The sequence below is a fragment of the uncultured Tateyamaria sp. genome (assembly GCF_947503045.1).
GTDB lineage: Bacteria > Pseudomonadota > Alphaproteobacteria > Rhodobacterales > Rhodobacteraceae > Tateyamaria.
Genome location: NZ_CANNCF010000001.1, coordinates 1,564,649 through 1,621,286 on the forward strand (window position 1 = coordinate 1,564,649; position 56,638 = coordinate 1,621,286).

The 56,638-nt window shown below is 60.7% G+C and carries 54 protein-coding genes and 1 tRNA gene (2 of these 55 cut by a window edge); 33 read left to right on the forward strand and 22 right to left on the reverse strand.

Annotation, left to right across the window (positions count from 1 at the left end; genetic code table 11):
* Window positions 1–73, forward strand: the 3' portion of a protein-coding gene (locus tag Q1A89_RS07890) for a hypothetical protein (protein WP_299725705.1). 1,559 nt of this gene lie to the left of the window's left edge; 73 of the gene's 1,632 nt are visible here — the last part of the coding sequence; its start codon lies beyond the left edge, outside the window; it ends in the stop codon at window positions 71–73.
* A 2-nt stretch (window positions 74–75) separates the two neighbouring features.
* Here the strand turns inward: Q1A89_RS07890 and gyrA are convergent, their stop codons facing one another.
* Window positions 76–2,781 (reverse strand): DNA gyrase subunit A, encoded by a 2,706-nt coding sequence (gyrA, locus tag Q1A89_RS07895; RefSeq protein ID WP_299726166.1) that lies wholly within the window; start codon window positions 2,779–2,781, stop codon window positions 76–78.
* A gap of 230 nt (window positions 2,782–3,011) precedes the next feature.
* On the opposite strand from gyrA, the gene Q1A89_RS07900 reads away from it, so the two are divergent.
* Window positions 3,012–3,281, forward strand: a complete 270-nt coding sequence (locus tag Q1A89_RS07900) for an usg protein (RefSeq protein WP_299725707.1) — start codon at window positions 3,012–3,014, stop codon at window positions 3,279–3,281.
* A gap of 138 nt (window positions 3,282–3,419) precedes the next feature.
* On the opposite strand, the gene Q1A89_RS07905 is transcribed toward Q1A89_RS07900, so the two are convergent.
* Window positions 3,420–4,361 (reverse strand): radical SAM protein, encoded by a 942-nt coding sequence (locus Q1A89_RS07905; protein WP_299725710.1) that lies wholly within the window; start codon window positions 4,359–4,361, stop codon window positions 3,420–3,422.
* Window positions 4,362–4,558: 197 nt separating this feature from the next.
* On the opposite strand from Q1A89_RS07905, the gene zwf reads away from it, so the two are divergent.
* From zwf to Q1A89_RS07935, 6 genes are all read left to right on the forward strand, one after another.
* On the forward strand, window positions 4,559–6,007 hold the full coding sequence (gene zwf / locus Q1A89_RS07910) for a glucose-6-phosphate dehydrogenase (protein ID WP_299725713.1): 1,449 nt from the start codon (window positions 4,559–4,561) through the stop codon (window positions 6,005–6,007).
* Complete coding sequence (gene pgl, locus Q1A89_RS07915; protein WP_299725716.1) at window positions 6,004–6,672, forward strand: 6-phosphogluconolactonase; 669 nt, start codon at window positions 6,004–6,006, stop codon at window positions 6,670–6,672. Before zwf ends, pgl begins: the two co-directional genes overlap by 4 nt.
* Window positions 6,673–6,677: 5 nt before the next feature.
* The gene (pgi, locus tag Q1A89_RS07920; protein ID WP_299725719.1) at window positions 6,678–8,255 is read left to right on the forward strand and encodes a glucose-6-phosphate isomerase; all 1,578 of its coding nucleotides are present in this window, start codon (window positions 6,678–6,680) and stop codon (window positions 8,253–8,255) included.
* Window positions 8,256–8,435: 180 nt separating this feature from the next.
* A complete protein-coding gene (locus tag Q1A89_RS07925; RefSeq protein ID WP_299725721.1) occupies window positions 8,436–9,920 on the forward strand; it encodes a peroxidase family protein in 1,485 nt (494 codons plus the stop codon).
* Window positions 9,921–10,072: 152 nt separating this feature from the next.
* Window positions 10,073–11,692 carry a long-chain fatty acid--CoA ligase gene (locus Q1A89_RS07930; protein WP_299725723.1) on the forward strand — a complete coding sequence of 540 codons (1,620 nt, stop codon included), beginning with the start codon at window positions 10,073–10,075 and terminating at the stop codon, window positions 11,690–11,692.
* Between the two features lie 141 nt (window positions 11,693–11,833).
* Window positions 11,834–12,763 carry a Hint domain-containing protein gene (locus tag Q1A89_RS07935; protein ID WP_299725726.1) on the forward strand — a complete coding sequence of 310 codons (930 nt, stop codon included), beginning with the start codon at window positions 11,834–11,836 and terminating at the stop codon, window positions 12,761–12,763.
* A 21-nt stretch (window positions 12,764–12,784) separates the two neighbouring features.
* Here Q1A89_RS07935 and Q1A89_RS07940 read toward each other — a convergent pair whose 3' ends face one another.
* The 9 genes from Q1A89_RS07940 to Q1A89_RS07980 all read right to left on the reverse strand — a co-directional run bounded on the left by Q1A89_RS07940 (window position 12,785) and on the right by Q1A89_RS07980 (window position 22,007).
* The gene (locus tag Q1A89_RS07940; RefSeq protein WP_299725729.1) at window positions 12,785–13,021 is read right to left on the reverse strand and encodes a DUF465 domain-containing protein; all 237 of its coding nucleotides are present in this window, start codon (window positions 13,019–13,021) and stop codon (window positions 12,785–12,787) included.
* 10 nt (window positions 13,022–13,031) lie between these two features.
* The gene (ppk2, locus tag Q1A89_RS07945; protein ID WP_299725732.1) at window positions 13,032–13,928 is read right to left on the reverse strand and encodes a polyphosphate kinase 2; all 897 of its coding nucleotides are present in this window, start codon (window positions 13,926–13,928) and stop codon (window positions 13,032–13,034) included.
* A 152-nt stretch (window positions 13,929–14,080) separates the two neighbouring features.
* The gene (locus tag Q1A89_RS07950; protein WP_299725735.1) at window positions 14,081–15,979 is read right to left on the reverse strand and encodes a PhoX family phosphatase; all 1,899 of its coding nucleotides are present in this window, start codon (window positions 15,977–15,979) and stop codon (window positions 14,081–14,083) included.
* Window positions 15,980–16,214: 235 nt separating this feature from the next.
* Window positions 16,215–16,288: transfer RNA gene (locus Q1A89_RS07955), tRNA-Gly, on the reverse strand.
* Between the two features lie 56 nt (window positions 16,289–16,344).
* On the reverse strand, window positions 16,345–17,187 hold the full coding sequence (locus Q1A89_RS07960; RefSeq protein WP_299725738.1) for a class I SAM-dependent methyltransferase: 843 nt from the start codon (window positions 17,185–17,187) through the stop codon (window positions 16,345–16,347).
* The gene (locus Q1A89_RS07965; protein WP_299725741.1) at window positions 17,184–19,223 is read right to left on the reverse strand and encodes an ASKHA domain-containing protein; all 2,040 of its coding nucleotides are present in this window, start codon (window positions 19,221–19,223) and stop codon (window positions 17,184–17,186) included. The genes Q1A89_RS07960 and Q1A89_RS07965 overlap by 4 nt, the downstream gene beginning before the upstream one ends.
* 100 nt (window positions 19,224–19,323) lie before the next feature.
* Complete coding sequence (locus Q1A89_RS07970; RefSeq protein WP_299725744.1) at window positions 19,324–20,067, reverse strand: hypothetical protein; 744 nt, start codon at window positions 20,065–20,067, stop codon at window positions 19,324–19,326.
* A gap of 112 nt (window positions 20,068–20,179) precedes the next feature.
* Window positions 20,180–21,133 carry an agmatinase gene (gene speB / locus Q1A89_RS07975; protein WP_299725747.1) on the reverse strand — a complete coding sequence of 318 codons (954 nt, stop codon included), beginning with the start codon at window positions 21,131–21,133 and terminating at the stop codon, window positions 20,180–20,182.
* Complete coding sequence (locus Q1A89_RS07980; RefSeq protein WP_299725750.1) at window positions 21,117–22,007, reverse strand: acyl-CoA desaturase; 891 nt, start codon at window positions 22,005–22,007, stop codon at window positions 21,117–21,119. Before Q1A89_RS07980 ends, speB begins: the two co-directional genes overlap by 17 nt.
* A 202-nt stretch (window positions 22,008–22,209) precedes the next feature.
* On the opposite strand from Q1A89_RS07980, the gene guaB reads away from it, so the two are divergent.
* The 3 genes from guaB (at window position 22,210) to Q1A89_RS07995 (ending at window position 27,334) form a co-directional block, all read left to right on the forward strand.
* Window positions 22,210–23,658 carry an IMP dehydrogenase gene (gene guaB, locus Q1A89_RS07985; protein ID WP_299725753.1) on the forward strand — a complete coding sequence of 483 codons (1,449 nt, stop codon included), beginning with the start codon at window positions 22,210–22,212 and terminating at the stop codon, window positions 23,656–23,658.
* 44 nt (window positions 23,659–23,702) lie between these two features.
* Entirely contained in the window at window positions 23,703–24,860 is a 1,158-nt protein-coding gene (locus Q1A89_RS07990; RefSeq protein WP_299725756.1) for an RsmB/NOP family class I SAM-dependent RNA methyltransferase, read from the forward strand.
* 263 nt (window positions 24,861–25,123) lie between these two features.
* A complete protein-coding gene (locus tag Q1A89_RS07995; RefSeq protein ID WP_299725759.1) occupies window positions 25,124–27,334 on the forward strand; it encodes an ATP-binding protein in 2,211 nt (736 codons plus the stop codon).
* 13 nt (window positions 27,335–27,347) lie between these two features.
* On the opposite strand, the gene Q1A89_RS08000 is transcribed toward Q1A89_RS07995, so the two are convergent.
* Complete coding sequence (locus tag Q1A89_RS08000) at window positions 27,348–27,947, reverse strand: gamma-glutamyl kinase (RefSeq protein WP_299725762.1); 600 nt, start codon at window positions 27,945–27,947, stop codon at window positions 27,348–27,350.
* Between the two features lie 198 nt (window positions 27,948–28,145).
* Here Q1A89_RS08000 and recA point away from each other — a divergent pair, with 198 nt between their 5' ends.
* The 4 genes from recA to Q1A89_RS08020 all read left to right on the forward strand — a co-directional run bounded on the left by recA (window position 28,146) and on the right by Q1A89_RS08020 (window position 33,151).
* Window positions 28,146–29,225: a recombinase RecA gene (gene recA, locus Q1A89_RS08005; RefSeq protein WP_299725765.1), complete on the forward strand. Its 1,080-nt coding sequence runs from the start codon at window positions 28,146–28,148 to the stop codon at window positions 29,223–29,225.
* Between the two features lie 165 nt (window positions 29,226–29,390).
* Window positions 29,391–32,045: an alanine--tRNA ligase gene (alaS, locus tag Q1A89_RS08010; RefSeq protein WP_299725768.1), complete on the forward strand. Its 2,655-nt coding sequence runs from the start codon at window positions 29,391–29,393 to the stop codon at window positions 32,043–32,045.
* 1 nt (window position 32,046) lies between these two features.
* On the forward strand, window positions 32,047–32,334 hold the full coding sequence (locus Q1A89_RS08015) for a DUF1330 domain-containing protein (RefSeq protein WP_299725771.1): 288 nt from the start codon (window positions 32,047–32,049) through the stop codon (window positions 32,332–32,334).
* 259 nt (window positions 32,335–32,593) lie between these two features.
* Window positions 32,594–33,151 carry a hypothetical protein gene (locus Q1A89_RS08020; RefSeq protein WP_299725774.1) on the forward strand — a complete coding sequence of 186 codons (558 nt, stop codon included), beginning with the start codon at window positions 32,594–32,596 and terminating at the stop codon, window positions 33,149–33,151.
* A gap of 27 nt (window positions 33,152–33,178) precedes the next feature.
* On the opposite strand, the gene typA is transcribed toward Q1A89_RS08020, so the two are convergent.
* From typA to Q1A89_RS08035, 3 genes are all read right to left on the reverse strand, one after another.
* Window positions 33,179–34,996: a translational GTPase TypA gene (typA, locus tag Q1A89_RS08025; protein WP_299725777.1), complete on the reverse strand. Its 1,818-nt coding sequence runs from the start codon at window positions 34,994–34,996 to the stop codon at window positions 33,179–33,181.
* A gap of 106 nt (window positions 34,997–35,102) precedes the next feature.
* Complete coding sequence (locus Q1A89_RS08030) at window positions 35,103–35,438, reverse strand: SMR family transporter (RefSeq protein WP_299725780.1); 336 nt, start codon at window positions 35,436–35,438, stop codon at window positions 35,103–35,105.
* 12 nt (window positions 35,439–35,450) lie between these two features.
* Window positions 35,451–35,909 (reverse strand): Lrp/AsnC family transcriptional regulator, encoded by a 459-nt coding sequence (locus Q1A89_RS08035; RefSeq protein ID WP_299725783.1) that lies wholly within the window; start codon window positions 35,907–35,909, stop codon window positions 35,451–35,453.
* A 118-nt stretch (window positions 35,910–36,027) separates the two neighbouring features.
* On the opposite strand from Q1A89_RS08035, the gene Q1A89_RS08040 reads away from it, so the two are divergent.
* Window positions 36,028–36,234, forward strand: a complete 207-nt coding sequence (locus Q1A89_RS08040) for a DUF6356 family protein (protein WP_299725786.1) — start codon at window positions 36,028–36,030, stop codon at window positions 36,232–36,234.
* Between the two features lie 3 nt (window positions 36,235–36,237).
* On the forward strand, window positions 36,238–37,032 hold the full coding sequence (locus tag Q1A89_RS08045) for a class II glutamine amidotransferase (protein ID WP_299725789.1): 795 nt from the start codon (window positions 36,238–36,240) through the stop codon (window positions 37,030–37,032).
* A gap of 27 nt (window positions 37,033–37,059) precedes the next feature.
* On the opposite strand, the gene Q1A89_RS08050 is transcribed toward Q1A89_RS08045, so the two are convergent.
* Complete coding sequence (locus tag Q1A89_RS08050) at window positions 37,060–37,851, reverse strand: hypothetical protein (protein ID WP_299725792.1); 792 nt, start codon at window positions 37,849–37,851, stop codon at window positions 37,060–37,062.
* A gap of 90 nt (window positions 37,852–37,941) precedes the next feature.
* Entirely contained in the window at window positions 37,942–39,156 is a 1,215-nt protein-coding gene (locus Q1A89_RS08055) for an NADP-dependent isocitrate dehydrogenase (RefSeq protein WP_299725795.1), read from the reverse strand.
* A gap of 605 nt (window positions 39,157–39,761) precedes the next feature.
* Between Q1A89_RS08055 and Q1A89_RS08060 the strand changes: the two genes are divergently transcribed.
* Entirely contained in the window at window positions 39,762–40,391 is a 630-nt protein-coding gene (locus Q1A89_RS08060) for a VPLPA-CTERM sorting domain-containing protein (RefSeq protein WP_299725798.1), read from the forward strand.
* A 73-nt stretch (window positions 40,392–40,464) separates the two neighbouring features.
* Here Q1A89_RS08060 and Q1A89_RS08065 read toward each other — a convergent pair whose 3' ends face one another.
* Together Q1A89_RS08065 and Q1A89_RS08070 are read right to left on the reverse strand one after the other, a co-directional pair.
* Window positions 40,465–40,704: a hypothetical protein gene (locus Q1A89_RS08065; protein WP_299725801.1), complete on the reverse strand. Its 240-nt coding sequence runs from the start codon at window positions 40,702–40,704 to the stop codon at window positions 40,465–40,467.
* Window positions 40,704–41,357: an alpha/beta hydrolase gene (locus Q1A89_RS08070; protein ID WP_299725804.1), complete on the reverse strand. Its 654-nt coding sequence runs from the start codon at window positions 41,355–41,357 to the stop codon at window positions 40,704–40,706. Before Q1A89_RS08070 ends, Q1A89_RS08065 begins: the two co-directional genes overlap by 1 nt.
* Window positions 41,358–41,517: 160 nt before the next feature.
* On the opposite strand from Q1A89_RS08070, the gene Q1A89_RS08075 reads away from it, so the two are divergent.
* The 13 genes from Q1A89_RS08075 to Q1A89_RS08135 all read left to right on the forward strand — a co-directional run bounded on the left by Q1A89_RS08075 (window position 41,518) and on the right by Q1A89_RS08135 (window position 50,923).
* A complete protein-coding gene (locus Q1A89_RS08075) occupies window positions 41,518–41,979 on the forward strand; it encodes an Rrf2 family transcriptional regulator (protein ID WP_299725806.1) in 462 nt (153 codons plus the stop codon).
* A gap of 63 nt (window positions 41,980–42,042) precedes the next feature.
* On the forward strand, window positions 42,043–43,221 hold the full coding sequence (locus Q1A89_RS08080; RefSeq protein WP_299725808.1) for an aminotransferase class V-fold PLP-dependent enzyme: 1,179 nt from the start codon (window positions 42,043–42,045) through the stop codon (window positions 43,219–43,221).
* A gap of 20 nt (window positions 43,222–43,241) precedes the next feature.
* Window positions 43,242–44,777, forward strand: a complete 1,536-nt coding sequence (gene sufB / locus Q1A89_RS08085; protein ID WP_299725811.1) for a Fe-S cluster assembly protein SufB — start codon at window positions 43,242–43,244, stop codon at window positions 44,775–44,777.
* A 3-nt stretch (window positions 44,778–44,780) separates the two neighbouring features.
* Window positions 44,781–44,966, forward strand: a complete 186-nt coding sequence (locus Q1A89_RS08090) for a hypothetical protein (protein ID WP_299725814.1) — start codon at window positions 44,781–44,783, stop codon at window positions 44,964–44,966.
* Window positions 44,935–45,285, forward strand: a complete 351-nt coding sequence (locus Q1A89_RS08095) for a hypothetical protein (protein WP_299725817.1) — start codon at window positions 44,935–44,937, stop codon at window positions 45,283–45,285. The genes Q1A89_RS08090 and Q1A89_RS08095 overlap by 32 nt, the downstream gene beginning before the upstream one ends.
* Window positions 45,282–45,560 carry a hypothetical protein gene (locus Q1A89_RS08100; protein ID WP_299725819.1) on the forward strand — a complete coding sequence of 93 codons (279 nt, stop codon included), beginning with the start codon at window positions 45,282–45,284 and terminating at the stop codon, window positions 45,558–45,560. The genes Q1A89_RS08095 and Q1A89_RS08100 overlap by 4 nt, the downstream gene beginning before the upstream one ends.
* Complete coding sequence (locus Q1A89_RS08105; RefSeq protein WP_299725822.1) at window positions 45,557–45,871, forward strand: heavy metal-binding domain-containing protein; 315 nt, start codon at window positions 45,557–45,559, stop codon at window positions 45,869–45,871. Before Q1A89_RS08100 ends, Q1A89_RS08105 begins: the two co-directional genes overlap by 4 nt.
* 113 nt (window positions 45,872–45,984) lie before the next feature.
* Complete coding sequence (locus Q1A89_RS08110; protein ID WP_299725825.1) at window positions 45,985–46,485, forward strand: hypothetical protein; 501 nt, start codon at window positions 45,985–45,987, stop codon at window positions 46,483–46,485.
* A gap of 83 nt (window positions 46,486–46,568) precedes the next feature.
* Complete coding sequence (gene sufC, locus Q1A89_RS08115; RefSeq protein ID WP_299725828.1) at window positions 46,569–47,324, forward strand: Fe-S cluster assembly ATPase SufC; 756 nt, start codon at window positions 46,569–46,571, stop codon at window positions 47,322–47,324.
* Window positions 47,324–48,604, forward strand: a complete 1,281-nt coding sequence (locus Q1A89_RS08120; RefSeq protein WP_299725831.1) for a SufD family Fe-S cluster assembly protein — start codon at window positions 47,324–47,326, stop codon at window positions 48,602–48,604. The genes sufC and Q1A89_RS08120 overlap by 1 nt, the downstream gene beginning before the upstream one ends.
* Window positions 48,605–48,610: 6 nt before the next feature.
* The gene (locus Q1A89_RS08125) at window positions 48,611–49,108 is read left to right on the forward strand and encodes a YIP1 family protein (RefSeq protein WP_299725833.1); all 498 of its coding nucleotides are present in this window, start codon (window positions 48,611–48,613) and stop codon (window positions 49,106–49,108) included.
* Window positions 49,105–49,710, forward strand: coding sequence for a YIP1 family protein (locus Q1A89_RS08130; protein WP_299725835.1), 606 nt, complete (start codon window positions 49,105–49,107; stop codon window positions 49,708–49,710). Before Q1A89_RS08125 ends, Q1A89_RS08130 begins: the two co-directional genes overlap by 4 nt.
* Entirely contained in the window at window positions 49,703–50,923 is a 1,221-nt protein-coding gene (locus Q1A89_RS08135; RefSeq protein WP_299725839.1) for a cysteine desulfurase, read from the forward strand. Before Q1A89_RS08130 ends, Q1A89_RS08135 begins: the two co-directional genes overlap by 8 nt.
* A 35-nt stretch (window positions 50,924–50,958) precedes the next feature.
* Here Q1A89_RS08135 and Q1A89_RS08140 read toward each other — a convergent pair whose 3' ends face one another.
* Together Q1A89_RS08140 and Q1A89_RS08145 are read right to left on the reverse strand one after the other, a co-directional pair.
* Window positions 50,959–51,519, reverse strand: coding sequence for a hypothetical protein (locus Q1A89_RS08140; protein WP_299725842.1), 561 nt, complete (start codon window positions 51,517–51,519; stop codon window positions 50,959–50,961).
* A gap of 10 nt (window positions 51,520–51,529) precedes the next feature.
* Window positions 51,530–54,481 carry a hypothetical protein gene (locus Q1A89_RS08145; RefSeq protein WP_299725844.1) on the reverse strand — a complete coding sequence of 984 codons (2,952 nt, stop codon included), beginning with the start codon at window positions 54,479–54,481 and terminating at the stop codon, window positions 51,530–51,532.
* 239 nt (window positions 54,482–54,720) lie between these two features.
* On the opposite strand from Q1A89_RS08145, the gene Q1A89_RS08150 reads away from it, so the two are divergent.
* Window positions 54,721–54,891, forward strand: coding sequence for a hypothetical protein (locus Q1A89_RS08150; RefSeq protein ID WP_299725846.1), 171 nt, complete (start codon window positions 54,721–54,723; stop codon window positions 54,889–54,891).
* A gap of 154 nt (window positions 54,892–55,045) precedes the next feature.
* Window positions 55,046–56,014 (forward strand): 2OG-Fe(II) oxygenase family protein, encoded by a 969-nt coding sequence (locus tag Q1A89_RS08155; protein ID WP_299725848.1) that lies wholly within the window; start codon window positions 55,046–55,048, stop codon window positions 56,012–56,014.
* Here Q1A89_RS08155 and Q1A89_RS08160 read toward each other — a convergent pair.
* Window positions 56,011–56,638, reverse strand: partial view of an aminotransferase class III-fold pyridoxal phosphate-dependent enzyme gene (locus Q1A89_RS08160; protein ID WP_299725850.1) — the end only. The gene runs 644 nt beyond the window's last position; 628 of the gene's 1,272 nt are visible here — the last part of the coding sequence; its start codon lies beyond the right edge, outside the window; its stop codon occupies window positions 56,011–56,013. The genes Q1A89_RS08155 and Q1A89_RS08160 overlap by 4 nt on opposite strands.

Here is a 56,638-nt window from a genome sequence, read left to right on the forward strand (position 1 = left end):
CGTAGAATCATTGTGGTACACGCCCGTCCCGATGTCCGAAGCGTTGGTGCCGGTCCCCGCTCCGGCGCGTTAGGATCATTCTTCGGCGGCATCTTCCTCGTCACCCTGGTCGGCAATCCAGGCCACGCTGACGACCTCTTCTCCCTTACCGGTGTCGAACACCTTGACCCCGCCTGCGCTGCGCGAGCGGAAGCTGATGCCGTCAACAGGCACCCGGATCGATTGGCCCTTGGACGTGGCGAGCATGATCTGGTCGTCCATCTCGACGGGGAACGAGGCCACGATCTGGCCACCGCGCATCGCCTTGTCCATCGCTGTGACCCCGAGGCCGCCGCGTCCGCGCACCGGGTAGTCGTGGCTGGAGGACAGCTTGCCCGAACCCTTGGACGTGATCGTCAGGATCAGGTTTTCGGCTGCCGACATTTCGGCATAGCGGGCCTGATCGATGGTGGCATTGGCGTCTGTTTCTTCTTCATCCGATACATCAACGTCGTCCGCCAAACCTGCGACAGCCCTACGCATTTTCAGGTAGGCGGCGCGCTCGTCGCTGGTCGCATCAAAGTGGCGGATGATTGACATCGACACAACGCGGTCTGACCCGGAGAGCTTGATCCCGCGCACACCGACCGAGCTGCGCGAGTTGAACACCCGCACATCAGTGGCCGGGAAGCGGATCGCGCGACCGGAGTTTGTCACCAGCATAACATCGTCATCATTGGACGCGATGCGCGCGTTGATCAGTGTGGTCTCGGCATGCTCATCCTCGAACTTCATCGCGATCTTGCCGTTGGATTTCACGTTGGTGAAGTCCGACAGCTTGTTGCGCCGCACGGTGCCTGCAGAGGTCGCAAAGACCACCTGCAGATCGTCCCATTCGTCCTCGTCCCGGTCGACCGGCATGATGGCGGCCACGGATACACCCGTCGGGATCGGCAGGATGTTCACAATCGCCTTGCCTTTGGATGTGCGTCCCCCCTGTGGCAGGCGCCAGGTCTTGAGCTTATAAACCATGCCGTCGGTGGTGAAGAACAGCAGTTGCGTATGGGTGTTGGCGACAAAGAGGGTGGTGATCACGTCCTCCTCCTTGGTGGCCATGCCGGACACGCCTTTGCCGCCACGCTTTTGACTGCGGAAATCGGCAAGCGGTGTGCGTTTGATGTAGCCGCCGGAGGTCACGGTCACCACCATATCCTCGCGCTCGATCAGGTCCTCGTCTTCCATATCGCCGGACCAGTCGACGATCTCGGTGCGGCGCGGGACGGCAAAGAGCTCTTTGGTTTCGCGCAACTCGTTGGCGATGATGCCCATGATGCGTTCGCGCGAGCCCAGAATGTCGAGGTATTCCTTGATCTTGCCCGCCAGTTCTTCCAGCTCGTCCGTGACCTCTTTGACCCCGATCTGGGTGAGGCGCTGCAGGCGCAGGTCGAGAATGGCGCGGGCCTGCGTTTCGGAGAGGTTATAGGTGCCGTCCTCGTTCGCGGTGTGGGTCGGATCGTCGATCAGAGCGATATAGGGCAGGATATCGCGCGCGGGCCAGCGGCGTTCCATCAGCTTGCCACGGGCCTCGGCGGCGTCGGCGGACTGGCGAATGGTGGCGACCACTTCGTCGATATTGGTGACCGCAACGGCCAGACCGCACAGGATGTGGGACCGTTCGCGGGCCTTGCGCAGCTCGTATGCCGTGCGGCGGGCGACAACCTCTTCGCGGAAGTCGATGAAGCTGGTCAGGAACCGGCGCAGCGTCAGCTGTTCGGGGCGTCCACCGTTCAGGGCCAGCATGTTGCAGCCGAAATAGACCTGCATCGGCGTAAAGCGGAACAGTTGGTTCAGCACCACTTCGGCGGTGGCGTCGCGCTTGAGCTCAACCACAACACGCACGCCATTGCGGTCGGATTCGTCCTGAACATGCGCGATGCCTTCGATCTTCTTGTCGCGCGCGGCTTCGGCGATGCGCTCGATCATCGTCGCCTTGTTCACCTGATAGGGAATTTCATCAATAACAATGGCGTAGCGGTCCTTCCTCAACTCCTCCACGCGGGTTTTGGAGCGGATGATGACGCTGCCACGCCCCTCAAGATACGCCTTACGCGCACCAGAACGGCCCAGCATGATCCCGCCCGTGGGAAAATCGGGGCCAGGGATGTAGTCGATCAACTGTTCCGAGGACAGGTCCGGATCCTCGATCAGGGCCAGCGTCGCATCGACCACTTCACCAAGGTTGTGGGGTGGGATGTTGGTCGCCATGCCCACGGCGATACCTCCAGCGCCGTTGACCAGCATGTTGGGAAAACGGGCGGGCAGGACGGTTGGTTCCTTGTCCTTGCCGTCATAGTTGTCCTGAAAATCGATAGTATCCTTGTCGATATCGGCCAGCATGTAGGCGGCAGGCTTGTCCATGCGCACCTCGGTATAGCGCATCGCGGCCGGGTTATCGCCGTCCATCGAGCCAAAGTTGCCCTGACCATCCAGCAGCGGCAGCGACATCGAGAAATCCTGCGCCATCCGCACAAGTGCGTCATAGATCGCGCTGTCCCCATGCGGGTGGTATTTCCCCATCACGTCGCCGACAGGGCGGGCGGATTTGCGGTAGGATTTGTCATGCGTGTTGCCGGTCTCGAACATCGCATAAAGGATGCGGCGGTGCACCGGTTTCAACCCGTCACGCAGGTCGGGGATCGCGCGGCTGACGATGACCGACATGGCATAGTCCAGATAGGACGTGCGCATTTCATGCTCAATGGTGACAGACGGCCCATCGTAGACGGGACGTTCTGGCGGCATTTCATCATCGTTTTCAGGAGGTTGCGGCGTATCGTTCACGAAGGTCTGCCCATCTCTTGCGTCACTCTATATCTTGCGGTGAAGTCTATCAGAAACCACAGATAAGGTGCAACGCCTGACCGCGCCACATGTTAGCAGTCGCCGCTTTGGGCTGCTAAAACGCTGTTTTTGTTGATTATTAATCTTTCTCAGGCTCAAATGAGATGAGCGCAACAAAAAGAGGTCAAAAAATGGAGCAGAACGAAACCGAACTGATGCTGAAAGGTTATGGGCTGACCACGGCGGAGTTCTTCTATCACATGCCGGACTACACCCATGTGCTGAACACCTTTGTCTGGCAGGACTATGACATCGCACCGGACCATCCCAAACTGCTGACGTTCATCGATTTCTGGAAGGCCGAGATCGAGGGGCCGCTGCATTCGGTCCGCTTCACCCATCGCAAGATGCTGTCGTCGGGCGAATGGCGGCACGTGACAGGCGAATTCACCCTGCACTGAGGGCGCAACCACCACAAATTCGTCCTGAGCGCAGCTCATTCTCTGTTTTAAAAAAATCCCGGGGGAGTCCCGCAAGGGACGGGGGCAGAGCCCCCTAAAACAATGTCGTCGCGCAAGCGTCCGTTGGATCAGTCAGGCTCACGCCGAACAGGAGGCCCCGCCCAGCACACAGAACTTGGAACAATGGGGGTGGTTCAGCGCCACGTCCCGTTCGGCCTCCCGTAGCGTCGCGCCCAATTCGAACTGCGGATCATAGGGCAGCAGCGTGCACGCCAGCACCGCAGGGCGCTCCGCACCCTTGCGCTTGACCACCATGCGCGACGACGAACACATCACCGCTTCGGGGTGTTTGTTCAGAATCGACCAGCACGCGCTTGTGATTTCAGGCACTTCCACACCTTCATCCATTTCGGGAAACAGCACGGTCATGCCAGGGTCCGCTGCGTCAATGTCCCAGCCGTGCTGCGCAAATAGCGCCGCATAGCCTGCGCGTGCCTCGGATTCGCTTTCGGCCATCTCGATGCGCCCGGCAACGGCCATGCGCGCCCCGATCTCGGCGAGCCAGCACATACCGCGCATGGTCTTGGCAAACGCACCGACACCGCGTTCAGCGTCGTGCACGCGGGCGGCATGGTGATCAAGGCTGACGCGAAAGGTGATCTTGGCCCCATACCGCGCCACCAGATCGGCGATCCCGCTACGCACGCTTGGACGCATCATCGGGGCCATTGCATTGGTCAGCACCAGCACCTCATAGCCACGGGCCAGTGAGCGTTCCAGCATGTCGACGCAAGCCGGGTTCATGAATGGCTCGCCACCCGTAAACGCGATCTCGCGGACATTCCACTGACGGGTCTCAAGTTGGTCCAGGTAGTCGCTCACCTCATCGGCGGTCATATAGACCAGCGCGTCGTTGGTGGGTGAGCTTTCGATATAACAATTGGTGCAGGTGATATTGCACAGCGTACCTGTGTTGAACCACAGCGTCTCGGGATGGCTCAGCGCGACCGTGGCCCGTTGTTCGCCCTTTGCCGTCAGATAGGGGTCTTCGAACTTGCCGATATTGGCGAGGTCTTTCATCGCATGTGTCCTGTCGTATCGCTGCCTCGGTTTAAGCACAGTCCTACGGCGTCAGATCGCTTGGGGAAAGGCACCTCCTGACGGGCTGACAGCTTTGTGATAGGCATTGAGGCATATGGGTCGCACTGCGCGTTTCGGCGTTGAGTACCCTGTTGAAACTGATTATGTTTGCGCAAACATTGCTAGGAGCATGAGCCATGGTGTCGCGCGTCATTCCGGTCAAAACATTTGATCTGGTGATCTTTGGGGGGACGGGCGATCTGGCGCGTCGCAAGATTCTGCCGGGCCTGTTCCGCCGTTTCTGCGCCGGGCAAATGCCCCCTGATGCGGCGGTGGTCGGGGCCGCGCGCAGTGACATGGATTCCGCCTCTTATCGCGACTTCGTAGGTGAGGCGGTGCGTGAATTCGGCGGTGAAGAGACCAAGGCCGATGGCAAACTGGCCGCTTTTCTCGAACGGCTGCATTACGTGCCCATCGACGCACGCGGCGAGGCAGGTTGGCGCGAGCTGGCCGCTCTGATGCGCGCAGGCACAGTCCACGCCTTTTACTTTTCCGTGGCCCCCAGTCTGTTTGGCGATCTGGCGGAGCGGCTGAACCAGCACGGTCTGACGGATGAGGACAGCCGCATCGTTGTCGAAAAACCCTTTGGCCGCGATCTGGCCTCGGCAAAGGAACTCAATCGCGATCTGGCTGCTTTTTTCGACGAAAGCCAAATCTATCGGATCGACCATTATCTGGGCAAGGAAACGGTGCAGAACCTTATGGCGGTCCGCTTTGGCAACATGCTGTTCGAACCGCTCTGGAACAGCCAATATGTCGATCATATCCAGATCACGGTGGCCGAAACCGTCGGTGTCGGGGGTAGGGGCGAATATTACGACAAATCGGGTGCCATGCGGGACATGGTCCAGAACCACCTGATGCAACTGCTGTGCCTGATCGCGATGGAGCCGCCCAGCCAGTTCAATCCGGATGCGGTGCGTGACGAAAAGCTGAAGGTGATCCGCGCTTTGGACGACGTGGAGCCCCATCACATCGTGCGCGGTCAATATGATGCAGGCGACGAAGGGCCCAGTTTCCGCGAAGAGGTGGGCGATGCGCGCTCGCGCACCGAAAGCTATATCGCGATGAAGGTTGGCGTCAGCAACTGGCGTTGGGCGGGCACCCCGTTTTACTTGCGCACCGGCAAGCGCCTCAAGGCGCGGTGTTCCGAGATCGTTGTGGTCTTCAAGGCCCTCAACCACTCGATCTTTGGCGAGCAAGAGGATCACCGCAACGTCCTGTCGATCCGTCTGCAACCGGATGAGGGCATGACGCTGGGCGTGACGATCAAGGAACCGGGCCCCGGTGGCATGCGCCTGATCGACGTGCCGCTCGATATGTCTTTTGCCGAGGCATTGGGCGAGAATGGCGATCAGACCGATGCCTATGAGCGGCTGATCATGGATGTGATCCGTGGCAACCAGACCCTGTTCATGCGCGGTGACGAGGTCGAAGCAGCGTGGGCCTGGACTGATCCGATCATCGACGGCTGGGACACGCGCGGCGACGTGCCGAAAATCTATGACAGTGGCAGCGAGGGCCCGGTGGATGCCGTGCAACTGCTTGCCCGTGACACCCGAGTTTGGCGAAAGGTGGCCTCATGAGACTGCAGGAATATCCCGATCGTGAAATGCTGGCCATGGGGCTGGCGGACGAGTTGGCCAGCGAATTGAAGAACTGTCTGCTGGTCCATGAATGGTCCTCATTTGTGGTACCCGGCGGTACGACGCCGGGGCCGATATTTGATTCCTTGTGCGCGGCGGCGCTGGAATGGGACCGGGTGCATGTGATGCTCAGTGACGAACGCTGGGTGCCCGAGGATCACGACCGCTCAAATGCCAAGCTGCTGAAGGAACACCTGTTCGTGGATCGCGCGGCGGCTGCCACATTCATCCCGTTCCACATGCCAGGTCAAACGCCGGAAACTGCGGCACCGGCCCTGTCTGAAAAGCTGGCCGATCAGATGCCGATCTCGCTGCTGCTCTTGGGGATGGGTGCGGATATGCACACCGCCTCGCTCTTTCCCGGCGCCGAGGGGCTGGACCGGATGATGGCCGATGATGCGCCGCTGGTTGTGCCCGTCTCGGTCGCGGGGCAAGAGCCGCGGATTTCCTTTTCGGGCCGCGCCCTTGCAGGTGCGATGGCGAAACACCTCGTGATCTACGGCGACGAGAAACGCCGCGCCCTTGAGGCCGCGCAATCGATGTCCCCGCTTGAGGCTCCCATCAATGCAGTCATGGACGGCCTGATCGTCCACTGGGCGGAGTAAGCATCATGTGGAATGACCTCAAATCCAAGGCGGCAAGCATCGCTGGCCGCCAAATCCTTGATCTGTTTGACGACGCCCGCGCGGATGATTTCGCTGTGCAAACGCAGTTCATGCGCTTTGATTACGCCAAGACCAATATCGACGCCGGCACCCGCGCGATGCTGCTCGCGCTGGCCGAGGGGGCAGGGGTTGCCGCGCGGCGCGATGCGATGTTTGCAGGGGAAAAGATCAACGAGACGGAGGGGCGCGCGGTGCTGCACACCGCGTTACGAAACCTCGATGGCGATCCGGTGATGGTCGACGGCGTTGATGTGATGCCCGAAGTCCTGTCCACGCTCGACCGCATGGCTGCCTATGCCGACGAGGTGCGCAGCAGCACCATCACCGATGTGGTCAATATCGGCATCGGTGGCTCTGATCTGGGACCAGCCATGGCGGTGCAGGCCCTGTCGCCCTATCGCGACGGGCCGCGCTGTCATTTCGTGTCCAACGTGGACGGCGCCCATATCGCGGATGTGCTGCGTGAACTGGACGCCAAGACCACGCTTGTCATCGTGGCCTCCAAAACCTTCACAACAATCGAAACCATGACCAATGCCCGCACCGCGCGGGCGTGGATGAAAGATCACGGCGGCGATCCGTCTGCGCAGTTCTGCGCCTTGTCGACGTCTGAAGAGAAAACCGCCGATTTTGGCATTCCGGGCGAGCGGGTCTTTGGCTTCGAGGATTGGGTTGGCGGGCGCTATTCCATGTGGGGGCCGATTGGGCTGTCCCTGATGATCGCCATCGGCCCCGAGGGTTTTCGCGCCTTCTTGCGTGGCGGCCAAGAGATGGACCGCCACTTCCGCGCTGCCGAAGGCGTTGAAAACATGCCGCTGATGCTTGCCCTTGTGGGCATCTGGCACCGTCAGGTGCTGGGCCACGCCACCCGCGCGGTGCTGCCTTACGACCAGCGGCTGGGGCAGTTGCCCGCCTACCTGCAGCAACTGGAAATGGAATCCAACGGCAAGTCCGTGGCGATGGATGGCAGCAATCTGCCTGTGGACAGCGGACCCGTCGTCTGGGGCGCGCCGGGCACCAACGGCCAACACGCGTTTTATCAACTGATCCATCAGGGCACGTCCGTGATCCCGTGCGAGTTCATGGTCGCCGCCCAAGGCCATGAAGATGACCTCAAACACCACCACGATCTGCTGGTGGCCAACTGCTTTGCCCAATCCGAGGCGCTGCTGAGGGGCCGAGATCTCGACGAGGCGCGCAGCAAGGTGGCAGACAAGTTCGAAGGTGCGGAGTTGGAACGGCAGGCCGCGCACCGGGTCTTTGCAGGCAACCGCCCGTCAAGCACGCTGATCTATCCCCGTCTTGATCCGTTCACGCTGGGGCAGATCATCGCGCTTTATGAACATCGGGTTTTTGTCGAAGGCGTCATTCTGGGCATCAACTCCTACGATCAATGGGGGGTCGAGCTGGGAAAGGAACTGGCCACGGCACTGCAACCTGTGATCGAGGGAACTGCGGAGGCCACAGGCAAGGACGGATCGACTCGCGCCCTTGTCGATTACCTCCATTCCCACAGAAACTAAGGCCAACCCACCAGCGGAAAGTGGTCCATACGTCAGCGATTATTCGCTGGCGTATGCCTATCTATGGTGGAATACCTGACCTAACCCCCGGTTGCGTCAACCATTTCCGGCGTTCTACGGTTGCCGTGGGGCGCGCATATTTTCGCCTCTTCATTTTTAGTATTCATAGGAGGCCTGATTATGGCTGGAACACAACACGGGCTTACACGGCTCGATCAACTCGTAAAAACCTGTATCCATGGCAACGGGCCGGCGCGGCCCTTTGCCCAAACCCTTGGCCGGGTCATGCCCGCCAACCCGGTGCGCATCACCAATATCACTCATGCGGATGTCATCGCGGCGCTGGACGAGTTGTCCCAGGGCATGGGCGTGAATGAAAACACGGACGGGCCTGCGGATGCGGGCATGACCTTCTTTGGTCAGTTCGTTGATCACGACATCACCCTTGATGCCACATCCGCTCTGGGCACGCGGATCGATCCGTCCACGATCCCCAACATTCGCACGCCCTCGCTTGATCTGGACTGTGTGTATGGGGCAGGCCCCGAGGCGTCTTCGCATCTATATGGGGCAGGTGAGGCCGAGCAGTTTCTGGTGTTTGGCCGCAAGGACAACCCCCGGGATCTGGCGCGCACCTGTGCAGGCAAGGCGCTGATCGGTGATTTCCGCAATGACGAGAACATCATTGTCGCACAAGTGCAGGCGATCTTTATCGAGCTGCACAACCTGCTCATGTCCAAGCGCGTCGAAGGCGGTGCAGAGGCTGACGATATCAAGGCCTGCGCCCATGACGGTATCGACAAGCACATCTGGCATGATCATGTCAGCCCCAAGCTGAGCAACTTCGAAGAGGTCCGCCGGTTCATCCGCCTGCACTACCAGTGGATGGTGTGGTGCGAATTGCTGCCGTCCTTTGTCGAACAGGACTGCCTCGACTGGGCGCTCAAGGAACAGCCCTTTGGCTGGGACGCGCCCGTGATGCCGGTGGAGTTCACCGGGGCGGGCTACCGCTTTGGCCATGCCACGACGCAGTTTCAATATGCGCTGACCGATGGCGGCGATCCCAAGGGGCTGTTTGCGCTGCCCGGCTTTGGCCCACGCCCGGTGGATGGCAATATCGACTATGCGATGTGGTTTGGCATGAATGGCGATGTGACCTCGCAAAAGGCGCGCCCCGTCGGCCCGCATCTGGGTCTGCCGCTGCTCAACCTGCCTTTTGTGCATGCACCGATCGAGCTGGCCGATATCGAGGAAACGCTGACCCTCGATCAGTCCCGCAACCTGGCGCTGCGCAACATGGTGCGCGACCGCTATACCTACCAACTGGCCAGTGGCCAGCAACTGGCGGCCAAGCTGGGCACCAAGACGGTCCCGGTGCCGGACGTGCTGAAACACAAGGGCTTCACCAAGACGCCGCTGTGGTTCTACTGCCTGCAAGAGGCCGAAGCCCACGGCCAGGGCAAACTGACAGGGGCAGGGGGACGTCTTGTCGCGTCGGTCTTTGCCAACCTTTTGCGGCGCGATCCGACGACCTTCCTGCACATCCCGCACTTCAAGCCATGGCACGGGTTCAAGGGTCAGCCCAGCGTGATGGCAGGCATCATCGCCTATATCGAAGCCAACCGCGCCAATATGAAGCACGTCAAAGAGCTGCAATGCGGCTGATGACTTGTGCGTAAGGCGGGGTTAACCCCACCCAACACGCGCCCATGCAGGCCCTCATCGGGCTTGCATGGGCGCACGCGGCTTGGCAGGGTTCCTCAACAATGAGGAGCACTTAACGCCTCCTCTCACAACAAAGACCGGGAGGTGCCACAATGCTTGGCCAAATGATGAACATTCCCCTGACCATCGGGTCGATGGTGGACCACGCCGCCCGCTTTCACGGGCAAACCGAGATCATATCCGTCAACACGCTGGGCGGCACCGAAGAGACAAGCTGGGGCGAAGTTGGTGCCAACGCCCACCGTCTTGGCGATGCGCTGACGCGTCTGGGCCTTGATCCGCAAACCCGCTGTGCCACCATCGCATGGAACAACCGCCGCCATCTCGAGATTTACTTTGGCGTATCCGGCGCAGGCTTTGTCTGCCACACGATCAACCCGCGCCTGTTTCCCGAACAACTGGTCTACATCATCACCCATGCCGATGACCGGGTGCTGTTCATCGACAAAAGCTTTGTTCCGCTGGTGGCCGCGATACGCGATCAGATCCCATGCGTTGAACATATCGTGCTGATGGGCGGGCAGGACGCGGATGCGGCTGCAACGCTGGAAGGGCTGACCTTCTATGACGATCTGATCGCAACCGGATCGCCTGACTTTGACTGGCCGGATTTCGAGGAAAAAACCGCCTCGTCGCTCTGTTACACATCCGGCACGACAGGCAACCCCAAGGGCGTGCTCTATTCCCACCGCACCACCGTTCTGCATGCGCTGGCTTCCAACGCACCGGATTGCATCGGGTTCTCGGCACGCGATGTTGTGCTGCCCGTGGTGCCTATGTTCCATGTCAACGCATGGGGCACGCCCTATGCCTGCGCCTTGGCGGGCGCACGCTTGGTGCTGCCCGGCCCCGGTCTGGATGGGCCGTCCCTTGTGGCGCTGATCGACACTTACCGTGTCAGCATCGCATTGGGCGTGCCGACGATCTGGATGGGGCTGCTGGGCGAGGCAAAGGCGTCGGGGTCAACGCTCGAAAGCCTCACGCGTACCGTTGTGGGCGGGTCGGCCTGTCCACCCTCGATGATGGCGGCGTTCCGTGATCAATACGGGGTCGAAGTGGTCCACGCCTGGGGCATGACTGAAATGTCGCCTCTTGGGTCCACCAACCAGCCGCTGGCCAAACATGGTGACTTGCCAACCGAAGAGCAGCACCGCCTGCGCGAGTCCCAGGGGCGTCCGCCTTGGGGGGTTGATCTCAAGATCGTCGGTCCAGACGGCGGCGAATTGCCACGCGACGGCGTGACCCAGGGCGATCTGATGGTGCGTGGACCATGGATTCTGGACGCCTATTTCCAAAGTAACGCAGAAGAAACCCTGACAGATGGCTGGTTTCACACCGGCGACGTGGCCACTCTGGATGCGGACGGGTACCTGTCGATCAAGGACCGATCCAAGGACATCATCAAGTCCGGTGGCGAGTGGATTTCCTCGGTTGATCTGGAAAACATCGCTATTTCGCACCCCGCACTCGCGGATGCGGCCGTCATCGGAGCGCGGCATGAAAAATGGGACGAACGGCCCGTGCTGATCGCTGTGGCCGCCGAGGGTCAGACCCCGTCCGAGGCCGAAGTGCTGACCATCTTCGAGGACAAGATCGCCAGATGGCAGGTGCCGGACCGTGTGGTGTTCACCGATGTGTTGCCGCGGAACGCGACCGGAAAGGTGCTCAAGCGCAATTTGCGCGATGAATTCGGCGATGTTTTGATGGGATAAGTGCCCAAAGGCTGCCTGCCAGAGCCGTTAAATTGCCGAAATCTATCTGTTTTTTGTCCTAAAATTGTCGGGGTTGTCGACCAGTATCATCTCAAAGGCGGCAGGCCGCTTCGGCCAAGCACGTCGCGATACAGGTACAATATGGCGATCTTCAACGAGCAGACCATCGCCGGAAACTATGATCCGGGCGCTTCGACGCTGCCGTTCACTGCGGTGATCGTGACGATGCAGATCAATGATGCCGATGATGATGGCGTCATTCGCGCCGATGGCGGCGATCAGATCAACGGCAGCAACGTCACCGCCGTCTGGGTGGGTGACACCGTCACCATTGATGGCGGCACGCCGATTTCCGGTGTGACGTTCTACACTGCCGATGGCAGCCGGTATTTTACACCTGATGATGGCACGGTGCTGGTTGACGGGACGGTCACGGCGCAGACGTTTGTAAACACTAGCACCCAGTTCCCGATTGGCGGTTTTGGCCCGCCCTGTTTTGTGGCGGGGACGCGGATCGCAGTGCCCGGCGGTCATGTCCGGGTCGAGGATCTGTCCATCGGCGATTATGTCGAAACCCGCGATCGTGGCCCCCAGCGCATCCGCTGGATCGGCACGCGCACCGTGGCCGGGCGTGGCGCCTTTGCGCCTGTGCGCATTCTATCCGGCGCGATTGGCAATCATGATACGCTGACCGTATCACCCCAGCACCGCATCCTGATCGATGACTGGCGCGCCCAGATGTATTTCGGCGACAACGAAGTGCTGGTGGCAGCACACATGCTGGTCGATGGCGACATGGTCCGCCACGTGCCCTGCGCGCGGGTGCGCTATGTCCATTTCATGTTCGAAGATCACCAGATTGTCACCGCCAACGGCCTGGCCTGCGAAAGCTTTCTGTTTGGCGACTACCTGTGCCACCCAACCAGCCCTTTACGGGCCGACATCGTCGCGCGGTTTCCGGAATTCGGCACAGATGGACCCGATATGCAGGCGGCGCGCCGCGTGCTGCGCGGGCACGAGGCGCAGGTGCTGCACCGGGTGCCGTCCATGCCGCTTGCCATCGCCTGCTGAGGCCCGCGGGCCTGAACGGCGTCAGGCCGACAGCATCGCAAACAGCTCGTCCTTCAACCGCATGCGGGTGCGACGCATCTCGCTCATGTGTTCGTCCGATGTGGGTTCGACATCTGTTTCGGCCCGATGCACATCGCGGTTCACGTTGTGGTATTCATCCGCCAGCCGCGCAAAATGCGCATCACTCTGGCGCAGGGCGGCTATCTTTTCTGCATGTTCGGGAAAGTCGCTGATCAGTTCGTGGGGTGTGTGTGCCATTGCTTTGCTTTCAACTGCGACGGTTGTTGGGATGAAGCGCGCGCGCCAGGATGTGTTCGGACTGGTGGATCAGCGTGTCGGCATGATGCACCAGCTTGTCATCCGGAGCCTGCGCGACCTCGGGGTCCTTGTCGGGATAGTTCAGCCCGCTGAGGAAGTGGCGCATGCAGTTCAGCCGCGCCCGTTTCTTGTCGTTTGAGCGTATGATCGTCCAGGGCGCATCAGCGGTGTTGGTGTAAAAGAACATCGCCTCCTTGGCCTCGGTATAGTCGTCCCATTTGTCGAGGCTGGCGCGGTCGATTGGCGACAGCTTCCATTGTTTCAGGGGGTCGGTTTCGCGCGCCTCGAACCGGCGTTTCTGTTCGTCCTGCGTGACTGAAAACCAGTATTTGAACAGGCGCGTGCCACTGCGGGTCAGCATCCGTTCAAACTCAGGCGTCTGGCGCATGAATTCGAGGTATTCGTTGGGCTCGCAAAAGCTCATCACCCGCTCGACCCCGGCGCGATTGTACCAGGACCGATCATAAAGAACGATCTCACCTGCGGTCGGCAGATGCTTGATATAACGCTGGAAAAACCACTGACCGCGTTCCTGTTCGGTGGGTTTGTTCAGCGCCACGACCCGGGCCGCACGCGGGTTGAGGTGTTCGGTGAACCGCTTGATCGTGCCCCCTTTGCCGGCGGCATCGCGCCCCTCGAACAACAGAACGAACCGCTGGCCAGTGTCCTGAATCCAGTGCTGCGCCTTGAGCAGTTCGACCTGCAGCGCAGCCTTCTGGCTTTCGTATTCGGACCGGCCCATCTTGTCCTTGTAGGGGTAAGAGCCGTGTTCAAAGGCGGCGACCTGCGCGGACAGGGCCGACGGGTCAGCCTCGGTCTGTGTCGTGGGGTTTGGGGTGTCGGTCATGAGCCCTCCTGATCTGCGTTGAGGGCAGTGATGCAAGGATCAGGCGCGGCCTGCCTTGATATGTGTCAAAAAGGGTCGGGAATGTCCCGCAGCCCACATGAAAACGGGCGCAACACGCGTGCGCCCGTTTCCCGTTGTTCATGTCCGCCAGATCAGCCGATCAGAGCCCCGTCATCCCGTTTGACCACCACAATGGACGAGCGCGGCAGCGACCCTTCGCCATCGGGGAACGGCGCGTCGGGGTGCTGGATGCCGACAAACATCGTGCGCTTGTCCGATGACCAGGTCAGCCCCGTCACTTCGGACCCGACCGGCCCGGTCAGAAAGCGGCGGATTTCGCCGGTGACCGGGTCGCCCGCGAGCATCTGGTTGTTGCCCATGCCTTCGAACTCGTCCTCGTTGCTGTCATCGCCATCGGTCTGGATCCACACGATGCCGGTGCTGTCAAACACCATCCCGTCGGGCGAGTTGAACATATTGCCTTCGTTGACGTTTGCCGAACCTGCATAAGGGCCTTCTTGCGTCTTGGGGTTACCGGCCATGACATAGAGATCCCATTCGAAGGTGTTCGAGGCATGGTTGTCGCCCGAGGGCCGCCAGCGCACGATCTGACCGAATTTGTTGGCCTCGCGCGGGTTGGGCCCGTTGGGCGAGGTGTCATCGCCCCCGGCATTGGGTTTGACGCCCCGGTTCTTGTTGTTGGTCAGGCAGCAATAGCCTTCGACCGCGCGCGGGTTCACCGCCACCCATTCGGGTCGGTCCATTGTGGTCGCGCCGACCTTGGAGGCGGCCATACGGCTGAACATGGCGATCTCGGCCTCGGTCATGTCGGTGGCGGCGGGGGTCAGGGCCACCCATTCGCCGGACATGTCGGTGTTGAACTTGGCCACGGAGAGCTGGCCTTCGCTCAGCAGGGTCGAGGTATCGCCACCGGGCACGTATTTGTCACGGCTGAGCCATTTGTACATGAACTCGCCCCGCTCATCATCGCCCATGTAGATGACGACGCGCCCATCAGGGGCCAACGCATAGGCCGCGTTCTCATGTTTGAACCGTCCCAGCGCCGTGTGTTTGACCGGTGTGCTGTCCGGGTCAGCGGGGTCGATTTCGACGATATAGCCCACGCGGTGGGGTTCGTTCGGGTTCTTGCTGACGTCAAAGCGGGCGTCCCACTTGTGATAGTCATAGCCCCATCCGTCTTCGTTGACGCCGTAGCGGGTGTAGCCTGCAGCCAGCACGTCGTCCGTGGGCAACCCTTCGGTGGCGCCGAAATAGCCGTTAAAGTTTTCTTCGCAGGTCAGATACGTGCCCCAGGGCGTGCGACCTGCACCGCAGTTGTTCATGGTGCCAAGCGAGGCCGTGCCGGTCGGGTCAGCTTCGGTCTTCATCAGGTCGTGACCGGCGGCGGGGCCGTCGATGACCATCGGCGTGTTGTGGTGAATGCGGCGGTTGTAGGGGCTGTCGACGACAACTTCCCAGCCGTCTGGGCCTTCGGCGACTTCCATCACCGTGACACCCTGCAATTGCTGCAACAGCACCACGTCTTCGGCTGAGGCGGGTGTGCCATCTTCGTTGTTGGGCAGGTTTTCCTTGCGGTTGGCATATTCGCTGTTCACCGCGATCAACTCGCGGCCGCTGCCGATGTTGAACAGTTCCATCCCGTCGGTGTTTTCGCCAAACACACGGTCTGATCCGGCTGACGGGACACCATTGGCGGGGTCAAAGGCAGGCGCGTCGGAAAACAGCGGATCGCCCCAGCGCACCAGTACGTCCCAGTTGTAGCCCTCGGGCACGTGGACGGTTGAGTCTGTCTGGATCGGCACTTGTGCAAAGGCAAAGCGGTCGGATTGTCCGGCCATCGCCGTTGTCCCCTTGAGCATCGCCGTGCCCATCACCGCAGCCCCCGATCCAAAGGCCAGCACGCCGCCCATGAACCCGCGCCGTGAAATCGCTTCTTCGACCACCTCGTCAAATCCTTGCACATCGGGGCGGGGGAAGTTCATCTCGTCCCAGTCGTCGGGGGACATTTCGTGCAGGGGAATATCTTTCATGGTCGGCTCCATTGCTTGAGTATGAGTCGGGCTGTGGCAGTCGCGCCGCAGAGGCGCTTGAAGATTGGTTAACCAATCAACTCAAAAGAATTGTGACAGATGGGCCACCTTGCACAGAATTATGATTCAACCACAGGTTTTTCGGCGAAGTCGTGCCGATGAAGCAGGAGGATGGGACGCTGTTTGGGGCCACGCTGATCACGGTTTGAAGCATGGTCTTGTGTGCCGGGGTGTCTGGAGCGGGTAACGAGAATCGAACTCGTAACTAAAGCTTGGGAAGCTGCCGTGATACCTTTTCACCATACCCGCCGCTGCTTTTCGAGATAGGCAGGGCCGCGCGCGGCGTCAAGCGGATTTGCGTGAGGCTATGCTGTTGTGCGGGCCTGATAGAGATTGATCAGGGCCGGGATTTCGACACCTGTCGCGCCTGCGAATTTGGCGTAGCGGTCCATGACGGCTTCGATCAGCCGCGCGCGGTCAGCATCGCTGGCCTCGAACTGACGCAGGGCCCGTTCTGCAGGGCCGATCTGGCACAAAAGCTCGGCCACAGCGCGCAAGTCACCGGGTGGTGTGAGATGCAGGCGGTGCTCTTTGCAGGTGACATCCGTCAACCCAGCCTTTGTCAGCATCGGTGTAATCCGCGAGCTGTCTTCAAAGGCGAAGGGGCCGGGCAGGGTACGGTCCATCTTTTCCATCGGGCCAAAGACGTCCTTGGCGGCGGCGGCGGCCTCCATGAAATATGGGTTTTGCGGGGCTGGGCCCCAGGCAGCAAAGGTCAGTGGCGCGCCCGGGGTCAGGGCGCGGGCGATATTTGCAAAGGCGGCGGTTGTGTCGGCAAAGAACATCACGCCAAAGCGCGAAATCATCACGTCATAGCGGCCCGCCTCAAAGGCATGGGTTTGTGCGTCGGCCTTGAGGCAATCCGTATTTGGATGGTCCTGCAGCCGTGCGCGGGCCAAGGCCAGCATCGTGTCCGAAATATCAAGTCCGGTGACATGGCCGTCGGGTCCGACTGCGTCGGCCGCCTGCGCCACACTGGCCCCGGTGCCGCTGCCCACGTCCAAAACGCGCGCACCCGCCGGCAGGGCCGCATGGTTCAGCACAAGATCAAGGACCGGCTGCAACAGCGTGTCCATCTGCGCCTGCTGGGCCACCCATTTGTCGCCCGCGTCGCCTGCCCAGAACTCTTCCTGATCCGCGTTGCTCATGCGCGCCGCCGCCTGCGTCGCCCGCCGCTCTCGTCACCGCCGCCTGCGTTAAAGCTGACATTGGGCAGCGTGACGATGGAGTTGAGGATCGGGAAAGGGTCGGCGGAATTGGGGATTGCCGAGGCATTCACGAAATGCTCCTGAAAGCGCGGCTCGATGGCCGTTTCGACCTTGTGGATGCGGTGCACCGTTTGTTCGATCTCGCCCCGTGCGTCGCGGTTGAGCAAAGCAATGCGCGCACCGGTGCCAGCGGCGTTGCCAGCCGAGGTGACTTTGTCCAGCGGTGCGTCCGGGATCATGCCCAGCACCATCGCGTGTTTAGGTGAGATATGCGCGCCAAAGGCCCCGGCCAGCACAACCCGGTCCACGCTGTCCACACCGAACTTGTCCATCAGCAGGCGTGCCCCGGAATAGAGCGCGGCCTTGGCCATCTGGATGGCGCGGATGTCGGGGTTGGTGATGCTGATCAGCGGACCACCGGTGGCGGTGCCGTCATGCAGGACGTAGGAATGGGTGCGCCCATCCGCGATGCAGCGGGACGTTCCGGTCTGAGTTGCACTTCCGATCAGACCCGAGGCGTCCAGCAGCCCGGCAAGGCGCATCTCGGCAATCGCCTCGATGATGCCAGAGCCACAAATCCCGGTGATGCCCGAGGCGGCGGCAGCGTCTGCAAAGCCGTCCTCGTCCGACCACGCATCGACCCCGATGATGCGAAAACGGGGTTCCTTGGTTGCCGGGTCAATCTCGACCCGTTCGATGGCACCGGGGGCTGCGCGTTGGCCAGCAGTGATCTGCGCGCCCTCAAAGGCCGGACCCGTGGGCGAGGAACAGGCCAGCACCTTTTCGCGGTTGCCCAGCAGGATTTCAGCATTGGTGCCCACATCGACCACGAGGACGAGGTCTTCGGACTTGTCTGGCGCTTCGCTCAGTGCCACCGCGGCGGCGTCGGCACCCACATGGCCTGCGATGCAAGGCAGCAGGTAGACGCGCGCCGAGGGATGGATATTGAGGTTGAGATCATCCGCGCGCAACCGGATCGACCCGGACGTGGCCAGTGCAAAGGGGGCCTGACCCAGCTCGAACGGATCAATGCCAAGCAGAAGGTGGTGCATGACCGGGTTGCACACGAAGACCGCATCCACGATCAGCCGCTTGTCGACCTGTCCTTCGGTTGCGATCTGGGTGATTAGCGACACCATGCCTTCGCGCACCGCTTGGGTCATTTCCTGCGCGCCGCCGGGGTTCATCATTCCGTAGCTCACCCGGCTCATCAGATCTTCGCCAAAGCGGATCTGCGGGTTCATGATACCCGACGAGGCAACCACCTCGCCCGAGAGCAGGTCGCACAGGTGGCCCGCGATAGTGGTCGAGCCCAGATCGACGGCCAGCCCATAGACGGTACCTTCGTAGTAACCGGGCCAGATATGCATGATGCGGGGTGCGTTTTCGGCGTCCCCCAGGTGGATGGCCACGGTGACCTTCCAGTCGCCCTTGCGTAAGGTTGGTTGCAGGGCCTGCAGAATGTGCAGATCGGCGTGAATGTTCTTAATGTCCCACTCGGCCTCGAGTGCACGCACCAGCCGTTCAAGATCACCCGAGGGTTCGTGCATGTCGGGCTCTTCCACCTCGACATAATAAAGCTTGGTTGAGGGGTTGATGGTGATGTCACGCGCCTCTGCGCGTTTGCGCACAACCTGCTTGTGCACCTGGCTTTCGGGGGGGACGTCGATGACCACATCGCGCTGTACGGTGGCCTGACAGCCCAGACGGCGGCCTTCGATCAGTCCGCGCTTGGATTTGTATCGCTCTTCGACCGCGTTCCAGTCCGACAAAGCGTCCGGGGCAACGGTGACGCCGTGTTTGGCAAACTCGCCCAGGCCCGGCGTGATCTGGCATTTGGAACAGATGCCCCGTCCGCCACAGACCGAATCCAGATCAACGCCAAGCTGGCGCGCCGCCGTCAGGATCGGGGTGCCAACGGGGAAATGCCCGCGCTTGCCGGACGGGGTAAAGACGATAAGCGGATCGTTAGACATACATGACCTCTGCGTGACGCTGTCCCGCAGCATAGGGCCATGGCGCCTGGACGAAAGCGCAAATACGTCATGTCAAAGTCACTGCCCGCCGGAATTCCGGTTATCCCGCCGGAACCGTCACTCCGACGGCTTTCAAGGCCTTTTTCAGCAGATCGTTCAGGTTCTTTTTCTGCATCGACGTGATAAAGGACTGGTTGGTTTTTCGGATGGGCTGGACCCGGGTGCGCTCCGCCTTTGCGTTGGCGATGATTTTGTTGTTTGCCCGGTTGATCCGCTTGATCGGCGAACTCAGATTGGTGAACTTGAGCAGAAAGGCCATTGCGGCCGTCTTGGCACTGCCTTCGGGCGCGATCAGCAGTGTTGCCTTGGCAACCTTTATGCCGCGCTCATGTATGACCAGCAGGTTCTTGTAGATCTTCAACTGCTTGCCTGCGACCGCAATCAACGCACCGCAATACCCGATCCGCTCTTCCAGTTTCTTGTCATATTGCTGGAGGGCCCAGAGATAGTTGTCGCGCGTGCTCTTGGCCTCTTTGCTGCCTTCGCCGTGCGTATCAAGTGCTTTGGCCCATTTGGTCCAATACTTCAGCGTGTCATATTCGACTTTCGGGTAACTTGCTGTTGCTGCCGCTTCTGTTGCCGAGGCCCGGGCGTTCAGGGTTTTGTAAAGCTTCTTGGTTTCCTTGTCGCCGAGGCCCACCAGTTTTTCCAGCGCGCTCACGTCATGCGGATCAATCTTTGTCGCGTCCAGAACTGTTGTGATTGACGATGTCAGGGCCTTTGCCTTGCCGAAATAGTCATGTGCTTTGGTCAATTTATCGATGGTGTCAAAAATATCTGCCATGGTTGCAGTGTCCTAAAAATAAGTACGTTTAAATGCCTCAAGCATACTTGAATCAGGCGAAATTTTCAACTTTGGCAGAGGTGAAGCAGCCGTCGCGTGGGCTACATTTCGCCTACATCCCTCGGGCGAGAAACACGAACCCCAACAGGTTCATCAAGACTTGTGCCGCGAGGATCGCGGTGCTTCCCGTCGGGTCGTATTCCGGGGCGACTTCGACCAGATCAATGCCCAAAATGTGATGGCGCTGTGCCACGATCTGCAGCATCTCGAGCACGTCATAGTAGAGGAACCCGCCATGGCTGGGCGTGCCCGTGCCCGGCGCAATCGAGGGGCAGAAGGCGTCAATGTCGATGGTGATATAGACCCGCGCGCCCGCTGGGATGTGGTTGATCACACCACGTGCGCCCAGATCGCGCGCCTGACGTACGGATATGATGTCCGAGCCCATGGCGCGCGCGTCTTCATAGCCTTCGCGCGCGGTGGAGCTGACATTGCGGATCCCGACCTGGGTGAGGCCGGTGACATAGTCGCACTCGGCCGCGCGCCGCATCGGGTTGCCGTGGCCGTGGCGCACGCCATGGCGTTCGTCCACAAAATCCAGATGCGCGTCGATCTGCAGGATGTGGATGTCGCCCTGATCGTCAAAGGCGCGGATGCAGGGGATGTTGATCGAATGATCCCCGCCGATGGTGACGGGCAGCGCGCCGGAGGCGAGGGCTGCGCGCACGCCTGTCTCGATGTTGCGGTGCGACCCTTCCGTGTCGGTGTGGATGATGTCCGCATCGCCCATATCCACGATCCGCACTGTGTTTGGAAGGTAGGTTATATCGTCTTCGTGATCATAGGCCCCGCCGTGGCCAAAGCTGAACAGGGTCGATGCCTCGCGCACCGCGCGCGGCCCGAACCGCGCACCCGAGCGCCATTGCGTGCCCGCATCAAAGGGCGCGCCAAGGATCGCGACATCCGCATCCAGACTGTCCCAATCCTCGACATAAGGGCGTTTGCCAAAGGTCGAGATGCCGACAAAGGGCAGGTTCAGGCGGCCGGTGTCATAGGTGTTGGTCATAAGGTCGAACCATGCCCGTGCGTGCGCCTGTGCCGCAAGCCCCATTCTGGACGCGCGTCAGTCCCCGCCGATCCGGTTCTGCCCCCGGTGTCTTGACGTCCCAGGCCAGCCTGCAGGCTGCCAGCACAGAGATCAGCCAGAAGCCCGGGTCGGTCTGGCCGGGCTCCACACCGAGGCGGGCGGAGTAGGGGAAGGCGTGGTGGTTGCCATGCCAGTTCTCGCCACAGGTCACGAGCCCGCAACCCGGCACGTTGAACCCCTGTACAGGCAGGCCCGCAATGACCCAGCCCTGATGTCCGCACCGGTGGGCGACATGGCCAATCCACCAATGACCGACCAGCGAGACAAAGATACGCAAGCTGATGCCCCAGAGGACCCATGCCCAGCCGCCAAAGGCAAACAGCACCAGGGCAACGGGCAGGTTCTGCAATATCCAGGTGCGCTCCATCCATATGTAAACCGGGTCCTCGGCCACACGACGCTCGGGGACAAAGCGCGGCGGATGCGTCAGGTCATAGCGGCAAGAGAGCTGCCACCACGCGTCGCGAAACCATCCGGCGCGATGGGCGGGATGGTCCGGGCACGTCTCTTGCCGTTGGTGCCAGTCCCGCATGTCGTGGGTTCGGATCATGCCAACTGGTCCGGCCATCCCGACAAGGCTGCCCAGCCACACCAGGACATATTCGATCAGGCGGTGTGTTTCAAAACTGCGATGGATCAGCAGACGGTGCATGCCCACCGAATGGCCTGCGCAGACGGTGAGACCCGTCAGCACCAGAAAGACGGCCGCAGCGTCCCAGCTAGGGAAAACCACGATGCCGATTATCCCCAGAATGCCGTGGCTGGCGAGCCATAGCGCCTTGGGTGTGTCCACTCGTATGACCCCGCGCATGTTGCAAGTGTCCGCGTGCGCGAACACGCGTTCGGTGTCGTTAAATGGGGTCGTTTGCGTGGGCGTTTTGCAGTTCATGTACGGCAACGTGGCGCGTCCCATTCAGGCGCGCAATAGGGCTTTCCATTTTTGCCCGCCCGTGAAATACGAAATCGTCAAACGAACCCTCCCCAAGGAGACCCCCATGGAGATTCGCGAGGCGCTTACCTTTGATGACGTACTGCTTGTTCCGGCTGCATCCAGCGTGCTGCCAAGCACCGCTGACACCCGCACACGGGTCACCCGCGCCATTGCGCTGAACATTCCGCTGCTCAGCTCTGCCATGGACACGGTGACCGAGGCGCGCATGGCCATTGCCATGGCGCAGGCGGGGGGCATGGGCGTGGTGCATCGCAACCTCGATATCGAGGAACAGGCCCGCGAAATCCGTCGCGTAAAACGGTTCGAGAGCGGTATCGTCTACAATCCCATCACCCTGCGCCCCGACCAGACTTTGGCTGATGCCAAGGCGTTGCAGGACCGCTACCGCGTGACAGGCTTTCCGGTGGTGGATGAAAAGGGCCGTGTGCTGGGCATCGTGACCAACCGCGACATGCGATTTGCCTCGGATGATGCAACGCCTGTGTCCGTCATGATGACCACGGATAACCTTGCAATCCTGCACGAACCTGCTGACCGGGACGAGGCGATCAGCCTGATGAAATCCCGCCGTATCGAAAAACTGCTGGTGACGGACGGGACGGGCAAGCTGACCGGGCTGTTGACCCTCAAGGACACAGAACAGGCTGTGCTGAACCCGACCGCTTGCAAGGACTCTCTGGGCCGTTTGCGTGTTGCGGCTGCATCGACTGTGGGCGATGCCGGGTTTGAGCGGGCCGAGGCGCTGGTTGATGCGGGCGTCGATATGATTGTGATCGACACGGCCCATGGCCATTCCGAAGGGGTGGCCCATGCCGTCCGGCGCGCCAAGTCCCTGTCCAACGAAGTGCAGATTGTCGCCGGGAACGTCGCCACCGGCGCCGCCACCCGCGCTCTGATCGACGCAGGCGCAGATGCGATCAAGGTGGGCATTGGCCCCGGGTCCATCTGCACCACACGCATGGTGGCAGGCGTGGGTGTGCCGCAACTGACGGCCATCATGGATTGCGCCGCTGCGGCCGGTGATGTGCCAGTGATCGCCGATGGCGGCATCAAGTTCTCGGGCGATTTTGCCAAGGCCATCGCAGCGGGCGCGTCCTGCGCCATGGTTGGCTCGATGATCGCAGGCACGGATGAATCCCCAGGCGAGGTGATCCTGTACCAAGGCCGCAGCTTCAAATCCTACCGCGGCATGGGCAGCATGGGCGCAATGGCGAACGGTTCGGCAGATCGCTATTTCCAGAAGGACGCCGCAAGCGACAAGCTGGTGCCCGAAGGGATCGAAGGTCAGGTGCCCTACAAGGGTCCTGCTGGCACAGTCATCCACCAGCTGGTCGGGGGCTTGCGCGCGGCGATGGGCTATACCGGTTGTGCAACGGTCGACGAGATGCGCCAGAACTGCGATTTCGTGAAGATCACCGGCGCGGGCCTCAAGGAAAGCCATGTGCATGATGTTCAGATCACACGTGAATCGCCGAACTATCGGATCATGTGATTTTTCAGCATGTTGTGCGCTGTTCCTCATGTAAAGTGTAACCGGTGACACCCGGCGCACGCATCGCAGCGGCGATCGATCTGCTTGATCAGATCCAGGCAGGTCAACCTGCGGAGCAGGCCCTGACGCGCTGGGCGCGGTCCAGCCGCTTTGCCGGTTCAGGCGACCGCGCTGCGATCCGCGACTATGTATACGACGCTTTGCGCCATTGGCGCAGCGATGCCTGCCGGGGTGGCGGTGTCTCTGGCCGGGCGCGCATGATCGGACGGTTGCGTGATCAGGGAGATGACATCGCAGCACTCTTTGACGGTGTCGGCCACGCGCCACCGCCTCTCAGCCCCGAAGAGATGGCGGCGGGCCACCCACCCGCGACCGAAGGCGATGTCTGGGACCTGCCGGACTGGCTGGTGGACGCCTTCAAAGCCTCTCTTGATCCGCAGGCCGAGCCCACAGCACAAGCCCTCACCGAACGCGCGCCCGTAACATTGCGAGTGAACACGACGAAAACCGACCGGGCGACGGTGCAGGCACAATTGAAGGCCGAAGGCGTCGAAACGACGAATAACCCACGCGCCGATACGGCCCTGAGCATCACGCAAGGCCCGCGCCGCTTGCGCAATGCGCCGAGCTATCTCAACGGTCTGGTCGAGCTTCAGGACGGCTCCAGCCAGGCGGCGATGGCCGGGATCGACGGCACCGGGACGGCGCTGGATTTCTGTGCCGGTGGCGGCGGGAAATCGCTGGCGCTGGCGGTCGCCGGGTGGCGCGTGACCGCCCATGATATCGAGGCCGGGCGCATGCGCGATTTGCCAAACCGGGCGCAACGCGGTGGTCATCAGATCGCGATTTGCCCACCCGAAGAGATTGGCACAGCGGGCCTGTTTGATTTGGTCCTGTGTGATGCGCCCTGTTCGGGGGCTGGCACGTGGCGGCGCGCGCCCGAGGCCAAGTGGGCGCTGACCCCGGACCGGCTGCAGACCTTGATGGCGATGCAAGTGCAGGTGCTGGACGCAGCTGTTGCGCATGTGGGGCAGGGCGGGCGGCTGATCTATGCGACCTGCTCGGTGCTCAAAGAGGAAAACGAACAGCAGGTTGATGCGTTTTTGTCCCGTCATTCCGGCTGGCGTCTTGCGCATGTTCAGACCTGGCCTGTGGATGCCTGGGGCGACGGATTCTTTGTCGCGCATCTGGGGCGTGGCTGAGGCCTCATTTTTTTCGCGACCACAACCTAAAGTTTAAAGACATTCGCATAAGTTGTGCTACAGTTGATCCCGCGCGGGTCGATTTTGCGCGGGATTTAAGGGCTGGTTAACCGTTTTGACTGCAAAAGAGGCAGAACGAATCGATAAAGATGAGGTGTTCGGTGACTGACAGTGCGCTTTCCCAAAGCCGACTTTCGCAAGTAGCACAGGCAGGGTCATATCGCGCACTTGGATTGTTGGCGGGCGCTGTCCTCTTTGGCGTCATGGCAATCCTCGCACCGGCCCCCCTTGTTCAACTGGGTTTGGCGGCAGCCTCACTTGCCCTTATGGGGCTTGGATTTGCAGTCACGATGACTGCCCGACGGATGCGCACGCAAAGCGATCTGGTCATGCAGGCGGTCGCGTCTTTCATTGAAAAAGATGGCTCGCCCAGTTTTGTCTGTACGATGGACGGCGAGGTCGTGCGCGCGAATGCAGCAGCCCGCAAGATGTTCTCGACACGGCGTGGTGAAACACTGGCGGGCACGCTGCGCAACACGTTTGCCAATCCCGGCGGCATCATTTTCCGACTGCAAACCGCCGCCAAGTCCGAAGATGGCGCGGCCCGCGAGGATATCGTGACGCGGAAGGGCTATATGCGTCTGGCTGTCCATGCGCTTGAGGGCGAGCGGCAGTTGTGGCGTCTTGAGGCGGTTGCCGATACCGGGCAGGGCCGCGGGTCTGATGGTCCGAGCCTGCCGATGGTGATGATCGGCCGCACCGGCGCTGTCCTCTATATGAACGAGGGCGCGCGCAGCCTGATCGGATCACGCTCGAAATCGCTGGATGCGATTTTTGACGAACTGCCGCCGCGCTATGGGGCAACCAACCAGATCACAACCTCCGAAGGGCAGATGAACGTTCTGGCCACCAAGGTTGATGCGGGGGCAGGACGAACGGCGATTTACCTCCTCCCCCCGGGCGAGGGAGACGCACAAGATGCGTCCGCGACCTGGTCCTCGTTCGAAGACCTGCCCGTGCCCCTTGTTCGCTTTTCTCCCGACGGGCATGTGCGCAAGTTCAACCGCAAGGGCGCTGATCTGATTGGCGCGGAACTGGCAGAAGGCATACATATTTCGACCCTGATGGAGGGCTTGGGGCGACCAATCACCGATTGGCTTGATGAAACCGTCTCGGGCCGTGCGGTCCAGCAATCCGAATTCCTGCGCCTGAAACGCACTGACAAGGAAATGTTTGTGCAGGTCGCCCTGAACCGGATGACCGATCAGGACGAAACCTCGATTGTGGCGGTGCTGGCGGATGCGACTGAACTGAAAACACTCGAAGCGCAATTTGTGCAAAGCCAGAAAATGCAGGCTATTGGCCAGTTGGCGGGTGGTGTTGCGCATGATTTCAACAACCTGCTCACCGCGATTTCTGGGCATTGCGATCTTTTGCTGCTGCGCCATGACCAGGGCGATCCCGACTACAGCGATCTGGTGCAGATCAACCAGAACGCCAATCGCGCCGCCGCGCTTGTCGGGCAATTGCTGGCCTTTTCGCGCAAACAGACGCTGCGCCCCGAAGAGCTTGATCTGCGCGACACCATGTCCGACCTCACCCATCTGCTGAACCGCCTTGTCGGGGAAAAGGTGCGTCTTTCGCTGTCCCATGATCCGGTGCTGAAACCGATCCGTGCCGACAAACGTCAGCTTGAACAGGTGCTGATGAATCTCGTGGTGAACGCGCGCGATGCCATGCCCGATGGCGGCGAGATCGAGATTGAAACTGAATGCGTGACCCTGAAAGAACCGCTTGAGCGTGATCGCGTCACAGTACCTGTTGGCGATTATGTCTGCTTGCGGGTGATCGATGCCGGCATGGGCATTCCGGCGGACAAACTGCAAAAGGTGTTCGAGCCATTCTACACCACCAAACGGACGGGCGAGGGCACTGGGCTTGGATTGTCGACGGCCTACGGGATCGTCAAGCAGACCGGTGGGTTTATCTTTGTGGACAGCACCTTGGGCGAGGGAACCTGTTTTTCCATCATGTTCCCGGTCCTCGAGCGCAATGCCTCAACCCCCGTCAAAGCCCCCAAGATCGAAGCCAAGGTCGAGCCCAAGCACGGGGACGGTGTGATCCTGTTGGTGGAGGACGAAGCACCTGTACGGGCCTTCGCCAGCCGCGCTCTGCGCCTGCGCGGTTACACTGTGCTTGAGGCCGAATCCGCCGAAGCCGCATTGAAAACGCTTGAAGATGAAAGCCTGAGCGTCGACTTGTTCGTTACGGACGTGGTCATGCCAGGCAAGGATGGCCCAAGCTGGGTGCGAGAAGCGCTCAAGGAACGGCCCGAGGTGCGTGTGGTGTTTGTATCCGGCTATGCCGAAGACCGCCTGAATAATCAGCAGGACAGCATTCCGAATTCCGTGTTCCTGCCCAAGCCGTTCTCTCTCAACGATCTGGCTGAAACGGTGCACCGACAACTGCACTGATGGCGCGTGCGGTTCAGTCCCGCGGAATGCTCTCGTAGAGCGCGTATTCCTCGCCGAACTTGCGCCGATATCTCTGCTCCACGTCCGTGCTCAGGTTTAGCGGCACGTCAGGTGAGACATTTGCCCGCTCAAGTTCAAAGCTGACACCCAGCCTTTCGTTCAGGAAACGTTGCAGGCGCGGCTGGTCCTCATAGCGAAACAGATGGGTCACATGGGTGCCGTTGGGCTGGCTTTCCAGAAATTTGAACTGGCTGCCCACATCGGCGAAACCGGGCTTTTTGCCCTTCATATAGGCCAGCACGAAATCGTCAAAACTGATGTCATGGGTGGCGTTGGGTTTGCCTTGCATGAATGGACGCTGGCGATAGCGCCACCAACTCCCGAGCCAACTGATCGGCTCACGCATCACCGCCATTACTTCAAGATCGACATCGCACACCTTGGCAAACATCGGACGTACGAACCGGTTGTAGCGATAGACGGGTGCATGTTTCAGCATAGGCGGTTCGGAAATCACCAGATCCGCGTGATCGCGCAGCGCGGCCTCATAGGCGGTCGTGCCGGTCTTGGGCACCGACAAAAACGCCAGTTTTGCTTTGTAAAACACCAACACTGCCCGCGCCTTCTCCGTTTTCCGCCAAATTGGCGTTTTGCGTAAACTACTCCTTAACCACTCACGGCAAAAGGTGGGTGTAGAGAATTTTATTGAAATGTTCCACTTTTGGTCCCATAAGGAACGCAAGGGGAACATCGAAGCAGCTGCGGCAATGATTGCCGCCCCCGAGCGGGTATGACACAAGGGATCAAATTCATGGCAACGGCAGACCTTTTGACAATGACAGACAAAAAATCGGCAGACAAACAGAAGGCGCTGGACAGTGCGCTGGCCCAGATCGAACGTCAGTTCGGCAAAGGCTCAATCATGAAGCTGGGCGACAAGGGTGCTGTGATGGATATCACCGCCAGTTCGACCGGTTCACTGGGGCTTGATATCGCCCTTGGCATTGGCGGATTGCCCATGGGGCGGATCGTCGAGATCTATGGCCCTGAATCCTCGGGTAAAACCACGCTGACCCTGCATTGCGTAGCCGAACAGCAGAAATCCGGCGGTGTCTGCGCCTTTGTGGATGCCGAGCATGCGCTGGATCCGCAATATGCCAAAAAGCTGGGCGTGAACCTGGACGAATTGCTGATCTCGCAGCCCGACACCGGCGAACAGGCGCTCGAAATCACCGACACGCTGGTGCGTTCGGGGGCGGTAAACATGGTGGTGGTCGATTCGGTTGCGGCCCTCACACCCAAGTCCGAGCTCGAGGGCGATATGGGCGACAGCAGCGTCGGCGTGCAGGCCCGTCTGATGAGCCAGGCGATGCGCAAATTGACCGGCTCGATCAGCCGCAGCAATTGCATGGTCATCTTCATCAACCAGATCCGGATGAAGATCGGCGTCATGTTCGGCTCGCCCGAAACGACGACCGGCGGCAATGCGCTGAAATTCTACTCCTCCGTCCGCCTTGATATCCGCCGCATTGGTGCGCTCAAGGACCGCGACGAAGTGGTTGGCAACGCCACCCGCGTCAAAGTGGTCAAGAACAAGGTGGCCCCGCCGTTCAAGCAGGTCGAATTCGACATCATGTACGGTGAGGGCATCTCCAAAATGGGCGAGTTGCTGGACCTTGGGGTCAAGGCTGGCGTGGTCGAAAAGTCAGGCTCTTGGTTCAGTTACGGTGACGAGCGGATCGGGCAGGGCCGTGAAAACGCCAAGACCTTCCTCAAGGAAAATGACCGCATCGCGATCGAGATTGAAGATAAAATCCGCGCCGCACACGGACTCGATTTCGATATGGCCGAGGCCGAAAAAGTCGAGGACGACGACATTCTCGAAGCCTGACCAGTCGGGCATGGGGGCGGCCCGGAATGCCCCTGACGTGCCAGACGTGGTGCGGACAATACTCGGGATGGGGTGGTGCGACGGCGCCACCCCGTTTCGTTTGTGGACAGTCCGCGCGCGCAGGGCTATGTCAGAGCGACCATCCAGACGCCCGGGGTTTTTGCCATGCCATCGCTCAATGATATCCGCTCGACCTTTCTGAATTACTTTGAAAAACAGGGACATGCGGTGGTTCCCTCCAGCCCGCTGGTGCCCCGCAACGACCCCACCTTGATGTTCGTGAACTCAGGCATGGTGCAGTTCAAGAACCTGTTCACCGGCGTGGAAAAGCGTGACTACAACCGTGCGACCAGCTCGCAGAAATGCGTCCGCGCTGGCGGCAAGCACAACGATCTGGACAATGTCGGCTACACCGCGCGTCACCACACGTTTTTCGAGATGCTCGGCAATTTCAGTTTTGGCGATTACTTCAAGGCCGAAGCGATCCCGTTCGCCTGGAACCTGATCACCAAGGAATTCGGCATCTCGCCGGACCGGCTGTCAGTCACCGTCTATCACACCGACGACGAGGCCTACGAGATCTGGAAAAAGCTGGGCGTGCCGGAATCGCGCATCATCCGCATCGCGACCTCTGACAACTTCTGGCAGATGGGTCCGACGGGTCCCTGTGGGCCCTGTACCGAAATTTTTTATGATCACGGCGATCACATCTGGGGTGGCCCTCCCGGCAGTCCCGAGGAAGACGGTGACCGGTTCATCGAGATCTGGAACATCGTGTTCATGCAGAACGAGCAGTTCGAGGACGGCAGCATGGTCGACCTGGACATGCAGTCCATTGACACCGGCATGGGCCTTGAGCGGATTGGCGCGCTCTTGCAGGGCAGCCATGACAACTATGACACCGACCTGTTCAAATCGCTGATCGAGGCCTCGGCCGATGCCACCAGCGTCGATCCCTATGGGGATCAGAACGTGCATCACCGCGTGATTGCGGACCATTTGCGCTCGACCTCGTTCCTGATTGCGGATGGGGTGATGCCGTCCAATGACGGGCGTGGATATGTGCTGCGTCGGATCATGCGTCGTGCAATGCGCCATGCGCATTTGCTGGGTGCCAAGGACCCGGTGATGTACTGCCTTGTGCCGACGCTGGTGCGCCAGATGGGCGCGGCATACCCCGAACTGGGGCAGGCACAGGCGCTGATCACAGATACGCTGCAGGCCGAAGAGGTGCGGTTCAAGCAAACGCTGGATCGTGGTCTGAAACTGCTTGAGGACGAGGTGAGCGGATTGGCTGAAGGGGCTGATCTGCCCGGCCAAGCGGCCTTCAAACTTTATGACACGTTTGGTTTCCCTCTCGATCTGACGCAGGATGCCCTGCGCGAACTAGGGCGCGGCGTGGATACGGATGGGTTTGACGCCGCCATGGCCGAGCAAAAGGCCAAGGCCCGCGCGGCCTGGTCCGGCTCTGGCGAGGCGGCGGATGCGACCGTCTGGTTTGACGTGGCCGAAGCCCATGGCGCGACGGAGTTTCTGGGCTATGACACAGAGACAGCCGAGGGCCAGATCGTGGCGCTGGTGCAGGACGGGACCGAAAGTGACAAGGCCGAGACGGGTGCCACGGTTCAGATCGCGCTGAACCAGACCCCGTTTTATGCCGAAAGCGGCGGGCAGGTCGGCGATACCGGCGTGATCCGCACGGACAGCGGTGAGGCTGAAATCACCGATACGCGCAAGACGGCTGATGTATTCATCCACCTTGGGAAAGTCACAAAAGGCAGCATTTCCAAAGGGGAAGCGGCTGTTCTTGAAGTCGATAATGCGCGTCGCAGTGCCATTCGCGCCAACCACTCGGCAACGCATCTGTTGCACGAGGCTTTGCGTGGCGCCTTGGGGGATCATGTGGCGCAGCGTGGATCGCTGAATGCGCCGGATCGGTTGCGCTTTGACTTTTCGCATGGTGCGGCGGTGAGTGCGGACGACCTTGCGCGTATCGAGGCCGAGGTGAACGGCTATATCCGTCAGAACGCGCTGGTCGATACGCGGATCATGACGCCGGACGATGCGCGCGCGCTTGGGGCGCAGGCGCTGTTCGGCGAGAAATACGGCGATGAAGTGCGTGTTGTGTCGATGGGCACGCAAGACGGTTCGGGCAAGGGCGCCAACGGAGACACCTATTCGCTTGAACTGTGCGGCGGCACCCATGTGCGCCAGACCGGGGATATTGGCGCCTTCGTCGCACTTGGCGACAGCGCATCGAGTGCGGGCGTGCGCCGGATCGAGGCCCTGACCGGGCAGGCAGCGATGGACCATCTGCGCGCGCAAGACACGGTGCTGAGCGCGGTTGCCGCCGAGCTTAAGGCGCAGACGCAGGACGTGCCCGCCCGCATCAAAGCGCTGCTGGACGAACGCAAGGCGCTCGCTGGCGAAGTCGCGCAATTGCGTCGCGAACTGGCGATGTCCGGTGGCGGTCAGGCCGCACCCGAGGCCGAACAGGTCAACGGCACCGCCTTTCTGGCGCAGGTGCTAAACGGTGTGACGGGCAAGGATCTGCCCGCCCTGATCGACGAACACAAATCCCGCCTTGGCAGCGGCGCCATCCTGTTGATCGCTGACAGCGACGGCAAAGTGGCCGTAGCCGCAGGCGTGACCGAAGACAAGACGGCCACGCTCAGCGCGGTCGATCTGGTCAAGGCCGCGGTCGCAGAACTGGGCGGTAAGGGCGGCGGCGGTCGCCCCGACCTTGCCCAGGGCGGAGCCAAGGAAATCAGCAACGCCGACGCGGCCATCGCGGCGGCCAAATCGGTATTGGGAGGATAAGATGCCAGCACTCTGGATTGCGCATGTCACGGTGACGGACGAAGAGGCCTACAAGAAATATGCTGCAGGGGCGGGTGTTGCGATTGCCGAACATGGCGGCACGTTTATCGCCCGCGGCGGGCGCTATGTGCAACTGGAAGGCAAGGACCGTCCGCGCAATGTGGTGGCCAAGTTTCCGGACGTTGAAACGGCGGAAAAGTGTTATCATTCAGAGACCTATCAAGCGGCTCTCGCCTTTGCGCGCAACGCGTCCGAACGTGAGTTGCTGATCGTCGAAACCTCTGAATAGGCCCGCCGCCGCAGCCGTCGACCCACACAGTTAACCGACAGAAAAACATCCCGATCCGCCCGTGTGGATCGGCGCCCACCCGCATAGCGGGTTTTTCGACTCGCCGAATTATGTTAATACATGAGTGCAGCGCAATTTCAGCGCCTGCAGAACAGGGGCGATCCGACCCCGTCTGTTTTATCGCCCCGAATATTCTCAAACGCATGTGCGCCTTGCGTCCTGTCAGGACGTGCATGCCCATTCTTCGGGAGGTTTTGTTATGTCTTTGGCCAAGCTCAATGTGTGGGTCAGTGCGTTGGATGATCCGTGCAAGATCAGCAACCGCACTTGGTATATCAATGTTTACAATTGCGATGGGTCCATCCTGCGGTGGTGCGGGCACGAATATGCCGTCATCCCCGCGCCGTGCGGGCACCGCACGCTTCATGTGCCGCCGGGCTGTTACCGGATCAACGCGGTCTGGAGCTTCCGGATCGGCAACGGGTTTTATTACGTGAACCATTTCACCGACAGCGCCGTGGTGCAGGCCCGTTGCGACACTGAGCAGTGCCTGACACTGTTCAACCCAAGTGCGCACCGTTGTGGCCGCATCTTCCTGGCTGCTGTTCAGGATGCCGTGCGTCAAAAGGCGGTGCCGCAAGAGGCCGCCCGCGCAGCCCAGGACGGTATCGATCAGGTGCTCAAGCACATTCCGCGGCCCATGCGCCCCTTCGAGCTTGAAAATCTGGACGAGATCGAAAAACGCGTGCGCGAGATCGACGAGCGGCGCGGCGAGGAAGACCTCAAACCCGAAGGTGTCTTTCCCGATCTGAACTAGCGCGTCAGGAGGCGGTAACCACGCTGCTCAGCCGGCCCGCGCCATCCGTTTGCGCTCGTGCGGGTCAAGAAAGCGCTTGCGCAGGCGGATTGCATTGGGGGTGACCTCGACCAGCTCGTCATCGTCGATATAGGCGATTGCCTCTTCAAGGCTGAGTGTGATCGGCGTGGTCAACCGCACCGCTTCGTCCGTGCCGGAAGCGCGCACGTTGGTCAGCTTTTTGCCTTTGAGCGGGTTCACTTCCAGATCGTTGTCGCGGCTGTGTTCACCGATGATCATGCCCGTATAGACGTCTGCCTGCGCGCCGATGAACATGCGCCCGCGCTCTTCGAGGTTCCACAGCGCAAAGGCGACCGACTGGCCGTTTTCCATCGAGATCAGCACACCTGCGCGCCGCCCCGGGATCGGGCCCTTGTGCGGTGCCCATTCGTGGAACACCCGGTTCAGCACGCCTGTGCCGCGCGTGTCGGTCAGAAATTCGCCGTGATAGCCGATCAGCCCGCGTGAGGGCACATGGGCGATGATACGTGTTTTGCCCGCACCGGCGGGTTTCATCTCGACCAGATTGCCGCGCCGAACACCGGTCAGTTTTTCGATCACAGAGCCGGAATATTCGTCATCGACGTCGATTGTCGCCTCTTCGATGGGCTCGTGGCGCACGCCGTCGATGTCCTGAAACAGCACCTGCGGGCGGGAAATCGACAACTCGAAGCCTTCGCGGCGCATGTTTTCGATCAGCACGCCCATTTGCAATTCGCCCCGTCCTGCGACCTCGAAGGCGTCGCCGCCGGGGGTGTCGCTGATCTTGATCGCGACATTGGATTCGGCCTCTTTCATCAACCGATCCCGGATCACGCGTGACTGCACCTTTTTGCCATCTCGGCCCGCCAGCGGGCTGTCGTTGATGCCGAAGGTCACAGTAATGGTGGGCGGATCGATGGGCTGGGCGGGCAGGGCCTCGGAGACGGATGTCGCGACGATTGAATCCGCCACCGTCGCTTTCGACATACCCGCGAGGCTGACGATGTCGCCCGCTTCGGCCAGATCGATGGGCTGCTGGCCAAGGCCGCGGAAGGCGAGGATCTTGGTGCAGCGGAAGTTTTCAATCAACGTGCCGTCGCGGCTCAACGCCTTGACGGTTTCGCCAGCTTTCAGCGTGCCGGATTCAACGCGGCCTGTGAGGATACGCCCGATGAACGGGTCCGCGCCCAGCGTGGTCGCCAGCATGCGGAAGGGTTCTTCGCGCGCGGCGATCTGCGCCGGGGCCGGAACGTGTTTGATCACCAGATCGAACAGCGCGGTCAGATCCTTGCGCGGGCCGTCCAGCTCCATATCCGCCCAGCCATTGCGCCCCGACGCGTACATGTGCGGGAAATCCAGCTGGTCGTCATTCGCGCCGAGATTGGCAAAGAGATCAAAACATTCATCCAGCGCCCGGTCCGGTTCGGCATCGGGCTTGTCCACCTTGTTCAGGACCACGATGGGGCGCAGGCCGAGCGCAAGTGCCTTGGAGGTCACGAATTTTGTCTGCGGCATCGGCCCTTCGGCGGCATCGACCAGCAGCACGACGCCGTCGACCATCGAAAGTATGCGCTCAACCTCACCACCGAAATCGGCGTGGCCGGGGGTGTCCACGATATTGATGCGATGGCCCTGCCATTCGACAGATGTCGCCTTGGCCAGAATGGTGATCCCGCGCTCGCGCTCCAGATCGTTGCTGTCCATGGCCCGTTCGGTTGTGGCCTGGTTCTCGCGATAGGTGCCCGACTGCTTGAGCAATTCGTCCACCAGCGTGGTCTTGCCGTGGTCAACGTGGGCGATGATGGCGATATTGCGCAGATCCATTTCGGGCCTCTTTCAAGCGGAAAAGCCCGAGGGTTCGGGCTGTTGTGGGCGCCATAACGCGCCGCGCTGCAGAAAGAAAGGTCTGTTATGGGCTCGTGCTGGGGCGTCAGTGCGTCGCAGTGTTGGAAAAGAGCTGAATGACCACGATCCCGCCGATGATCATGGCCAGTCCAATGAGGGCGGCGAGATCTAGAACCTGGCCAAACACGGCGAACCCGATGCACGCGATCAGCACGATGCCGAGGCCCGACCAGAGCGCATAGGCGATGCCCACGGGGATGTATTTGAGCGCAATGCCGAGGAAGTAGAAGGCCACCGCGTAGGCAATCACCACCAGCACCGTTGGGCCGACCCGGGTGAACTGGTTGCTGGCCTGCAAGGCTGTCGTGCCGATGGTTTCCGCCGCCACAGCGACGATCAGGTAGATGTAGTGCAGCGGCATGTGGCGGTCCTTTCAAAGGGGCAGGGCGGTGCTGTCCTTGATCTCTTCCATCACGAAACTTGCCGCGACATCAGCGATGGGCACAAGGTGAATCAGCTGCTGGTAAAGTGCGTCATAGCCGGCCATATCCTTGACCCGCGCGCGGATGAGGTAATCCAGATCGCCGGTCATCCGGTAGACGCTGAGGATGCCGGGAATGGTGCGCGTGGCCCGGCTGAACTTGGCCTGCCAGTCGGGATCGTGGCTTTGCGTGCGCACCTGCATGAACACCATCAGCCCCAGATCCACCGCGCCGGGATCGACCAGCGTCACGCGTCCCTTGATCACGCCCGCCTCTTCCAGCGCGCGGATGCGCCGCCAACAGGCGTTGCGCGACAGGTTCACCGTCGCGCCCAAGGTTTCCAGCGATTGCCCCGCATCGCGTTGCAATTCGGAGAGGATACGGCGATCTGCGTCATCAATTGTCAACATGATATGAAGAATAGTGGAAAAATATCCCGTTCACAATCACCTCTGTGCGATATTTGGGAAAATTTCATCCCCGCCGCAGCGTAAAACCAAGGAAACCGCAGATACAGGAGCCACGACCATGATTGCACGCATTTTCCTCGATCATCCCGCCAAGGTGGATGAGACGTTCTTTGAGCACATGGCATTTGCGCTCAAGTTTTCGGGGCTGTTGTTTGCGGCGGCGGGCGCGGCGCTTGTCCATGCGATCATTCCCTGCCTGTTCGAAAAGACCGCCAGCCGGATCATCGCGCAGCTTTATGCCCGCACCCACAATCGCGGCCAGTAAAACATGTGTCGTTGGGCCGCGTGGCAAGGCGCGCCGCTGTTTCTGGGCCAGATCGTCACAGCGCCGGATCATTCGCTGATCGAACAGTCCCGCGATGCCAGCAAGTGCAAGACGGCGATTAATGCCGATGGCTTTGGACTGGCCTGGTATGACCAGCGGCCCGAACCGGGGCTTTACCGCGATGTCTTTCCGGCATGGTCCGATCCCAATCTGAAATCTCTGGCCGAACAGGTGCGCGCGCGCCTGTTCATGGCCCATGTGCGCGCCTCGACCGGGACGGCCACCAGCCGCAACAACTGTCATCCGTTCACCAGGGGCAACTGGACGTTCATGCACAACGGACAGGTGGGTGGATTTGACAGCTTTCGCCGCCGCGCCGAAGGGCTGATTTCGGACGCCGATTTTGCCCACCGCAAGGGTGCCACGGACAGCGAGGCGCTGTTTCTGACCGCCTGCGCGCGCGGGCTTGAGGCGGACCCGAAGGCCGCCCTTGGGTCTGCTGTGGCCACGTTCGAGCAGATGTCTCGCGAGGCGGGCGCGGGCCCGCATATGCGCCTGACAGCCGCGCTGAGCGACGGGCACACGCTATATGCCGTGCGCTACGCGTCGGACGATTTTGCGCCCTCTCTGTTTTATCAGTGGAGCGCGGAGTGGGGCGGATGGGCGGTTGTGTCCGAACCCTTCGACACTGTGGGCGGGACGTGGAAAGAAGTGCCAAAGGGCAGCTTTTGCACCTTTACCCCAACCGCTTGCCAGATTGAGCGCTTTGAACCGACCCTGGTGAAAGCGGCCGCTTAGAGCTGTGATAACAGGGGTCGAACAGCCTCACCCCGGCGCCGCCAGCATCGCGTCATAGACTTCGACCAATGGCGTCTGGTCGATCTCGATCAACCCGCGTCGGGGTCGGTCGAGATCAATGATGATGAATACCAGCACCACGATCAGAGCCATCATCGCATAGGCCGGAACGCCGGGGCGCGTGTTGGCCTGAGAGGCGGTGAATCCCATGATCACCGCCAGCACCATGAAAGTACCGAACATCAGGAACAGGACCAGTTCCGGCACGTGGCGTTCGACGGCGGCATCGCGTGCGGCCAGCGCGTCAATCATGTCGTTGAGACTGGTCACAAAGCTGGTCACGACCGGGGATTTCTCGGTGCGGGCGACGTCGGTCGCGATGCGCCAGACCTCGTTGAAGGTGGCGTTGGCCTTGGCCACAAGGGCCGCACGCGCCTCGATTTCCGAGGCCGGGACCGCGACCGCATCAATACGTGCCGCTGTATAGCCGCGCAGCAGAACCTGTGCGGCGGCCTGCGCCCCTTCGGGCAGCAGATCGGTGCGCAGCCAGGCGGTGCCGATGGCGTTGGCCTCGTGCACCACGTGGCCGGAGCGGTCGTCATGGCGGGCGAGCGACAGCGAAAAGGTGAAACCAAGCAGCAGCGCCAGCAGACCGGTCAGCGCGCCCTGCACGGTGTTGGACTGTGCGCGGGTCTGATCGTCGGCGCGCCCTTCGGTGCGGTCGAGCATATGCCCGATGACCAGCGCGATCAGCATTCCGATCAGCAGGGCAAGCGCGATGATGGGGGTGGGGATGTCGTACATGAGTTCTCTTTGCATCAAAGCAGGTCCTGCCACAGGTGTCGGAATCAGATCAGTGGCAACGAAAAAGGGCGGCCCGTCAAGGCCGCCCCGTCGTCATATCAGTGTTCAGCCCGCAAGGGCCTTGTTCAGATTTTCGTCAATCTTTTCAAGGAAACCCATGGTGGTCAGCCATTTCTGATCGGGACCGACCAGAAGCGCGAGGTCCTTGGTCATGTCACCGCTTTCAACCGTGTCCACGATGACCTTTTCCAGCGTCGTGGCAAAGTTCATCAGGGGCGCGTTGTCGTCCAGCTTGGCGCGGTGCTTGAGGCCGCCGGTCCATGCATAGATCGACGCGATCGAGTTGGTCGAGGTTTCCTCGCCCTTCTGGTGCTGACGGTAGTGGCGGGTCACGGTGCCGTGCGCGGCCTCGGCCTCGACGATCTTGCCATCGGGTGTCATCAGCTGGCTGGTCATCAGACCCAGAGAGCCGAACCCTTGCGCAACCGTGTCGGACTGCACGTCGCCGTCGTAGTTCTTGCAGGCCCAGACGAACCCGCCGGACCACTTCATCGCGGCCGCAACCATGTCGTCGATCAGGCGGTGCTCATAGGTGATGCCTGCTTCTTTGAACTTGGCTTCGAATTCGGTCTCAAAGATCTCTTGAAAGATCAGCATGAACTGGCCGTCATACTGTTTCAGGATGGTGTTCTTGGTCGACAGGTACACAGGCCAGCCAAGGTTCAGACCGTAGTTCAGCGAGGCGCGGGCAAAGTCGCGGATCGACTCGTCAAGGTTGTACATGCCCATGTAGACGCCCGAAGAGGGGGCCTTGAACACTTCGCGCTCGTCCACGGTGCCGTCTTCGCCGACGAATTTCATGGTCAGAGTGCCGGGGCCGGGGAATTTCATGTCCGTGGCGCGGTACTGGTCGCCAAAGGCGTGGCGGCCAATCACGATGGGCTTGGTCCAGCCGGGCACGAGGCGGGGCACGTTCGAGCAGATGATCGGCTGGCGGAACACGACGCCGCCAAGGATGTTACGGATGGTGCCGTTGGGGCTGCGCCACATCTGTTTGAGGCCGAATTCCTCGACCCGTGCCTCGTCGGGCGTGATGGTCGCACATTTGACCGCAACGCCGACTTCCTTGGTTTTTTCCGCGGAATCGATGGTGATCTGGTCGTTGGTCTCGTCGCGGGCCTCGATGCCCAGATCATAGTAGAGCAGATCAATGTCGAGATAGGGCGTGATCAGTTTCTTTTTGATGAAGTCCCAGATGATCCGGGTCATCTCGTCTCCGTCCATCTCGACGATGGGGTTTTCCACCTTGATCTTGGTCATGCGGGCATCCTTTTCGGGCTTGGCTGAAATTCTGCGCTTCGCTTAGCGTGTCTGAGGGGATTTGGAAAGCGGTATACGACTGTATACCGCGACATGAGCGCGCAAGGCTGGCGCCGCCATGTGATAGTGGAGGGGAGAGTGATCCAGGCCCACGAAGTGTGCGGGAGTTACTCGATTGCCCTCATGGGGACGTCGTGGCGCTGTCGCCCGATCGTTGGTCGCCAAAGCCGAGTATGGTTCACCCGTAGTCTTGGTGCAGTTGTCAGGGCGGGGGTATGGTTCGGGCAAAGCTGTCGGAACGCCGCCAGACGCCTGATCCAAAGACTGTTCCGAGTGAGGTCGACGCGCGGCCAAACTGCGCAATATTGGCCGATGGAACAGCCGCAAGCCCAAAGTGATTCGCCTGAACACGACCGGGCCCGCCACCCTTCAAACACGGGCCTGCCATGGTCTGAACACAGTCTGCACAGGGCTGCCACAAAGGCGTAGCTTTCAGGTCGCACCTTTCCCACTTTCTTGGGTTTTTGGTGAAGAAATCCTTAACGCGTTGACGAAGACGGCCCTGACTTGGATGCTGTCAGTGGGGCATAGATATGGAGTAGGTGATGAGTACCTTCACGAAGTCCGTATGCGCCCTGACGGTCGCTGCGGCATTTATGGCAGCACCGGCCTCTGCGGCCATTGTATCTGCCGACTTCAGAGCGGAATTCGATCTGCCCGAAGCATCCTTCGGGTCCGGCGCACGTGTGCTGGAAAACCTGGGCGCCTCGGTGGGTGCGGGTGTCGAGCTGGACGCTGACGACGAGATCGCCAACCCGAGTTCCTGGGACGGTGGGGTCGATGTCGATCTGGCCGCCGATGGCCTGTTGACGCTCACCGGACGTGAAGAGGGTTTTGGCGGCGATTTCGATTTCGCCAGTGTCATGATCTCCAACGTGATGTTCAGCCAGGGTCAGGAAATCATCGGTTTCACCGTGGTTGGCGGCACCGGCATCTTCTCAAGCGCGGGCCTGTCCCCGTTCCCGACCGTGCGCATCGGGTCTGACTTCCTGTCGCTGTCGGTGGACACCACCGGATCGGGCAATGTGTCAGACTTCTTCTTTGCCGAAGGTGGCACAGCCATTTTCCAGCTGGAACTGTCGCCCCCTCAGGTTCCACTGCCCGCGGGCGGTTTGCTGCTTGGGGCTGCTGTGATGGGCCTTGGCCTGGCGCGGCGCAAAAAGCGCACAGCCTGAACGCGATCACCTGAAAAAAAAGGCCGCGCAGCGAGATCAATCGCTGCGCGGCCTTTTTCTATTGCGTGTCAGGTCACTCGGCCTTTTGCGCGTCCTCATGGGCCTTGAGCCGTTGAGCCAGGAACTTGCGGCCCGCATCATTGGCCATCCGCGTACGGATCGCGGTCAGAAACGCCTCTTCCAGCGTTTGTGAGGACGCACCCAGCACGTCACCCACCTGCATGAACAGACGGTCATCGCCAACCTCGTTCTGAACGGCAAGGCATTCCTCGGCCAGTTTGTTGGCCATCTCGATGACGACGGGATCCGCCATCAGCGCGTCGTCTCTGTCAGGCGGCGTTTCACGTAATCGGTTGTGTGCCCGATCAGTGTGTCCATATGCGGCTGTTCAAAGAAGTGGCCCGCACCTTCAACCTCGGTATGGGTGATAGTGATGCCTTTTTGCTCGTGCAGCTTGTTGACCAGACCCACCGTATCGGCGGGCGGCGCGACGCGGTCAGCGCTGCCGTTGATGATCAGGCCCGAGGACGGGCAGGGCGCAAGGAACGAAAAGTCGTACATGTTGGCCGGGGGCGACACAGAGATGAACCCGGTGATCTCGGGACGGCGCATGAGTAGCTGCATCCCGATCCACGCGCCAAAGCTGAAGCCCGCGACCCAGCAGTGTTTGGAGTTGTTGTTCATCGATTGCAGGTAGTCGAGCGCGGAGGCCGCATCAGAGAGCTCGCCAATCCCCTGATCGTATTCGCCCTGGCTGCGCCCCACGCCGCGAAAGTTGAACCGCAGCACGGTGAAACCCATGTTGAAAAACGCATAGTGCAGCGCGTGCACCACTTTGTGGTTCATCGTCCCGCCAAATTGCGGGTGCGGGTGCAGCACAATGGCAATCGGTGCGTCGCGTTCTTTTTGAGGGTGATAGCGGCCTTCGAGGCGGCCTTCGGGTCCGGGAAAAATGACCTCGGGCATGTCAGTGTCTGTCCTCGTGCGTCTTTTGGTGATCCGATTTCTTGACGAATTTTATCGGATACCTTAGAACGGTTCTAATTTCATGGGCAGGCTCACGTCCCTGCGGTGGAAAAGCATGTATGGCCTTCGGGCGCGCACGTCAATTGGGGGCGTTTGTCTTATGAAACTGTCGACCAAAGGACGCTATGCCATGGTGGCGCTCAGCGACATCGCGATGCAGCCCGCTGACCAGTTGGTGAGCCTTGGAGACATCTCGGCCCGTCAGGATATCTCGCTGCCCTATCTCGAGCAGTTGTTCGTCAAGCTGCGCCGCGCCGAACTTGTGGCTTCGGTCCGGGGTCCGGGTGGCGGATACCGCCTGACCCGTTCGCCATCGGACATTCGCGTCTCGGACATTCTTGCGGCCGTCGACGAAAAGGTCGATGCGATGCACAAAGGTGCAGGGGCGTCCGGCGCAGCATCCGGATCCAAGGCGCAGTCACTCACCAACCGGCTGTGGGAGGGGTTATCCGCCCATGTCTATGTGTTCCTGCACCAGACCCGCCTGTCGGATGTGATCGGCAATGAGCTTGCCCCGTGCCCGGCGGTGCCCAACCTGATGGCCGTGGTCGATGAGAGCTGATGTCGACTGGGGGCCAGCCCCCAGACCCCCGGCATATTTGACGAACAATGAAGGGCCTATGCGGTGAGCCGGGTTTACCTTGATCACAATGCAACGACGCCTTTGAGGGCAGAGGCGCGCGCCGCGATGGTGGCGGCGATGGATTTGGTGGGCAATCCATCGAGCGTGCATGCCGAGGGGCGTGCTGCCAAGATGATGGTGGAGCGCGCGCGCGAGCAGGTGGCGGCTTTGGTCGGGTGCAAGCCGACACAGGTGGTGTTTACGGGCTCTGCGACCGAGGCCGCGGCCTTGGCGGTGGCGCAGAAGGGGCGGTTTGGCGGGCGGTTTGCAGCGCTGCCGACGGAACATGATTGTTTTCTGGGCTGGAGCGAGGCGGAACTGCTTGCACTTTTTGATGCGCGCGGGGCATTGGATGCGCAGGGTGCCTTGACGTTTTGCGACTGGTTCCTGCGCGATTCTGATGGCGCACACAGCGCCGATCGTGGGCCGGCGGCACTGATCGCCGTTTCGGCGGCCAATAGTGAAACCGGCGTGATGGCGCCGGGTGGCAAGGTCGCGGCGAACAACTTCATTGATGGGTCGCACGCAGCCACAGTGCCCTTTGGAGTTGTCTGCGACATCACTCAGATGGCCGGAAAAGTGCCAGTTTCTTACGATGGAGACAAACGCCCTGCGTACATGATCCTTTCGGCGCACAAACTGGGCGGACCGAAGGGCGTGGGCGCTCTGGTCAACTTCACCGCTGACGATCCCACTGCGATGCTGCGCGGGGGGGGACAGGAAATGGGCCGCCGCTCGGGCACCGAGAACGTGATCGGTATCGCCGGATTTGGCGCCGCGGCCGCTGCCGCACAGGTCGATGTCGAGGCCGGAAAATGGGACCGCGTCGAGAAACTTAGAAATATTCTAGAAAGTGCTCTTGAGGCTTCCTCAAATACGACTATTTTTGTCGGGAAGGATGCGCCGCGCTTGCCCAACACGTCTTGCTTTGCCACGCCCGGATGGAAGGGCGAGACGCAAGTGATGCAGATGGACCTTGCCGGCTTTGCCATTTCCGCCGGATCCGCCTGTTCCAGCGGCAAGGTCAAGGCAAGCCGGGTGCTGACTGCGATGGGGTTGAGCGACGTGGCGGGTGATGCGGTGCGCGTGTCACTCGGACTTGAGACAACGGAAGACGACATTTTGCGCTTTGCCGACACTTGGGCGCAAAAGTTGAGAAAACACGAAAGCCGGGCGGCCTGAAGGTCGTTTCGCAAAGGAGAATGTCTGATATGGACAATGTTGTAGATGAGGTCGTGGTCAAGGACGGTGTCGATCAGGACACGGTTGATGCGGTCCGCGAGGTCGGTGGCGCCTATAAATACGGCTGGGCCACGGACATCGAGATGGACTATGCCCCCAAAGGCCTCAGCCCCGATATTGTCCGCCTAATCTCGGAGAAAAACGAAGAGCCGGAGTGGATGCTGGAATGGCGTCTGGCCGCTTACGAGCGCTGGCTGCAAAAGGAAGAGCCCAAGTGGGCGATGGTCGATTATCCCGAGATCGATTTTCAGGACCAGTACTACTATGCCCGCCCCAAATCGATGGAGGTCAAGCCCAAGTCCCTGGACGAGGTCGACCCCAAGCTTCTGGAAACATACGCGAAACTTGGCATTCCGCTGAAGGAGCAGATGATCCTGGCAGGTGTCGAAGGCGCCGAAGAGTTGACCGACGCGCCCCGCAAGGTGGCCGTGGATGCGGTGTTTGATTCCGTTTCCGTTGGCACAACCTTTCAGGCGGAGTTGAAAAAGGCGGGCGTGATCTTCTGCTCGATTTCCGAAGCGATCAAGGAACATCCCGAACTGGTCAAGAAATACCTCGGCTCGGTTGTGCCAGTGTCCGACAACTACTATGCGACGCTGAATTCCGCTGTCTTTTCAGACGGTTCGTTTGTCTACGTCCCACCCGGTGTGCGCTGCCCGATGGAGCTGTCGACCTATTTCCGCATCAATGCCGAGAACACAGGCCAGTTCGAGCGCACGCTGATCATCGCCGACAAGGGGTCCTATGTTTCTTACCTCGAAGGCTGCACCGCACCCCAGCGCGACATCGCGCAACTGCACGCCGCTGTGGTCGAGATCATCATCGAGGAAGACGCCGAGGTGAAATACTCGACCGTTCAGAACTGGTATCCCGGTGATGAAAACGGCAAGGGCGGCATCTACAACTTTGTGACCAAACGCGCCGATTGCCGTGGTGATCGCGCCAAGGTGATGTGGACGCAGGTCGAAACCGGCAGTGCTGTGACGTGGAAATACCCCTCCTGCATTCTGCGCGGCGATGACACGCAGGGTGAGTTTTACTCCATTGCTATCGCCAACAACATGCAGCAGGCCGACACTGGCACCAAGATGATCCATCTGGGCAAGAACACGAAGTCGCGGATTGTCTCCAAGGGCATCAGTGCGGGCAAGGCGCAGAACACGTATCGCGGGTTGGTGTCGATGCACCCGAAGGCCAAGAATTCGCGCAACTACACCCAATGCGACAGCCTGTTGATTGGCGATAAATGCGGGGCGCATACGGTGCCGTATATTGAGGTCAAGAACAACTCGAGCCGTGTCGAACACGAGGCGACGACCTCAAAGGTGGATGACGATCAGATGTTCTATTGTCGCTCGCGCGGGATGGACGAGGAAGAGGCTGTGGCCCTCGTGGTCAACGGGTTCTGCAAGGACGTGCTGCAGGCGCTGCCGATGGAATTTGCCATGGAAGCGCAACAGCTTGTGGCGATTTCGCTTGAGGGGTCGGTGGGCTGATCGATGGAGCGTGACGGCAAAAAACAGTCCATATCCGGGATCATGGCGCTGGCCGCTCTGGGCGGCGCAATTCTTGGTGGCGGGCTTGGCGCGCTTTTCATACCCAAGCTTGCTGCCGGCGTTGCCATTGGTGGTGCGATGACCGCAACCGCGGCTGTTGTTGCATGGATTTTGTTTCGCAATGGATGATACAGGATTGGATATTGAACGGCACGTGAGTATGGGGCCGCGTGATGCCTGGGCGCAAAAGAAAGCGAACAGTCTTTATGGCATCTTGTTCTTTGCAGCTCTCGGAACGGGTGTCTTTGCCTATCTGGCCGGACTTGTGGCACCGGACTGGCGGGTGGAATTCGGGTTCGTTGGCTTTATCGTCGGCGCGATTGTGTTTGGACTTTTGGCCTCCCGTCGAGCGAAGGCGCGCGTTAGCGACGAATACGCAACTGGCTTTGCTCGCACCGAAGAAGAAGTCCGCCAGGCCCTCGCCGACATCGAGGCGCGCAAAAAGTGACCCACGCCCTGTTCCCAGACAATGACCCGCCGAACCGGCGCAAGATCAAGCGGCCCAAGATGTCGGATGCCGATGGCACGCGCGAGGGCGGTCTGGTCTTTGTGATCGTCTTTATCGTCGGGTTCATCCTGGCAACCGTGGCCCACCCGGCGGCGATCACGTCGTTCTGGGTCTGGTTTTTCCTGCTGACCATGTGCGCCGCCATCGCCGTGGGTGTGCAAAAGGGCGTGGCCCACCTTTATGGCCATGTCGAAGACGGAGAGGACGACGCATGATCCTGACCACAACGCCGTCCGTCGAGGGCTACAAGATCACCGACTACAAGGGCATCGTCGTGGGAGAGGCGATCATGGGTGCAAATGTGGTGCGCGATTTCTTTGCCGGGATCACCGATATCGTTGGGGGCCGGTCGGGCGCCTATGAGGCCAAGCTTCAGGATGCGCGCGACACTGCGATGGGGGAACTCGAACACCGCGCCAAGGCGCTTGGGGCCAATGCCGTCATCGGCATCGACCTTGATTACGAGGTCGTGGGCGATTCCATGTTGATGGTCAGTGTCTCGGGCACGGCCGTTGTGCTGCAATAGGGCGGAAGCGATGCCGGTTACATGTTACCCTGAAATGGCGCGAAACACATCACGGTTGTGCCGCAATGCCCTGCTGTGCTGTGCGGATGTTTCGCACGCAACAGGGTCGCTTCATGTCACACAACAGCTTTCACGAACGTCTCAACCGAATTCAAGCAGAGCAGGTGGCCCATCCTGCGCCAGCGGCGACACAGGAGCATCCCTTCGAGCGCAAGTTGACCCTGGGCACGATCCTGCTGGGCCGGCACATGTGGGAGGCGCTTCTGGTTCCGATTGCATTCGTGCTGGGCGGGTTGGTGATGCTCGGCGCAAAGCTGATCAGCTTTCACTACCTGACGGATCAGGGCCATTTCGGGACGGGCGTTTCGGATATGCTCGGCGGATTTCTGGGCGATATCGGGATCAACATTCTCGTGGCCTCCGCCGTGTCCATACTCCTGTACAATTTGGGCCAGTACATTGCCACGCTCGCCTTTGGTGTGGGCAACTACCTGATGATGTTTCACGGCGACGTCCCGATGCAGGCGTATCCCGAGCTGTGGGCCGCTCTTTTTTCACCGGAATATGTGGCGATGTCGCTGCGCTACGCACAGCACGGCGCAGAGTTTTTCTGACCTCCCAGACGGACGAGGTCATCAACCCCAAAGCAGCCGGTCGCGACTTCTCGCGCCCGGTTCAAAACGCGTGAGGACACGGAATGCTGACAATCAAAGACTTGCACGTAAAGCTGGAAGAAGAAGACAAGCAGATCCTCAAGGGGGTCGACCTGACCGTCGAGGCGGGCAAAGTGCATGCCATCATGGGTCCGAACGGGTCGGGCAAATCGACCCTGTCCTATGTGCTGTCGGGCCGTGACGGCTATGAGGTGACGAGCGGTACGGCCCATCTGGGTGACGTTGATTTGCTCGATATCGAACCTGAAGAACGCGCCGCGGCCGGACTGTTTCTGGCCTTTCAGTACCCGGTCGAAATCCCCGGCGTGGGCAACATGACCTTTCTGCGCACGGCTGTGAACGCACAGCGTAAAGCACGCGGCGAGGAAGAAATGAGTGCCGCCGATTTCCTCAAAGAGGTGCGTGCCCGCGCCAAGGAATTGCAGATCGATGCGGATATGCTCAAACGCCCTGTCAATGTCGGCTTTTCCGGCGGTGAGAAAAAGCGCAATGAAATCCTGCAGATGGCGATGCTGGAGCCAAAAATGTGCATTCTGGACGAGACCGATTCAGGCCTTGATGTCGACGCGATGAAGCTGGTGGCCGAAGGCGTGAACAAGCTGCGTTCGGTCGGGCGGGGTTTTCTGGTGATCACCCACTATCAGCGTCTGCTCGATCACATCAAACCGGATGTGGTCCACATCATGGCGGACGGGCGCATTGTGAAGACCGGTGGTCCCGAGCTTGCCCTTGAGGTCGAGAATAACGGTTATGCCGACATTCTGGCCGAGGTGGCGTAATGGCGACCCCTGCACCACAAACCGATCCAACCGAGGCGCGGATCGCGCACCTGACCCTGCCCGCGGGCGGATGGTCAGAGGCGGCGCGCAGTGACGCACTGGCCCGCTTGCGCAGCACAGGCCTGCCGACACGGCGCGATGAGTATTGGAAGTTCACGCGCCCCGATGCGCTGACTCAGGCCGACACGCCCAAAGCGGGTGTGCTGGTCGATGACGAACCGCCGATCTTTGGCGACACCGACGCGCTGCGCATCGTCTTTGATGACGGTGTGTTCAATGCCGAGGCCTCTGATGATCTGGCACTGGAACATGTGACTATCGAGCGTCTGGGCGACACCAAGGCCGATATCCATTGGGCGCAGGGCGTCTATGGTGTGCTTGAAAAGGCAGGGCAGACCCCGGTTGCGCGCCCCTTGGCGGCACTCAACACCGCCTTTGCAAGCGACGGCGTGCTGATCCACGCCACCGCCAAGGCAACGCGGCCGATCAACCTGGTCTACAACCACCGCCAGGAGGCATCCGATGCGATCCTGCACCATGTGATCAAGATCGACGCGGACGCCGACCTCACCATTATGGAAAGCGGCCCGGCGGCGGCCCGGTTCAACAAGGTGATGGAGGTCGATGTGGCCGACGGCGCAGCCTTTCACCACGTGCGTGCGCAAGGGCGCGATCATGAACGGCTGGCGGCAACGCATGTCTTTGCCCGGCTGGGCACGGAATCGACATTCAAATCCTTTACGCTGACCGTGAATGGGCGGCTCACACGCAATGACTGCGTGATTGAACTGACGGGGGATGACGCCATTGCCCATGTGGCCGGGGCCTGCGTCGGGGACGGCGATTTCCACCACGACGATACTGTGTTCATCACCCATGACGCCGAGCGCTGCGAAAGCCGTCAGGTGTTCAAAAAGGTGCTGCGAAACGGGGCTGTGGGCGTGTTTCAGGGTAAGATCCTCGTTAAAGCAGGCGCGCAAAAGACCGATGGCTATCAGATCAGCCAGTCGCTGCTCTTGGATGAGGACGCACAGTTCCTTGCCAAGCCCGAGCTGGAAATCTACGCCGATGACGTGGTCTGCTCGCATGGCTCGACCTCGGGCGCGATTGACGAAGAAGCGCTGTTCTACCTGCGCTCGCGCGGGGTGCCGGCACCGATTGCCACCGACCTTCTGACCCTAGCCTTTCTGGCCGAAGCGGTGGACGAGATCGAGGACGAAGCCCTGCGCGACGTTTTGGTCGCGCGTCTTGAAGGCTGGCTTGAACGGCACAGATCGTAAGGCGATATGGCCATCACGCGCAATATTACCGCAACCTATCGCGGTCCGGGCCGGGTCGTGGCCCGTATCCTTGGCGGTCCGCGGCGCGAGGATCAGGTGCTTTATTTCCTGATGGCGGCCTGCGTGGTGATCTTTATCGCGCAGACCCCCTATCAGGCGCGCGAGGCGCATCTGGACGAGAGCGTGCCATTCCAGGCGCGGCTCTACTGGTCGGCCTTTCTGTGGATTTTCCTGTTTCCGCTGGTGATGTACGCCCTTGCGGGACTTGTCTGGTTGCTGGCGCGGGTGATCCCGCAGGCGCCGTCGGGTTATGAAATCCGCGTCGCACTGTTCTGGGCGCTGTTGGCTTCGACCCCCATTGTGCTGCTTTTGGGGCTGACGGCAGGCATGATCGGGCCGGGACCGGCCTTGCAGGGCGTTGCGCTCTTGTGGTGTGCGGTGTTTTTGTGGTTCTGGGTGGCGGGCACATTGGCGACCCGCAACACCGAAAGGGTCCAATCATGACATCGTGGCCGCAACTGGCGATCGACACGCTGCGCGACCCAAAGCGCACGGCGCATCAGATCATGGGCTGGAACCTCGATCGCGGCACCCTGTACATGGCACTTTTTGCGGTGGCAGCGGTGAACACGCTTTTAGCCTCGACCCCCGTCGTGCTTAGCCCGGGCGGGGTGGACGCCGCCGCACGCGCGGCCCTGCCGCTTTTGGCGCTGCTTGAGCGGCCTATGATGTTCTTTGCCATTGTCGCAGGCACGTTGGTCATCATGATCCAGGCCCTGTTCTGGGCCGGACGGGCCATGGGCGGCGAAGGCGAAATGACCGAGATGATGGCGCTGGTCATCTGGCTGCAGGCGCTGCGCGCTGCGGCACAGGCGATGATCCTTGCCGTTGGCTTTGTCGCGCCGTTGCTGGCTGGTCTCGTGGCTTTGGGTTTGCAGCTGGTCGCGTTCTGGCTGTTCCTGCATTTCATCAGTGCGGCGATGCGCTTTGACTCGCTCTTGCGTGCCTTCGGGCTCTTGATTGCAGTGGCGACGGGTCTGTTCATCGGGCTGATGATGATCCTGAGCCTGACGGGTTTTTCCGCCGGAGGATTTGGCAGTGTATGACGTAGAGCGCATTCGCGCCGATTTTCCAATCCTGTCGCGGGAAGTGAACGGCAAGCCTTTGGTTTACCTTGACAATGGCGCCTCGGCCCAGAAACCGCAGGTGGTGATCGACGCCATTTCCCGCGCCTATTCCGAGGAATATGCCAACGTCCATCGCGGACTGCATTTCCTGTCGAACCTCGCCACCGACAACTACGAGGCCGTGCGGGGCAAGATTGCACGCTTCCTCAATGCAGGCAGCGAGGACGAGATCATCTTCAACTCCGGCACCACCGAGGGCATCAACATGGTGGCCTATGGCTGGGCCATGCCACGGATGGAGGCGGGCGACGAGATCGTGCTGTCGGTCATGGAACACCACGCCAATATCGTGCCCTGGCATTTCCTGCGTGAACGCCAGGGTGTCGTGCTGAAATGGGTCGATGTGGACAGCACAGGCGCGTTGGACCCGCAAGCGGTGATCGACGCCATCGGTCCCAAGACCAGGCTGGTGGCCGTGACCCACATGTCCAACGTGCTGGGCACCAAGGTCGACATCAAGGCGATCTGCGAAGGCGCCCATGCCAAGGGCGTGCCGGTGCTGGTGGACGGATCACAGGCGGCAGTGCACATGCCTGTGGACGTGCAGGATCTGGATGCGGATTTCTACGCGATCACCGGTCACAAATTGTACGGGCCCTCCGGGTCGGGCGCGATCTACGTGAAATCCGAACGTATGAGCGAAATGCGCCCCTTCATCGGCGGCGGCGACATGATCAAGGAAGTTTCCAAAGACGGGATCATCTACAACGATGGCCCAATGAAGTTCGAGGCGGGCACCCCCGGCATCGTGCAGATGATCGGCATGGGTGTGGGCATTGACTACATGCTCAGCCACGGGATGGAGGCGATTGCCGCCCACGAGGACTCTTTACGTGACTACACTGTTGAGCGTCTCGCCGGGCTGAACTGGCTGCAGGTGCAGGGCACGACCCCGGACAAGGGCGCGATCTTTTCCTTCACTCTGGATGGGGCGGCGCATGCCCATGACATCTCGACCATCCTCGACAAAAAGGGGGTCGCGGTGCGCGCAGGCCAGCACTGTGTCGGCCCGCTGATGGAACACATGGGCCTCAACGCCACCTGCCGCGCCTCCTTCGGGATGTACAACACAACCCAAGAGGTCGACGTGCTGATCGAGGCACTGGAGCTGGCTCACGATCTGTTTGCCTGAACGGGATTTGGCGCATTGATTCCCGTAGGGGAGTCTCATTCTTTGGCAGCTTTGCCTTCGGCCTCCGCCGCCTCATCATCCAGCAATTCCAGATCGTCGGGCGCATCCTTTTCCGGACCAAGGGCCGCGTCTGTCACCTCTTGCGGAACGGGTACCGGGTCGCCCTCCATCGGTGTGAGGGGCAGGGGGATGACAACCATTTCGCCGACCGACCCCAAGGGCAGGGTGACCTTGCAGGGCAGGCCCGTATGGGTGTCACGGGCAAAATAGGTCAGCGTCGCGCCATCCCGGCTGGGGGGCAGGATGGTGGCGAAATCCGGCAGACCGAAATCCCGGATGCGCATCACGCCGGGCCGCCAGGGCATGTTGGCATCCTCGTTGTCCAGCCGCGCGCGAGTCATCGCCTCGTAGGCGGCAGGGTCCAGAATGGCGTCATAGCCAGGCTTGCCAAGGGCCGAGGCCACCTGCGCAAGCGCCTCGGCCGGGGCGTCGGGCGCGCGGGTTTGCAGGGCGGCCAGATCGGCCAGCTCTTCCTCACCGTTCACCAGCCCGATCACGCCTGTCTTGCGCAGCGAGAGTTCCAATTTGTCCATCATTGTCCCCACATCATTCCAATAGACCCCAGCTGGCCTGCAACCAATCGCCACCCAGCTGTCTCATGCTTCCGGGCGGATCTTCTTTTTGCCATATCATCGGTTCGCCTGAAATCGGGTCGGGCGCGATGACAAAAAACGTGTGGGATTCCGGATCACCCCAGTTCGTGTCTGCCAAAACAATCTGCGGCTCGGAAAAGTCCTGAACCAGCTTGGACTGCAGCTTTGCCTCGAAGGCCCTGAAGCTGAAGATCTTGTTGACCGCGTATCCAACGGCGTCCTGCAACTCTTCGGGCGTGACAGGCACGGTTGGACGCTGTGCTGCGATATTCTCGTTCAACTGCTTAAGCTTTTTCGCGGCTTTCTTTCGTTTCGAACTGGACAGCGAGTCATCTGTTGACTGCGCTTCCAGACGAGCGACGGCTGGATTGATGACGTCATCAAAGGCCTTTTGGGCATCTTCAACGCTCAGCGGCGTGGTCGCCAGCGTCTGACCGGGCGTGAGCAATTTGTCCCGTATCTTGTCGGCGGTGGACCCGGGCCCCGACAGGAAATCCTGCATGCTGTCTCCGCCGACCATCAGGCTGAAGTCGTGCATGCTTTTGGTGTCGACCGGGATGCTGTCTGCGGCACCCACCGGCAGGTTGTCGACAAGAGCGGTGAGAATTTCTTCGGTGCGCTGTCCGACGTCACTGGCGGAGGTCGGCTTTGAGGCCATTTTGTCTGTGCATTTGTTCCGCGTTCCGGTTGTCCCGGGAAGCAGCATCACCATCGTATTTTCGGACTTGTCGCCATCCTGCAGTTTCCATGGCGGCTCATCGCTTGTGGACAGCTCTTTCATGAAGTCCTTTTTGACCGCCTTGACGACGGCCTTGCCTTCTTTGCTGTCCGCGGCGTAGCCGGTCGCGCGCAGGGCGACTTCGACCGCCTTTTCCTCGTACTGTTTTTTCGTGGTGATCTGGTTGCCGCCCGAATCGACCAGCACATAGCGTCCGCGATCAGACGAGCCGTCGCTTGACACTTCGCCATTGAGGACAAGCGGGTCATAGACCGTGGTAAACTCCGCCCGAACCGCCACAAGGAAGGCCGCCGTCTTGGCGGCTGCATCGCCTCCCAATTTACCGTCCAGAGCATCTTCCATGTCGATTGCGGCGTTGGATGTGTCGATGTTCATGTCGACCTGCAGGTTCATTGTCGCATCACGCCCCACGGCGGTGGCCAACGAGTATTCAAGACTGCGGATCAACGGGTCTTCGCCCGGCGGAATATTGGTGACGGCTGGAACGACGGTGCCAGCGACAGTCGTAAAGGTGCCGGCGGTTGCCAGTTCCGAATATTTGCGCATCGCCTCGATCGGGTCCTGCTGGCGCAGGCGGCGCACGGGTGCGGTGGCAAAGCACGACCCCACGGGTCCCTGATCAACCGATTGCAGCATCGAGGCCAGGATCACCTGGCGCGCATCATTGGCTGACGGATTGCCCACCTTGCCCGTAGAGGCTTTGACCAGCGCGGATCCGGCCAGTCCGGGGGGCGGTGGCGTGACGCCTGCAAGGACCGTTGCGGCCTGACCCTTTGTCGGATCGGTGCCCAGCATCGCAATCGTATCGAGTGCATGTTTGTTCAGTGCCGGGGTGGGATGGGCCATCGCGTCGGGATGGAACAGCATGTGGCCCACGGACATCTTGGCCGCGTCCGATCCCAGCGCGAGCACGCCATTGCTGTCCATCAGCCCGGCGGCAGCGGACACGCTGCGCTTGAGCCCGCGGGTCGAGACATTGTCATCAGCACCCTCGCTCAGGGGCGCGTTCTCCATCAAGCCACCGAGGCGGACATAGTCATCAAGCCGTGCGAAGTAATCAGCGCCGCATGTGCCGCCCATTTTCAGGATGTCTTCGGCGAATTTCTCGGGCTCAAGCCCATTTGGCACCTTGCCATCTGCGGATTTGAAGCCGCCGTCGATCTGTGCGGTGACAGTGCCGAACCCGTTGGCCACCGCCATCGGATCAAGCGCGCCGTAACAGATGTCCACGGCCGATGCCGCAAGGCGGGGATGATCCTCAAAGCCCGCGATAAAGGTCTGGATGGCCGCATCAGGCAGCTTGCGCGCAGCCCCCTTGCAGGACAGCGGTCCGCTTTCCAACGCTTCGCCCAGCAGTTTAGAACCCAAGAGCGCATTGGCCAGTTCCTGCGCCTCTTTGACCTTGGCGTCGGCCTCTTCCTTGGCGGTGCGCGCATCAACAATCTGTTCCATGCGCGCGATACCGGCGTCGAGATTGCCGACGGGCAGGGCCTCGGCGCGGCGCAGTTCGGTGTCCAGTCGCAAGACCTCAAGCCGGGCCTCGGCCAGTGCCTGTTCGGCGGCGTCGATGCGTTCGGGGGTGATGTCCCCGCCGCCAGTCTTGGCGCGCATTGATTCAAAGGCAAGATGCGCACTGGCCGCCGCGCCGGGATTGAGCGCGTGCAGGTCTTTCAACGCCCCGCTGCGGGCGGCAATCTTGGCGGCCTTGTCAAGTTCGGCGCGCCCCAGCGCCAGCTTGTCCGGGGTGGGGCGTTCGTCGGCCAGCGCATTGTTGGCGGCCAGCCGTGCGGCGTTGAAGAAATCCGTTTCAGATTGCTGTGCGTCATCGGCCAAGGTGAGTGCTGCGCATTGCTGCAACATACGGTTGCGGCTTTGCATCAGGCGGTTCTCGACCTCCTGAATGTCGGCATAGACGCGGTCCATCGCGGCATGCGCCTCTTTGAACTTGCCTTTGTCGCGTAGCCCATTGGCGGCAGTGTGGCTGGCTATGACCGCATCGCGCCCCTCTGTTCCGGCAGGCACACGCTTGTTGACCTCCATATAGAGCGCCTCAACGCGCAAAAACTCCTCGTATTCTGCGGTTTTCTTCGCATCGGACTTTTTCGAGAAACGACCACCTTTGAGAAATTTTTCGAGAAAACTACGTTGCTGGTCGTTCAGTGCCATTGTGAAAATTCCTGGGGCGATGATTGGGCCGAGCATGGGATGCGCAGCACAAGCTGTCAAATGCTGGATGCAGGAATTCGAGATTGCCCGTGTGGCGTGTATGGTGGGCGGATCGAGGGGGCGCGGCCCGAGGACACACGGAACAATTGCAAGGTCGGCACAGCCGAAGCCTGTCGCGCCTTGCCGGATTGCGAGGGCCAGCAGGCAATCCAACCCAGATTGCGCTCGCAAACGCGGTGATGCGCCCGGCTGAGGCCGAATCCGCTGGCAAAGGAACCGAGCCGCTGGGCGGTCGCCTGATCTACTGTGCCACGAGTCGTCAGGCCGGGGTTCTGGTTGAAAAGGCCAAACAGGTCTGTGGCGCGATGTCGATTTGGCTGGCCAATCGTCATCCACAACGCAACAGTTGATTGCGCCGCGCGCCCGTCATAGCGTTGCGCGCATGTTTACCGCCCTTCATCTCGTCGTTCTTGAGCGCCATAGCGCCCACCGCAGAAAGCGGTTCGCCGGATAGCTGGTCCTTGATCGCACAACGCAATCAATGACGTATTCCGGAGACCTGAGATGACAGAATTCAAAGACATTCCCGTGCTTGACCTTGCCCCGTTGATGAGCGGAGGCCCCACGTCCGATCTTGCCGCGCAATTTGCCAAAGCCTACGGCGAAACCGGGTTCGGCTATGTCATCAATCACGGCGTGGACCCCGCCTTGCGCGCCGCCGTGTTCGCCGCATCCCGCGCCTTTCACGCAATGCCCGAGGTCGAGAAACAGGCCATTGCACTCGATGCGCGCCATCGCGGCTACATCGCCATCAACACCTCGACGGATGTGAACTCCGATCTGGCCGAGGTAACGAAACCCAACCAATCCGCCTCGTTCATGATGATGCGCGAAGACGCGAAGATCGACCCGGACGTCTATCTGTCAGGACCCAACCAGTGGCCCGAACTGAGCGGTTTTCGCCAAGCTTGCGATGCCTATGTCGCGGCGATGACAGATCTTGGCCACAAGCTGATGGGCCTCGCGCTGGAGGCGATTGGTGTGTCCGATCGCACCATCCTTCGCGCCTTTGAGCCGCCCACGATCTGGCTGCGCCTGCTGCGCTATCCGCCCCAGCCGCCGCAAGCGCCTGATGATCTGTTTGGCGCCGCACCGCACAAGGATTTTGGCTGCCTGACCCTGCTTGCGCAGGATGATGTCGGCGGGTTGCAGGTCCAGACACCTGCGGGCCATTGGGTCGATGCGCCGCCCATCAAGGATGCGTTCATCGTCAATGTCGGCGACATGCTGCACCGCCTGTCCAACGGCAAATTGCTGTCCACGCCCCACCGCGTGATCAACACAACCGGGCGCGAGCGTTATTCGGTGCCGTTCTTTTTTGACCCGCATGTATCGGCTGATATCGCACCACTGCCCGGCACCGGTCCGGCCCGGTTCGAGCCGTTGAACTTCGGCGCCTTTTTGAAAAGCGAGTTGGAAGCAGGCTATGACGCCCATCAGGCGGAGCCCCCAGATGCGGACGGACGCTCCTAACAGATCGCCTGCACCGCATGCGCAACGGCTGATCGGGTCAGGTCGAGGTCCGCATCGGTGATCGCCAGCGACGGGTATAGCTTGCCAGGAGATTTGAAGACCCCGTGGCGGCGCAGCGTCGCATTGTAGATCGCGTTGCGTTTGGGGTTGTCGTGGTGTGCGGTGCGGTAATCGCGGCACGGGCGTTCAGTGAAATAGATGTCAAACAGGGTTTCGTCGCCGCAAATCCGGTGCGCGATCCCGGCCTCGGTCAGGGCCGTGCTTTGCATGTCCTGCAAGGAGTGTCCGATCTCGCGCAAGCGGTCGTAGGTACCGGGGCGGCGCAGGATTTCCATCGTCTTGAGGCCCGCCGCAGCGGCCACCGGATTGCCGGACAGGGTGCCAAGCTGCATCAGCCATTTGTCGGCCCCGATGATGGATTTGTCGAAATGCGCCATGATCTCGGCGCTGGCCCCAAGCGCGGCGAGGGGAAAGCCACCGCCGATGATCTTGCCCAGAGTGCAGATGTCGGGCGTTACGCCATAGCGTTCCTGCGCACCGCCATAAGCGAGGCGAAAGCCGGTCACGATTTCATCAAAGATCAGCAAGACATGATGGGCATCACACAGCGCGCGCAGCCCTTGC

Excerpts from the sequence above, each read along its gene's own strand:
- Q1A89_RS08145 (WP_299725844.1), bottom strand. The coding sequence starts at position 54,481 with ATGGCACTGAACGACCAGCAACGTAGTTTTCTCGAAAAATTTCTCAAA.
- Q1A89_RS08035 (WP_299725783.1), bottom strand. The coding sequence starts at position 35,909 with ATGTTGACAATTGATGACGCAGATCGCCGTATCCTCTCCGAATTGCAA.
- Q1A89_RS07940 (WP_299725729.1), bottom strand. The coding sequence starts at position 13,021 with ATGGCACACACACCCCACGAACTGATCAGCGACTTTCCCGAACATGCA.
- guaB (WP_299725753.1), top strand. The coding sequence starts at position 22,210 with ATGGAGATTCGCGAGGCGCTTACCTTTGATGACGTACTGCTTGTTCCG.
- alaS (WP_299725768.1), top strand. The coding sequence starts at position 29,391 with ATGCCATCGCTCAATGATATCCGCTCGACCTTTCTGAATTACTTTGAA.
- Q1A89_RS08070 (WP_299725804.1), bottom strand. The coding sequence starts at position 41,357 with ATGCCCGAGGTCATTTTTCCCGGACCCGAAGGCCGCCTCGAAGGCCGC.
- Q1A89_RS08055 (WP_299725795.1), bottom strand. The coding sequence starts at position 39,156 with ATGACCAAGATCAAGGTGGAAAACCCCATCGTCGAGATGGACGGAGAC.
- Q1A89_RS08015 (WP_299725771.1), top strand. The coding sequence starts at position 32,047 with ATGCCAGCACTCTGGATTGCGCATGTCACGGTGACGGACGAAGAGGCC.
- Q1A89_RS08040 (WP_299725786.1), top strand. The coding sequence starts at position 36,028 with ATGATTGCACGCATTTTCCTCGATCATCCCGCCAAGGTGGATGAGACG.
- typA (WP_299725777.1), bottom strand. The coding sequence starts at position 34,996 with ATGGATCTGCGCAATATCGCCATCATCGCCCACGTTGACCACGGCAAG.
- pgl (WP_299725716.1), top strand. The coding sequence starts at position 6,004 with ATGAGACTGCAGGAATATCCCGATCGTGAAATGCTGGCCATGGGGCTG.
- zwf (WP_299725713.1), top strand. The coding sequence starts at position 4,559 with ATGGTGTCGCGCGTCATTCCGGTCAAAACATTTGATCTGGTGATCTTT.
- Q1A89_RS07965 (WP_299725741.1), bottom strand. The coding sequence starts at position 19,223 with ATGTCTAACGATCCGCTTATCGTCTTTACCCCGTCCGGCAAGCGCGGG.
- Q1A89_RS08065 (WP_299725801.1), bottom strand. The coding sequence starts at position 40,704 with ATGGCGGATCCCGTCGTCATCGAGATGGCCAACAAACTGGCCGAGGAA.
- Q1A89_RS07930 (WP_299725723.1), top strand. The coding sequence starts at position 10,073 with ATGCTTGGCCAAATGATGAACATTCCCCTGACCATCGGGTCGATGGTG.
- Q1A89_RS07970 (WP_299725744.1), bottom strand. The coding sequence starts at position 20,067 with ATGGCAGATATTTTTGACACCATCGATAAATTGACCAAAGCACATGAC.
- Q1A89_RS08140 (WP_299725842.1), bottom strand. The coding sequence starts at position 51,519 with ATGATGGACAAATTGGAACTCTCGCTGCGCAAGACAGGCGTGATCGGG.
- Q1A89_RS07935 (WP_299725726.1), top strand. The coding sequence starts at position 11,834 with ATGGCGATCTTCAACGAGCAGACCATCGCCGGAAACTATGATCCGGGC.
- Q1A89_RS08090 (WP_299725814.1), top strand. The coding sequence starts at position 44,781 with ATGGAGCGTGACGGCAAAAAACAGTCCATATCCGGGATCATGGCGCTG.
- speB (WP_299725747.1), bottom strand. The coding sequence starts at position 21,133 with ATGACCAACACCTATGACACCGGCCGCCTGAACCTGCCCTTTGTCGGC.
- sufC (WP_299725828.1), top strand. The coding sequence starts at position 46,569 with ATGCTGACAATCAAAGACTTGCACGTAAAGCTGGAAGAAGAAGACAAG.
- Q1A89_RS07950 (WP_299725735.1), bottom strand. The coding sequence starts at position 15,979 with ATGAAAGATATTCCCCTGCACGAAATGTCCCCCGACGACTGGGACGAG.
- Q1A89_RS08150 (WP_299725846.1), top strand. The coding sequence starts at position 54,721 with ATGCGCCCGGCTGAGGCCGAATCCGCTGGCAAAGGAACCGAGCCGCTG.
- Q1A89_RS07960 (WP_299725738.1), bottom strand. The coding sequence starts at position 17,187 with ATGAGCAACGCGGATCAGGAAGAGTTCTGGGCAGGCGACGCGGGCGAC.
- Q1A89_RS08130 (WP_299725835.1), top strand. The coding sequence starts at position 49,105 with ATGACATCGTGGCCGCAACTGGCGATCGACACGCTGCGCGACCCAAAG.
- Q1A89_RS07925 (WP_299725721.1), top strand. The coding sequence starts at position 8,436 with ATGGCTGGAACACAACACGGGCTTACACGGCTCGATCAACTCGTAAAA.
- Q1A89_RS07995 (WP_299725759.1), top strand. The coding sequence starts at position 25,124 with ATGGCAATCCTCGCACCGGCCCCCCTTGTTCAACTGGGTTTGGCGGCA.
- Q1A89_RS08110 (WP_299725825.1), top strand. The coding sequence starts at position 45,985 with ATGTCACACAACAGCTTTCACGAACGTCTCAACCGAATTCAAGCAGAG.
- Q1A89_RS08105 (WP_299725822.1), top strand. The coding sequence starts at position 45,557 with ATGATCCTGACCACAACGCCGTCCGTCGAGGGCTACAAGATCACCGAC.
- sufB (WP_299725811.1), top strand. The coding sequence starts at position 43,242 with ATGTCTGATATGGACAATGTTGTAGATGAGGTCGTGGTCAAGGACGGT.
- Q1A89_RS08125 (WP_299725833.1), top strand. The coding sequence starts at position 48,611 with ATGGCCATCACGCGCAATATTACCGCAACCTATCGCGGTCCGGGCCGG.
- Q1A89_RS08020 (WP_299725774.1), top strand. The coding sequence starts at position 32,594 with ATGTCTTTGGCCAAGCTCAATGTGTGGGTCAGTGCGTTGGATGATCCG.
- Q1A89_RS08155 (WP_299725848.1), top strand. The coding sequence starts at position 55,046 with ATGACAGAATTCAAAGACATTCCCGTGCTTGACCTTGCCCCGTTGATG.
- Q1A89_RS08060 (WP_299725798.1), top strand. The coding sequence starts at position 39,762 with ATGAGTACCTTCACGAAGTCCGTATGCGCCCTGACGGTCGCTGCGGCA.
- Q1A89_RS07900 (WP_299725707.1), top strand. The coding sequence starts at position 3,012 with ATGGAGCAGAACGAAACCGAACTGATGCTGAAAGGTTATGGGCTGACC.
- gyrA (WP_299726166.1), bottom strand. The coding sequence starts at position 2,781 with ATGCCGCCAGAACGTCCCGTCTACGATGGGCCGTCTGTCACCATTGAG.
- recA (WP_299725765.1), top strand. The coding sequence starts at position 28,146 with ATGGCAACGGCAGACCTTTTGACAATGACAGACAAAAAATCGGCAGAC.
- Q1A89_RS08030 (WP_299725780.1), bottom strand. The coding sequence starts at position 35,438 with ATGCCGCTGCACTACATCTACCTGATCGTCGCTGTGGCGGCGGAAACC.
- ppk2 (WP_299725732.1), bottom strand. The coding sequence starts at position 13,928 with ATGACCGACACCCCAAACCCCACGACACAGACCGAGGCTGACCCGTCG.
- pgi (WP_299725719.1), top strand. The coding sequence starts at position 6,678 with ATGTGGAATGACCTCAAATCCAAGGCGGCAAGCATCGCTGGCCGCCAA.
- Q1A89_RS07905 (WP_299725710.1), bottom strand. The coding sequence starts at position 4,361 with ATGAAAGACCTCGCCAATATCGGCAAGTTCGAAGACCCCTATCTGACG.
- Q1A89_RS08050 (WP_299725792.1), bottom strand. The coding sequence starts at position 37,851 with ATGCAAAGAGAACTCATGTACGACATCCCCACCCCCATCATCGCGCTT.
- Q1A89_RS08120 (WP_299725831.1), top strand. The coding sequence starts at position 47,324 with ATGGCGACCCCTGCACCACAAACCGATCCAACCGAGGCGCGGATCGCG.
- Q1A89_RS08045 (WP_299725789.1), top strand. The coding sequence starts at position 36,238 with ATGTGTCGTTGGGCCGCGTGGCAAGGCGCGCCGCTGTTTCTGGGCCAG.
- Q1A89_RS08075 (WP_299725806.1), top strand. The coding sequence starts at position 41,518 with ATGAAACTGTCGACCAAAGGACGCTATGCCATGGTGGCGCTCAGCGAC.